49 protein-coding genes and 1 riboswitch (1 of these 50 running past the window's edge) are annotated in these 57,671 nt (G+C 72.4%); of the genes, 24 read left to right on the top strand and 25 right to left on the bottom strand.

Annotated features, from left to right (window positions below):
• From AC1DIW_RS11340 to AC1DIW_RS11350, 3 genes are all read right to left on the bottom strand, one after another.
• A partial coding sequence (locus AC1DIW_RS11340) for a helix-turn-helix domain-containing protein (protein WP_478108231.1) occupies window positions 1–256 on the bottom strand: 256 nt, incomplete at its 3' end.
• Window positions 257–480: 224 nt separating this feature from the next.
• Window positions 481–3,498 carry a bifunctional FdrA/YlbE family protein gene (locus tag AC1DIW_RS11345; RefSeq protein WP_478108233.1) on the bottom strand — a complete coding sequence of 1,006 codons (3,018 nt, stop codon included), beginning with the start codon at window positions 3,496–3,498 and terminating at the stop codon, window positions 481–483.
• Entirely contained in the window at window positions 3,491–4,441 is a 951-nt protein-coding gene (locus tag AC1DIW_RS11350) for an oxamate carbamoyltransferase subunit AllH family protein (protein ID WP_478108235.1), read from the bottom strand. Before AC1DIW_RS11350 ends, AC1DIW_RS11345 begins: the two co-directional genes overlap by 8 nt.
• Before the next feature lie 79 nt (window positions 4,442–4,520).
• Here AC1DIW_RS11350 and AC1DIW_RS11355 point away from each other — a divergent pair, with 79 nt between their 5' ends.
• The 7 genes from AC1DIW_RS11355 to AC1DIW_RS11385 all read left to right on the top strand — a co-directional run bounded on the left by AC1DIW_RS11355 (window position 4,521) and on the right by AC1DIW_RS11385 (window position 13,792).
• Entirely contained in the window at window positions 4,521–6,284 is a 1,764-nt protein-coding gene (locus AC1DIW_RS11355; protein WP_478108237.1) for a helix-turn-helix domain-containing protein, read from the top strand.
• Between the two features lie 447 nt (window positions 6,285–6,731).
• Window positions 6,732–8,225 (top strand): uracil-xanthine permease family protein, encoded by a 1,494-nt coding sequence (locus tag AC1DIW_RS11360; protein ID WP_442277866.1) that lies wholly within the window; start codon window positions 6,732–6,734, stop codon window positions 8,223–8,225.
• 145 nt (window positions 8,226–8,370) lie between these two features.
• Window positions 8,371–9,255 (top strand): FAD binding domain-containing protein, encoded by an 885-nt coding sequence (locus AC1DIW_RS11365; protein ID WP_478108239.1) that lies wholly within the window; start codon window positions 8,371–8,373, stop codon window positions 9,253–9,255.
• The gene (locus tag AC1DIW_RS11370; protein ID WP_478108241.1) at window positions 9,248–9,793 is read left to right on the top strand and encodes a (2Fe-2S)-binding protein; all 546 of its coding nucleotides are present in this window, start codon (window positions 9,248–9,250) and stop codon (window positions 9,791–9,793) included. Before AC1DIW_RS11365 ends, AC1DIW_RS11370 begins: the two co-directional genes overlap by 8 nt.
• Window positions 9,790–12,222: an aerobic carbon-monoxide dehydrogenase large subunit gene (gene cutA, locus AC1DIW_RS11375; RefSeq protein ID WP_478108243.1), complete on the top strand. Its 2,433-nt coding sequence runs from the start codon at window positions 9,790–9,792 to the stop codon at window positions 12,220–12,222. Before AC1DIW_RS11370 ends, cutA begins: the two co-directional genes overlap by 4 nt.
• Window positions 12,219–12,866, top strand: coding sequence for an SRPBCC family protein (locus AC1DIW_RS11380; RefSeq protein ID WP_478108245.1), 648 nt, complete (start codon window positions 12,219–12,221; stop codon window positions 12,864–12,866). The genes cutA and AC1DIW_RS11380 overlap by 4 nt, the downstream gene beginning before the upstream one ends.
• Window positions 12,867–12,868: 2 nt before the next feature.
• Window positions 12,869–13,792 (top strand): carbon-nitrogen hydrolase family protein, encoded by a 924-nt coding sequence (locus AC1DIW_RS11385; protein ID WP_478108247.1) that lies wholly within the window; start codon window positions 12,869–12,871, stop codon window positions 13,790–13,792.
• Window positions 13,793–13,920: 128 nt separating this feature from the next.
• Here the strand turns inward: AC1DIW_RS11385 and AC1DIW_RS11390 are convergent, their stop codons facing one another.
• Entirely contained in the window at window positions 13,921–15,180 is a 1,260-nt protein-coding gene (locus AC1DIW_RS11390) for an LPXTG cell wall anchor domain-containing protein (RefSeq protein WP_478108248.1), read from the bottom strand.
• Window positions 15,181–15,528: 348 nt separating this feature from the next.
• Between AC1DIW_RS11390 and AC1DIW_RS11395 the strand changes: the two genes are divergently transcribed.
• The gene (locus tag AC1DIW_RS11395; protein WP_478108250.1) at window positions 15,529–15,975 is read left to right on the top strand and encodes a DUF1269 domain-containing protein; all 447 of its coding nucleotides are present in this window, start codon (window positions 15,529–15,531) and stop codon (window positions 15,973–15,975) included.
• Window positions 15,976–15,980: 5 nt separating this feature from the next.
• Here AC1DIW_RS11395 and AC1DIW_RS11400 read toward each other — a convergent pair whose 3' ends face one another.
• From AC1DIW_RS11400 to AC1DIW_RS11435, 8 genes are all read right to left on the bottom strand, one after another.
• Window positions 15,981–16,610 carry an RDD family protein gene (locus AC1DIW_RS11400; protein ID WP_478108252.1) on the bottom strand — a complete coding sequence of 210 codons (630 nt, stop codon included), beginning with the start codon at window positions 16,608–16,610 and terminating at the stop codon, window positions 15,981–15,983.
• Between the two features lie 8 nt (window positions 16,611–16,618).
• Window positions 16,619–17,626: a hypothetical protein gene (locus AC1DIW_RS11405; RefSeq protein WP_478108253.1), complete on the bottom strand. Its 1,008-nt coding sequence runs from the start codon at window positions 17,624–17,626 to the stop codon at window positions 16,619–16,621.
• 67 nt (window positions 17,627–17,693) lie between these two features.
• Window positions 17,694–18,926: an RNA polymerase sigma factor gene (locus AC1DIW_RS11410; protein WP_478108837.1), complete on the bottom strand. Its 1,233-nt coding sequence runs from the start codon at window positions 18,924–18,926 to the stop codon at window positions 17,694–17,696.
• Window positions 18,923–19,381, bottom strand: coding sequence for a YciI family protein (locus AC1DIW_RS11415; RefSeq protein ID WP_478108254.1), 459 nt, complete (start codon window positions 19,379–19,381; stop codon window positions 18,923–18,925). Before AC1DIW_RS11415 ends, AC1DIW_RS11410 begins: the two co-directional genes overlap by 4 nt.
• Window positions 19,382–19,470: 89 nt before the next feature.
• Window positions 19,471–20,826: a CPBP family glutamic-type intramembrane protease gene (locus AC1DIW_RS11420; RefSeq protein ID WP_478108256.1), complete on the bottom strand. Its 1,356-nt coding sequence runs from the start codon at window positions 20,824–20,826 to the stop codon at window positions 19,471–19,473.
• A complete protein-coding gene (locus AC1DIW_RS11425) occupies window positions 20,823–21,341 on the bottom strand; it encodes a hypothetical protein (protein ID WP_478108258.1) in 519 nt (172 codons plus the stop codon). The genes AC1DIW_RS11420 and AC1DIW_RS11425 overlap by 4 nt, the downstream gene beginning before the upstream one ends.
• Window positions 21,342–21,531: 190 nt before the next feature.
• Window positions 21,532–23,235 carry a sensor histidine kinase gene (locus AC1DIW_RS11430; protein ID WP_478108259.1) on the bottom strand — a complete coding sequence of 568 codons (1,704 nt, stop codon included), beginning with the start codon at window positions 23,233–23,235 and terminating at the stop codon, window positions 21,532–21,534.
• A gap of 4 nt (window positions 23,236–23,239) precedes the next feature.
• On the bottom strand, window positions 23,240–23,923 hold the full coding sequence (locus tag AC1DIW_RS11435; protein WP_478108261.1) for a response regulator: 684 nt from the start codon (window positions 23,921–23,923) through the stop codon (window positions 23,240–23,242).
• Window positions 23,924–24,072: 149 nt separating this feature from the next.
• Here AC1DIW_RS11435 and AC1DIW_RS11440 point away from each other — a divergent pair, with 149 nt between their 5' ends.
• Genes AC1DIW_RS11440 through AC1DIW_RS11450 form a run of 3 tightly spaced genes read left to right on the top strand, consistent with a single transcriptional unit; the run spans window position 24,073 to window position 29,121 of the window.
• Window positions 24,073–26,241, top strand: a complete 2,169-nt coding sequence (locus tag AC1DIW_RS11440) for a hydantoinase/oxoprolinase family protein (protein ID WP_478108263.1) — start codon at window positions 24,073–24,075, stop codon at window positions 26,239–26,241.
• Window position 26,242: 1 nt separating this feature from the next.
• The gene (locus AC1DIW_RS11445; RefSeq protein WP_478108265.1) at window positions 26,243–28,282 is read left to right on the top strand and encodes a hydantoinase B/oxoprolinase family protein; all 2,040 of its coding nucleotides are present in this window, start codon (window positions 26,243–26,245) and stop codon (window positions 28,280–28,282) included.
• A 2-nt stretch (window positions 28,283–28,284) separates the two neighbouring features.
• Complete coding sequence (locus AC1DIW_RS11450; RefSeq protein ID WP_478108267.1) at window positions 28,285–29,121, top strand: SDR family oxidoreductase; 837 nt, start codon at window positions 28,285–28,287, stop codon at window positions 29,119–29,121.
• A 24-nt stretch (window positions 29,122–29,145) separates the two neighbouring features.
• Here AC1DIW_RS11450 and AC1DIW_RS11455 read toward each other — a convergent pair whose 3' ends face one another.
• Window positions 29,146–29,391 (bottom strand): DUF6458 family protein, encoded by a 246-nt coding sequence (locus tag AC1DIW_RS11455; protein ID WP_442277848.1) that lies wholly within the window; start codon window positions 29,389–29,391, stop codon window positions 29,146–29,148.
• 251 nt (window positions 29,392–29,642) lie between these two features.
• Between AC1DIW_RS11455 and AC1DIW_RS11460 the strand changes: the two genes are divergently transcribed.
• Both AC1DIW_RS11460 and bar read left to right on the top strand, forming a co-directional pair.
• The gene (locus tag AC1DIW_RS11460; protein WP_478108270.1) at window positions 29,643–30,590 is read left to right on the top strand and encodes a carbamate kinase; all 948 of its coding nucleotides are present in this window, start codon (window positions 29,643–29,645) and stop codon (window positions 30,588–30,590) included.
• Between the two features lie 5 nt (window positions 30,591–30,595).
• Entirely contained in the window at window positions 30,596–31,732 is a 1,137-nt protein-coding gene (gene bar, locus AC1DIW_RS11465; protein ID WP_442277846.1) for a barbiturase, read from the top strand.
• Between the two features lie 123 nt (window positions 31,733–31,855).
• Here bar and purH read toward each other — a convergent pair whose 3' ends face one another.
• Complete coding sequence (purH, locus tag AC1DIW_RS11470) at window positions 31,856–33,478, bottom strand: bifunctional phosphoribosylaminoimidazolecarboxamide formyltransferase/IMP cyclohydrolase (protein WP_478108272.1); 1,623 nt, start codon at window positions 33,476–33,478, stop codon at window positions 31,856–31,858.
• A 69-nt stretch (window positions 33,479–33,547) separates the two neighbouring features.
• Window positions 33,548–33,624, bottom strand: a riboswitch (ZMP/ZTP riboswitch).
• 253 nt (window positions 33,625–33,877) lie between these two features.
• On the bottom strand, window positions 33,878–34,516 hold the full coding sequence (gene purN / locus AC1DIW_RS11475) for a phosphoribosylglycinamide formyltransferase (RefSeq protein ID WP_442277844.1): 639 nt from the start codon (window positions 34,514–34,516) through the stop codon (window positions 33,878–33,880).
• A 63-nt stretch (window positions 34,517–34,579) separates the two neighbouring features.
• Here purN and AC1DIW_RS11480 point away from each other — a divergent pair, with 63 nt between their 5' ends.
• Window positions 34,580–34,972 carry a hypothetical protein gene (locus tag AC1DIW_RS11480; protein ID WP_478108274.1) on the top strand — a complete coding sequence of 131 codons (393 nt, stop codon included), beginning with the start codon at window positions 34,580–34,582 and terminating at the stop codon, window positions 34,970–34,972.
• A 48-nt stretch (window positions 34,973–35,020) separates the two neighbouring features.
• Here AC1DIW_RS11480 and AC1DIW_RS11485 read toward each other — a convergent pair whose 3' ends face one another.
• The 4 genes from AC1DIW_RS11485 to AC1DIW_RS11500 form a co-directional block, all read right to left on the bottom strand.
• Window positions 35,021–36,325, bottom strand: a complete 1,305-nt coding sequence (locus tag AC1DIW_RS11485) for a cell division protein PerM (RefSeq protein ID WP_478108276.1) — start codon at window positions 36,323–36,325, stop codon at window positions 35,021–35,023.
• Between the two features lie 224 nt (window positions 36,326–36,549).
• A complete protein-coding gene (sucD, locus tag AC1DIW_RS11490) occupies window positions 36,550–37,443 on the bottom strand; it encodes a succinate--CoA ligase subunit alpha (RefSeq protein WP_442277841.1) in 894 nt (297 codons plus the stop codon).
• 31 nt (window positions 37,444–37,474) lie between these two features.
• Window positions 37,475–38,659 carry an ADP-forming succinate--CoA ligase subunit beta gene (gene sucC, locus AC1DIW_RS11495; protein WP_478108278.1) on the bottom strand — a complete coding sequence of 395 codons (1,185 nt, stop codon included), beginning with the start codon at window positions 38,657–38,659 and terminating at the stop codon, window positions 37,475–37,477.
• A 317-nt stretch (window positions 38,660–38,976) separates the two neighbouring features.
• Window positions 38,977–39,447 carry a cobalamin B12-binding domain-containing protein gene (locus tag AC1DIW_RS11500; protein WP_442277839.1) on the bottom strand — a complete coding sequence of 157 codons (471 nt, stop codon included), beginning with the start codon at window positions 39,445–39,447 and terminating at the stop codon, window positions 38,977–38,979.
• Between the two features lie 85 nt (window positions 39,448–39,532).
• Here AC1DIW_RS11500 and AC1DIW_RS11505 point away from each other — a divergent pair, with 85 nt between their 5' ends.
• The 3 genes from AC1DIW_RS11505 (at window position 39,533) to AC1DIW_RS11515 (ending at window position 43,545) form a co-directional block, all read left to right on the top strand.
• Entirely contained in the window at window positions 39,533–40,528 is a 996-nt protein-coding gene (locus AC1DIW_RS11505) for an esterase/lipase family protein (RefSeq protein WP_478108839.1), read from the top strand.
• Window positions 40,529–40,740: 212 nt separating this feature from the next.
• Complete coding sequence (locus AC1DIW_RS11510; RefSeq protein WP_478108281.1) at window positions 40,741–41,517, top strand: M23 family metallopeptidase; 777 nt, start codon at window positions 40,741–40,743, stop codon at window positions 41,515–41,517.
• A 207-nt stretch (window positions 41,518–41,724) separates the two neighbouring features.
• Window positions 41,725–43,545, top strand: a complete 1,821-nt coding sequence (locus AC1DIW_RS11515; protein WP_478108283.1) for an FG-GAP-like repeat-containing protein — start codon at window positions 41,725–41,727, stop codon at window positions 43,543–43,545.
• Between the two features lie 71 nt (window positions 43,546–43,616).
• On the opposite strand, the gene pcrA is transcribed toward AC1DIW_RS11515, so the two are convergent.
• The gene (gene pcrA / locus AC1DIW_RS11520; protein ID WP_478108284.1) at window positions 43,617–46,106 is read right to left on the bottom strand and encodes a DNA helicase PcrA; all 2,490 of its coding nucleotides are present in this window, start codon (window positions 46,104–46,106) and stop codon (window positions 43,617–43,619) included.
• Window positions 46,107–46,185: 79 nt separating this feature from the next.
• Between pcrA and AC1DIW_RS11525 the strand changes: the two genes are divergently transcribed.
• The 4 genes from AC1DIW_RS11525 to AC1DIW_RS11540 are packed head-to-tail and all read left to right on the top strand — an operon-like array spanning window position 46,186 to window position 50,681.
• Window positions 46,186–46,677, top strand: coding sequence for an N-acetyltransferase family protein (locus AC1DIW_RS11525; protein WP_478108285.1), 492 nt, complete (start codon window positions 46,186–46,188; stop codon window positions 46,675–46,677).
• Window positions 46,674–48,122, top strand: a complete 1,449-nt coding sequence (locus AC1DIW_RS11530) for a wax ester/triacylglycerol synthase domain-containing protein (protein ID WP_478108287.1) — start codon at window positions 46,674–46,676, stop codon at window positions 48,120–48,122. Before AC1DIW_RS11525 ends, AC1DIW_RS11530 begins: the two co-directional genes overlap by 4 nt.
• 10 nt (window positions 48,123–48,132) lie before the next feature.
• Window positions 48,133–49,116: a quinone oxidoreductase family protein gene (locus tag AC1DIW_RS11535; protein WP_478108288.1), complete on the top strand. Its 984-nt coding sequence runs from the start codon at window positions 48,133–48,135 to the stop codon at window positions 49,114–49,116.
• Window positions 49,113–50,681, top strand: coding sequence for an amidohydrolase (locus AC1DIW_RS11540; RefSeq protein WP_478108290.1), 1,569 nt, complete (start codon window positions 49,113–49,115; stop codon window positions 50,679–50,681). Before AC1DIW_RS11535 ends, AC1DIW_RS11540 begins: the two co-directional genes overlap by 4 nt.
• An 89-nt stretch (window positions 50,682–50,770) precedes the next feature.
• Here AC1DIW_RS11540 and AC1DIW_RS11545 read toward each other — a convergent pair whose 3' ends face one another.
• From AC1DIW_RS11545 to AC1DIW_RS11565, 5 genes are all read right to left on the bottom strand, one after another.
• Entirely contained in the window at window positions 50,771–51,232 is a 462-nt protein-coding gene (locus AC1DIW_RS11545; RefSeq protein WP_478108292.1) for a hypothetical protein, read from the bottom strand.
• 371 nt (window positions 51,233–51,603) lie between these two features.
• Window positions 51,604–51,813: a hypothetical protein gene (locus AC1DIW_RS11550; RefSeq protein WP_442277830.1), complete on the bottom strand. Its 210-nt coding sequence runs from the start codon at window positions 51,811–51,813 to the stop codon at window positions 51,604–51,606.
• Between the two features lie 30 nt (window positions 51,814–51,843).
• Complete coding sequence (locus AC1DIW_RS11555; protein WP_478108294.1) at window positions 51,844–52,197, bottom strand: hypothetical protein; 354 nt, start codon at window positions 52,195–52,197, stop codon at window positions 51,844–51,846.
• Between the two features lie 10 nt (window positions 52,198–52,207).
• Window positions 52,208–52,942: an NUDIX hydrolase gene (locus AC1DIW_RS11560; RefSeq protein ID WP_478108296.1), complete on the bottom strand. Its 735-nt coding sequence runs from the start codon at window positions 52,940–52,942 to the stop codon at window positions 52,208–52,210.
• Window positions 52,939–54,063, bottom strand: a complete 1,125-nt coding sequence (locus AC1DIW_RS11565) for a glycosyltransferase family 4 protein (protein WP_478108297.1) — start codon at window positions 54,061–54,063, stop codon at window positions 52,939–52,941. Before AC1DIW_RS11565 ends, AC1DIW_RS11560 begins: the two co-directional genes overlap by 4 nt.
• A gap of 35 nt (window positions 54,064–54,098) precedes the next feature.
• Here AC1DIW_RS11565 and AC1DIW_RS11570 point away from each other — a divergent pair, with 35 nt between their 5' ends.
• The 3 genes from AC1DIW_RS11570 to AC1DIW_RS11580 all read left to right on the top strand — a co-directional run.
• The gene (locus tag AC1DIW_RS11570; RefSeq protein ID WP_478108299.1) at window positions 54,099–54,920 is read left to right on the top strand and encodes a PIG-L deacetylase family protein; all 822 of its coding nucleotides are present in this window, start codon (window positions 54,099–54,101) and stop codon (window positions 54,918–54,920) included.
• A 209-nt stretch (window positions 54,921–55,129) separates the two neighbouring features.
• The gene (locus AC1DIW_RS11575; protein ID WP_478108300.1) at window positions 55,130–57,460 is read left to right on the top strand and encodes a heavy metal translocating P-type ATPase; all 2,331 of its coding nucleotides are present in this window, start codon (window positions 55,130–55,132) and stop codon (window positions 57,458–57,460) included.
• A gap of 65 nt (window positions 57,461–57,525) precedes the next feature.
• Window positions 57,526–57,671: the beginning of a long-chain-fatty-acid--CoA ligase gene (locus tag AC1DIW_RS11580; protein WP_478108302.1), read on the top strand. The gene runs 1,531 nt beyond the window's last position; the window shows 146 of its 1,677 coding nt (coding positions 1–146); it begins with the start codon at window positions 57,526–57,528; the stop codon falls past the right edge of the window.

Consider the following 57,671-nt stretch of genomic DNA (forward strand, 5'->3'; position numbering starts at 1 on the left):
CGTGGGTGCGTTGCTGCGCGATCCGGACCGAGTACACCCCGCCGACGCGGTTGCGGGCCAGCTCCCGGGTCACGCTGGATCGGTGCACGCCCAGCTCCGCGGCGATCCGGGCCGGGCGGTGGCCCTCGCCCAGCCGCAGCGCGATCACGCCCCGGCCGGCGTCGGTCAGACGCCCCCGCGCGTCGGTCCAGTCACCCTCGCTCACCGGTGCGGCAGGGCGCGCGAGGCCACCGACGGGCCCCATCCGAAAGGTCATACCCACCACCTTGGCCCATCGACCCACCGCGCGACGGTCCACCGCGATCCGCCGCGCTACCTCCAACGCCGGTAGGCCCTGCTCCAGCAGCCCCAACGCCTGCTGCCGCTGAGCCCAGGAATACGTCCCCGGGATTCCACCCATCGCCTGCCTCCACGCAATCCGTGTTGCGCAGACGATCTGAAGCCAAGCCGTCGGGAAGTGGGCACTCGACTTCGGGGGTGTCAGGGCTCCTTGGTGGCGGCGGCGAGGGCCGCCAGGGCCTGGGTGAAGCACTGCTCCGGGGGCGTCACGAGGCCGGCGCCGACCTGGCCCGTGCCCGCGACGCGGCCGGCCATGCCGGTGTTGATCTGGGGCAGGATGCCGGTCCGCGCGACCGCGGCGACGTCGATGCCGGTCGGCGTCCCCCGGAACTCGAGGATCGGCACCTGGTAGGCCGTGTGCTCCCCCACCGTGATCTCGTACATCGTCTGCGTGGCCCGCAGCGCGAAGGGCACGTCACCGCCGACGAACTTCACGATCGCCGGCGCCGCGGCCATGGCGAAGCCGCCGATGCCGGCCGTCTCGGTGATGGCCGAGTCGCCGATGTCGGGGTTCGCGTCGTCCGGGCCGTAGGCGCCGAGGAAGAGCCCTTCGGGCGTGTTGGCGGGACCGGTGAACCACTGGTCGCCCGTGCCCGACACGCGGATGCCGAAGTCGGTGCCGTTGCGCGCCATCGTCGTGACGACACTCGATCCCGGGATGCCATGGGCGGCAAGGGTGCTCAGCTTGCACGCCGGCATGCCGAGGTTGAGGAAGAAGTGCTCGTTGGCGCCCGAGAAGCGCACCGCCTCGGCGATGTCGGCCGACGGCGCGTCGGCCGTGATCATCGTCGGCAGGAGCTCGCGCAGGAGCATGAGGGACCCGGCGCGGTTGCGGTTGTGGCCCTCGTCGCCCATCTGGAGCATCTGGGCGATGATCGCCTTGATGTCGATGGGGCCCTGCTGCTCGACGCGGGCGCGCACGGCCTGCTGGAGGATCGGCCCGAGCACGGTGTTCATCCACCGCAGCCGGTCGATGACCTCGGGCCCGTATGCGCCGTAGCGCAGCACCTTGCCGAGACCCTCGTTGAGCGAGCACCACGACGTGTTGTCGTGCACCTCGTCGCGCAGCTCGTAGACCCACATCGACGGGCTGATGACGCCGGCCATGGGGCCGACGGCGTCGCGGTGGTGGCACGGCTCGAGGGTGACGCCGTCACCCTTCTCGAGCTTGGCCTCGGCCTCCTCCGCGGTGTCGGCGAGGCCCTCGAAGAGCATGGCGCCGATCAGCGCACCCTTGAGCGGCCCTGAGGCACGGGCGAACTCGATCGGCGGCCCGGCGTGCAGGAACGTGCCGCGCTCGAGCCCCAGCACCTCGTGCGCGGGCCGCACGTCGACGAGGTCGGCGCCGGCGGCGGTCATCCGGCGCAGCGCCTCGGCGTTGGCCGCGTCGCGTCGTGAGTCGGCAAGGACACGGGCCAGGTCACCAGCGGTGCCCGCCATCGGCGGCTGCCACGCCGCCTCGGTGACCGAGACGGCCTGCGCTCGAAGGGCGTCCGAGAAGAGCGACACCCCCGCAGACGCCACGGAGACGTCGTTGCTGAGCAGTCCGTGGAGCTGCTCATCACCCGCATTTCGTTGGGCCGCAGGCTCGGTCGCGTATGCCGTGTCGCTCGTCGCGCGGTCCGGCTTCGTCACGTCGTGGCCGAGCAGCCGCAGGGCCTCGCGGGTGGCGGCCGCATTCGACAGCATGACGACCGCACCGGCCTGGACGAGCCGGCTGGCGCTCCGCTCGAGTCCCTGGGGGTCACCCTCGGATCCGGTCAGGGAGACGACGACGTCGAGGTGCCGGCCGTCAGCGGCGGCGGTCGCGCGCGCCGCCCGGATGGCATCGGCGAGCTCGGGCGCGGGATCTGGATGGGCGCCGTGACCGAGGACGAGGTCGAGGAGCAGCACGCCACACGTCGGGTCGGCGGCCTCGACGGCGATCCGCTCGAGCCGCAGCGAGGGGTCGATCATCGGGTGCGCGCGGCCGACGGTCATCGTGTCGTCGCCGAAGTCGATGACGACGTGCCCGGGGTCGCGCAGGTCGGCACCGAGCCCGAGCTCGGGCCGGAGGGGGATGTTGGACTTGATGTCCCCGAGCACCTCGCCGGCCACGAGCATCGCCTCGTCGGCGAGCGTGCCGCCGCAGAAGAGCCCACGCAGCGAGCTCCCCTGAACTGCTGCCGATCGGGCTTCCGGCGTGAGCTTCGCCCAGTCGTCGTCTGAGACGCCGGGCCGCCACGTGCGCCACGTCTCCGGCACGACGTGACCGGTGGCGGCCAGCGCCGCCTCGACCGCGGTGGTGAGGTCGGGTCGCCCGGCCCCGAGCGTCGCCCAGAGGACCGGCTTGCCGAGGGCGGCGGCATACGCCTCCAGGTCTGCGAGCACCTCGGGCGCGGGGGGCTTGGACACGACGACGATCGACGTGGTCTCCGGGTCGGCCGCGAGCGCGGCGAGCGCCTGCTTCGTCGAGCGCGCAGCGACGGCGGAGGACAGGTCACGGCCGCCGACCCCGAGGCAGTGGCTGATGCCGACCCCGGCCGCGTCGAGCAGGCACATGACCTGCTGCGCCCCGGTGCCCGAGGCCGCGACGAGGCCGACGGAGCCCGAGCGCACGACGTTGGCGAAGCCGAGCGCCACGCCGCCGACGACGGCGGTGCCGCAGTCCGGACCCATGACGAGCACGTCGGCGGCAGCCGCGGCGTCCTTGAGGCGGACCTCGTCCTCGACGGGAACGTTGTCGGAGAAGACCATGACGGAGATCCCGGCCCGGACGGCGTCGAACGCCTCGGCGGCGGCGTGCTCGCCGGGGACCGAGACGAGGGCCAGGTCGGCGCCGGACCGGCGGATCGCGCCACCGAGCGTCCGGGCCGCAGGCGCCTCACCGAATCCACCGGAACCGCTTGCAGCAGAACGGCTCTGGGTGAGCGCGGACTCGAGCGCGGCCTGACCGGCGGCGATACCGGCCTCGTCGCCCCGGATCGCCACGACGAGGTCGTTCGGCGCCGAGTCCGGCACCTCGAACCCCATGCCGCGGATGACCTCGAGGTTGAGCTCGGTCGCCATGGCGACCTGGGCGGCCTCCACCCCGGGGGCGGCGGCGACGGTGCGCGAGACCTGCATCAGGGTCACGGAGTCGAAGTAGGCGCCGGTTCTCAGCTCGACGTGGTCAGCCACGGTGGGCTCCTTCGTGGGGGTGTTGGCGGGAGACGGACGGGAGGGCGTCGACGGCACGGAGCGCACCGCTGACGCCGGAGAGCAGGTCCCGGCCGGAGGAGTGCCCGATGGCGAGCACCCGGCCGACGAGGTCGGTGAGGTTGGTGAGGCTGGTGGGGCCGGTGAGATCGGTGGACGGTCCGAGCGGCCGGACCGAACCACGGGAACCTCCGCCAGGGACGGGTTCGGGGCGGTCGTTCCGGCCGATCGACCCGGCCCCGGCGACGAGGGTGACGAGGCGCGCGACGTCCGGGACGGCATACCCCTCCCCGGCGGCGACGAGGAGCGCGGCGGACAGGCTCGTCGTCCGCGACAGCGCGCTGCGCACGGCAACGGCGACGGCGGCCCCGGCGTGTCGGGCGCCCGGCACATCGACCGCCGCGAGGGTGAGCAGCACCCCGCAGAGGGCGTCGTCTCCGCTCGGGGTCAGCCCACGACCAACGCCGACGAGGCCGCGGACGCCGGCCTCGGGCGAGCGACCGGCCAGGGCCGCAGCCGTCAGGTCGTGGGCGAGGTCACCGAGGACACCGGGCTCGGGCAGCGCGGCCGCCCCGGCCCCTGTCCCGCGGGCCGCCGGCCGCACCAGACCCGGCCGCAGGGGTCGCACGGCGACGACGTCAGCCCGCGGAAGGCATACGCGCCCCTCACCCACGACCACGTGCGCACCGGGCTCGACGCCCCAGCGGACCTCGGTCGACGGCAGGGCGAGCCGGATGCCGATGGGCAGGGCGACGGCGTCGGAGGCGAGCACGGCGAGGACCCGCTCGTGCGCGCCGAGGTCGAGATAGAGGCACATCGGGAACGCCGCGAGCACCCGGCAGCGCCGGGGCGCACCGGCCACCTCGGCGGCGACGAGCGGCGACACCGCGGCGGGCAGCAGCGTCACCTCGAGACCGTCGCCCATCCGCACCTCCCGCGCCGTGTGATGGACCGCAGACGCGGACCGCTGACGCGACGCTATCGACGCTGGGTAGGGTGCGCTCATGGTGAAAGTTGCCAACGATCCGGCCGCACCCGAGGGTGACTTGCCAGCACCGGCGCGCCCCCGGGACGCCGAGCCCGAGGTGTCCGGCATCTCCCTGCGGCTCATCGCCGGGCTCGCCGCCGCCGCCCACGGCGCCGTCCGCGCCGGCCATCGTCGCCTCGACGTCAGCGTCGACAGCACGACGCCGCTCAGGTCGGCGTTGCGCGACGCGGGTGCCGACGCGGACACCGGCTCGGACCCCGACTCGGACCCCAGGACGCGACTCGCCCACCGGCTCGTCCTCACCGACGCCGCGGGCCTGGCCGAGCTGGACGGCGACCTCCGTGACCTCGGCGACGTCGTGACGGCCCTGGACTCGGCCGGCGCCGCCGCGCTCGTCGTCTCGGGGCTCAGCGGCAAGCCCCTCGCCGCGCTCGTGTCCGCGGCCGAGCTGACCGGGCTGCCGGTCATCGACGTCCCGCTCGAGCACATCGCGACGTTCACCACCGAGGTGCTCAGCGCGATCCTCGAGCACCAGACCGCGATCCTGCGCCGGCTCGAGGACGCCGACCGGGCGCTCGTGCAGATCGTCCTCGCCGGCGGCTCGCTCGACGACCTCTGCGAGCAGGTCGTCGGTTTCCTCGACGGCGCCGTGATGGTGACGACGACGGACGGCCGCGTCATCGCCCGCGCCGGGTCGCCGCAGGAGCTGGAGCGCACGCTGTCGCTCGAGTGCTTCGACCGCACCGGCCGGCTGCTCACGGAGGCCGAGCCGATGGGCCCGCGCCCCGACGGACCGACGGCGAACCGCTCCGCCGTGCGCATCGTCGCCGGACACCTCGACCACGGCGTCCTCATCGCCTTCTGCAGCCACCGCCACCTCACGGTCGACGACGTGCGCCTGCTCGAGCGGGCCGCGACGGTCGCCGCCCTCGCCATCACCAAGGACGAGGCCGTCTCGGCGGTGGAGAGCAAGTACCGCGCCGAGTTCCTCCGCGACGCGCTGGCCGGTCGCGCCGGCTCCCCCGTCGAGGCCGTGGCCCACGCGAGCTCGCTCGGCTGGGACATCGACCGCCCGATGGTCGTCGTCGTCGCCGAGACCGACGAGGACGACGACCGCTCGACCCGCGACGCCGACGAGGTGCGCTTCCTCCAGCAGCGCTTCGCCCGGGCCTGGACGCACGCCGTGGCTGTGCGCGACTCCCGTTCTCCCGTCATGGGATTCAGCCGCGAGGTCGTCGCCCTCATCGGCGTCCCGGCCGAGGCGGAGACCGAGACCGTGATGCGGATCGTCGGCGAGTACGTTCGGGTCGTGCGCGGCGACGGCGGCGGCGGTCGGCGCAGCTTCTCCGCCGGGGTGTCGCGGCCGATCACGTCCCCGGCCGGCCTGCCCCACGCGTACGACGAGGCGCTCTCGGCGGTCACGGTCGGACGCCAGATGCACGGCGACGGCGCCCTGACGCACGTCGACGGCCTCGGCATCTACCGCCTGCTCGCGCTCATCCCTGACGGCGCCGACCTGCGCCGCTTCGTCACCGAGTCGCTGCGCGAGCTCGCCACCGACGACTCGCCGGAGTATGCCGGCCTGCGCCAGACCCTGAGCATCCTGCTCGACACCAACATGAACGTCGCCGAGACCGCCCGTCTGCTCTTCTTCCACTACAACACGCTGCGCTACCGCATCGGCAAGCTCGAGAAGATCCTCGGCCCCTTCACGACCGACCCCGACCTGCGCCTGACGCTCGCCCTCGCKCTGAAGATCCACCAGATGCGCGGCATCTGACTCGTTCCGGCACCCCCACGACAATCGAAAGAGCAATCCGTCCCCCTCCCAGCGCGAGCGCGCGGTCCCACGCGCGTGAGGGGCGGATTGCTCTTTCGATTACAGAAGGAGGACGCGCGGACCTCGCTCTGAAGATCCACCAGATGCGCGGCATCTGACCCCACGCGATGGCGTATGCCGTCGGACGGCAATCGAAAGAGCAATCCGTCGCCTGGTCCCGAGGCGGGCGGATTGCTCTTTCGATTGCCGAAGGGGGGTGCGAACCTCCACGCACCCGGCGGGACCCGACAAGTCGGGCACCCGGCATACGTCATCTCCTGCCAGAGGGTCTCCGTCGGCGTGTATCAACGTTTGACGAACGCAGTCCCCTGTCGTGGGAGTAGTTTTCGGCCATCCCGGAGTGGGACGTGACCCCCATCACCTCATGGGGCAACCATAGGAGTCGGAATGGCTTTGGGCTTGGGCTGGAAACTGCACGGGGACGGCAAGACGATGGGCCCCGACGACGTCGTGGCCCCGGACGAACGACTGGCGTGGGGCAGGACGGTCGGTCTGGGTGCGCAGCACGTCGTCGCGATGTTCGGGGCGACCTTCGTCTTCCCGCTGGTCATGGGCCTCAACGCCCAGCTCGCGATCATGATGAGCGGGATCGCGACGATCTGCTTCCTGCTCATCGTCAAGGGCAAGGTGCCCAGCTACCTCGGCACGTCGGCGAGCTTCGTCGGCGCGGTGGCGGCCATCCGTGCGCAGGGCGGCACGTCCGCCGACGTGACGGGCGCGATCCTCGTCGCCGGCGCCGTGCTCGCGCTCATCGGTGTGGCAATCCACTTCGCCGGGTCCGCGGTGCTGCACAAGGTGCTGCCGCCGGTCGTGACGGGCGCCGTCGTGATGCTCATCGGCTTCAACCTCGCGCCGGTCGTCGCCAGCATCTATTGGCCCCAGGACCAGTGGGTGGCGCTGCTCGTCATGGCGTTCACGATCATCTGCGCGGTCGCCTTCAAGGGCTTCGCGTCGCGCATCGCGGTCTTCCTCGCGCTCATCTTCGGCTACGTCATCTCGTGGCTCTTCGACAAGGTGTTCGGGCAGATCACGTCCTACGACGCCGGCGCCGGCAAGGTCACGACGCACTTCCGGACGAACTTCGACAACCTCGCCGCTCAGCCGTGGTTCGGCCTCCCGCCGACGTCGACGACCGGCGCCGACGGCAAGGAGATCGTCGGCATCCACGCACCGTCGTTCTCGATCGCCGCGATCCTGCTCGTGCTCCCGGCCGTCATCGCCCTCGTCGCCGAGAACACCGGCCACGTCAAGGCCGTCGCCGAGATGACGAAGACGAACCTCGACCCCTACATGGGCCGGGCCATCGCCGCCGACGGCATCGGTACGGTCATCGCGAGCTCCGTCGGTGGTTCGCCGACGACGACGTACGCCGAGAACATCGGGGTCATGGCGGCCACCCGCGTCTACTCGACGGCCGCCTACTACGTCGCCGCGATCGTCGCGATCATCTTCGGCCTCTCGCCGAAGTTCGGCGCCCTCGTCGCCTCCGTGCCGGGTGGCGTGCTCGGCGGCATCACCGTCGTGCTCTACGGCATGATCGGCCTGCTCGGCGCGAAGATCTGGAAGGAGAACGGGGTCGACTTCGGCAACCCGATCAACCTCGTGCCCATCGCGGCCGGCATCATCATCGGCATCGGCGGCGTCTCGCTCGTCTTCACGTCGGACTTCACGCTCGGTGGCATCGCGCTCGGCACGATCGTGACCATCGTGGCCTACCACGCGGCCCGCGCCCTCGCCCCGGCGGACCTGCGTGAGCGGGCCGACGCCGCGAGCGGCACGATGATCTCGCTCGGCGAACGGGAAGGGGACTACGGCGACGCCGACGGCATCGACGACCTCTACCAGGACCGCCCGGGCGGACCGGACCTGCGCCGCCGCTGAGACAGCACGCACCACGCGCCCGTGGGCCTCCGATCTCGCATCGGGGGCCCACGGCCGTTCACGGCAGAAGTTGCCAAAAGCCCACGTGCAGCGATGCACAACGATCACTAGTCCCCACCGGGGGTCGGAAGGCAGGATCGGTTCGGTGAAGCCCGCCCCCTTCGAGCACCACGCACCGCTCACCGTCGAGCAGGCCGTCTCCGTCCTCACCGAGGTCGGTCACGACGGCAAGGTCCTCGCGGGCGGCCAGAGCCTCATCCCCATCCTCAACATGCGCCTGGCCTCGCCGGCGCACCTCGTCGACATCAACCGCGTCGCCGGCCTCGACACGATCGAGGTGACGCCGTCGGCCGTCCGGGTGGGCGCGCTCGTGCGCCACGCCGGCCTCGAGCGCTCCGAGAGTGCGTATGCCGTCCTCCCCCTCCTGCGCCAGGCGCTCGTCAACGTCGCCCACCCCGCCATCCGGAACCGGGGCACGACGGTCGGCTCCATCGCGCACGCCGACGCGGCCGGTGAGATGCCGGCGATCCTCGCGCTGACCGACGGCGTCGTCGAGGTGGCGGGGCCCGCCGGGGCGCGCGAGATCGGCTGGTCCGACTTCTTCCTCGGCGCGCTCGAGACGTCGCTCGCGGCCGAGGAGCTCGCGGTGGCAGTGCGTTTCGGCCGGTTCCCGTCCGGGACCGGCACCGCCTTCACCGAGGCCGCACGGCGTCACGGCGACTATGCGATGGCCGGCGTCGGGGTGGCGGTCACGGTGACCGACGGCGTCGTGTCGGCCGCTCGCGCCTCGTTCGTCTCCGTCACCGACGTCCCGTCCGTGCTCGACCTCGGGCCGGCGCTCGGTGGCGTCGAGCCGGGCACGGGCGCGTGGGACGCGGCGCTCGACGCGGCCGCCGAGGCGGTGCGCGAGCACGTCGAGCCCGAGGGCGACATCCACGCGAGTGCCGACTACCGCCGCATGCTCGTCGCGGAGCTCACCCGCCGCACCCTCCCCCAGGCCGCCGACCGCGCAGGAGCCAGCCATGACTGACACGACCAGCGAGACGCTCCACGAGGTGACGGTCACGGTCAACGGGGTGCGCCGCTCGGCCACCGTCCCGGCCCGCCGCCTCCTCTCGGACTTCCTGCGCCACGACCTCGAGCTCACCGGCACCCACGTCGGCTGCGAGCACGGCGTGTGCGGCGCCTGCACCGTCCTCGTCGACGACCAGCCGATGCGCTCGTGCCTGATGTTCGCCGTCACGGCCCAGGACCACGCGATCACGACGGTCGAGGGCCTCTGCTCGGCGCCCGACGCCCGGGTCGCGCCGACCGGCGAGTCGATGAACCCGGTCCAGCAGGCCTTCGCCGAGTGCCACGGGCTCCAGTGCGGCTTCTGCACCCCGGGCTTCCTCACGACTGTGACGGCATACCTCGAGGAGAACCCCTCTCCGACGAGCGAGGAGGCGCGAGAGGCGATCTCGGGCAACCTGTGCCGCTGCACCGGCTACCAGAACATCGTCAAGAGCGTCCTGCGCGCCGCCGAGATCAGGGCCGAGCGCGCAGGCGCCACCGAGGAGCAGTCATGACGACGCAGATGTTCGGCGCGCCGATCAAGCGCAAGGAGGACCCGCGCCTCGTCACCGGCGGTGGCCGCTACCTCGACGACCTCGGCCACGACGCCCTGGCGGCAGCCTTCGTCCGCAGCCCGCACGCCCACGCGCGCATCGTCGACATCGACGCCTCGGACGCCATCGACGTCGAGGGCGTCGTCGGCATCTACGTCCACGAGGACCTCCCCGGCCGGGTCGGCGAGCCGCTGCCGCTGCTCATCCCGCACCCGACGCTGACCCACGGGCGCACCGGCTACGCCCTGGCCAAGGACGAGGTCAACCACGTCGGCGAGCCGATCGTGATGGTCGTCGCGACCGACCGATACGTCGCCGAGGACGCCTGCCAGCGCATCCGCGTCACCTACGACCAGCTGCCCGTCGTCGTCGGCATCGAGCACGCCCGGGACGGCGACCTGCTCGTCCACGACGACGTGCCCGGCAACGTCGCGGCCCACATGCTCCAGGAGGTCGGTGACGTCGACGCCGCCATGGCCGCCGCGCCGCACACCCTGACGCTCGACCTCGACATCGAGCGCAGCGCCTGCATGCCGATGGAGGGCCGGGGCGTCTACGCGCGCTGGGACCGGGACCGCGGCGAGCTGCGGATGTACTCCTCGACGCAGACCTCGACCGGCGTCCGCGCCGCCGTCGCGGCCAAGCTCGACCTGCCCCTCGCGAAGGTCGAGTGCATCGCCCCCGACGTGGGCGGCGGCTTCGGCGTCAAGATCGTGCACCCGTGGCCCGAGGAGGTCCTCGTGCCGTGGGCCGCCATGCTCGTCGGACGCCCGGTCAAGTGGGCCGAGGACCGGCGCGAGCACTTCATCAGCGCCGCGCACGAGCGCGGCCAGCTCCAGCGGGTCACTGTCGGCTTCGACGACGAGGGCCACCTGCTCGCGCTCGACGTCAAGTTCTGGCACGACAACGGCGCCTACACCCCCTACGGGATCATCGTCCCGATCATCACCTCGACCCAGCTGCTCGGCCCCTACAAGCCCGGGACCTACCGCTGCGAGTTCTGGTCGCTCTACACGAACACCGTTCTCGTGACGCCCTATCGGGGCGCCGGCCGTCCGCAGGGCGTCTTCGCGATGGAGCGCACCATGGACGCCATCGCCGACGAGCTCGGCCTCGACCGCGCCGAGGTGCGCTCGCGCAACTTCATCCTGCCGAGCGAGATGCCCTACGACCACGGCCTGCTCTTCCAGGACGGCCGCCCGCTGAAGTACGACTCCGGTGACTTCCCGGCCAGCCTCGCCAAGCTCAAGGAGCTCGTCGGCTGGGACGACTTCGCCGACTACCGCCGCCAGGCCGAGGCCGAGGGACGCAAGGTCGGCCTCGGGATCGGTTGCTACGTCGAGGGAACCGGCGTCGGGCCCTACGAGGGCGGCCACATCCAGATCGAGACGAGCGGCCGGGTCAACGTGGCGACGGGCCTGACGTCGCAGGGTCAGGGCCACGAGACCGTCTTCGCGCAGATCGTCGCCCAGGAGCTCGGCGTCCGCATGCAGGACGTCCACGTCACGACGGGCGACACCCGCAAGATGGCGTATGCCGTGGGCACCTTCGCGTCGCGCGCCGCGGTCATGAGCGGCAGCGCCATCGCCCTCGGCGCCCGCAAGGTGCGCGAGAAGGCGCTGCGCATCGCCGCCGACGCCCTCGAGGTGTCGCCCGACGACCTCGAGATCGTCGAGGGCACGGTGCGCGTCAAGGGCGCCCCGACGACGTCGATGAGCCTCGGCACGGTGTCGGTGCTTTCCAACCCGCTGCGCTACGCGTTCGACGAAGCCGCCAAGGCCGCAACGCAGTTCGCCGGCACGTTCGACCCCGACAAGCCGCCCGTCGCCGAGGGCGAGGAGCCGGGCCTCGAGGGCAAGGGCTTCTACTCCCCCACCCAAGCGACCTTCGCCAACGGCATGCACGCAGCCATCGTCGAGACCGACCCGGTCACGGCCGAGATCAAGATCCTGCGCTACTGCGTCATCCACGACTGCGGCACGATGATCAACCCGATGATCGTCGAGGGCCAGGTCCACGGCGGCGTCGCCCAAGGTGTGGGTGGCGCCCTCTACGAGCGGATGGCCTACGACGAGTCCGGGCAGCTGCTCAACGCGAGCTTCATGGACTTCCTCATGCCCTACGCGTCCGAGGTGCCGACCATCGAGGCCGACCACCTCGAGACCCCCAGCCCGCTGAATCCCTTGGGCATCAAGGGTGCCGGCGAGGCGGGGTGTATCCCCGTGTCGGCCGTCATCGCCTCGGCCATCGAGGACGCCGAGGGCTTCCCGATCACCCGGATGCCGATCTCGCCCAACGAGCTCTGGGAGCTGCGCCGCCGCCACGCGGACGGCGAGATCCCGTCGCTGCACCGCCTGTCACACACGTCATCGAAGGAGCCGTCCGCATGAAGATCACCGGATCCGCCACTCTCGCGGCCGACCCGCAGCAGGTGTGGGACGCCTTCCACGACCCGGCCGTGCTCGCGCGCTGCCTCCCCGGCTGCGAGCGCCTCACCGAGCTCGGTCCCGACCACTACGCGATGACGGTCACGGCCGGGGTCGCGGCGATCAAGGGCACCTACGACGGCGAGGTCTCGCTCCGCGACCCTAAGCACCCCGACTCCTTCACCATGAAGGCCTCCGGCGCGGGCGCGCCCGGCACCGTCGACGCCGACGTCGTCGTGCGCCTGGCGCCGTCCCTCGCCGGCGGCACCGAGCTCACCTACGACGCCGACGCCTCCGTCGGCGGGGTCATCGGCGGCGTCGGCCAGCGCATGCTCGCCGGTATCACGAAGAAGATGGCAGGACAGTTCTTCTCCGCCGTCGACGCCGACATCTCCGGCGTCCGTGTCCCCGCCCCGAGCGCTCCCGAGGCCGTCACGCCGACGGGAGCACCCGGCATACCCAGTGGGGCGCCTGCGCCCGTGACGTATGCCGGCCGGCCGGCCCCCGCGGCGCCGTTCGCCGGGCGCGACTTCGCCCTCGGCGTCGTCACCGGCGGAGCCGTCGCCCTCGTCGGCGTCGTCGTCGGCTGGGCCATCGGGAGGCGGTGACAGTGCGCGCGTTCACCGCCGCGGCTGTCCAGGTCGCCCCCGTCGCGGCTCCCCTCACCCCCGAGACGATCCGCGCCAACGTCGACACGTGCGTCGAGATGACCCGCGCGTGCGTCGCCGCCACCGGCGCCGAGCTCGTCGTCCTGCCCGAGACGGCGAGCACCGGCTTCACCCCGGGCTGCTCCAAGGAGGAGCTCTGGGACCTCGTCACCGAGCTGCCGGGCGCGATGATCGAGTCGATCCAGGCCGTCGCACGCGAACTGGGCGTGCACATCTGCTTCGGCACCTACGAGCGCGGCCCGGAGCGGGGCGTCGTCTACAACTCGTCGGCGCTCATCGGCCCGGCGGGCGACCTGCTCGGCACCTACCGCAAGACGCACCCGTTCTGCTCCGAGATCGTCTCCGGCGGCGGCTGGGTGACGCCTGGCGACACCGTCACGGTGTGCGACACCGAGCTCGGCCGGATCGGCATGATCATCTGCTTCGACGGCGACTACCCCGAGCTGTCGCGGATCCAGGCCGTGCAGGGCGCCGAGGTCATCTGCCGCCCGTCGGCGCTGCTGCGCTCGGCCGACATCTGGGACCTCACGTCGAGGGCGCGTGCCTACGACAACCACGTCTACGTCATCGGCGCCAACGCCGTCGGCGCCGACCCGGCCGGCGTGCTCTACTTCGGCAACTCGCACATCGTGACGCCGATCGGGCACATCGTGGCCAAGGCCGCGACGCACCCCGGCTGGGTGACAGCGCGGCTCGACCCGGCCGAGGCGCTCTCGTCGCTGACACCCGGGTCCAACGTCGGCCAGGCCTTCGACCACCTGCGCGACCGCAACCTCGACCTCATCCGCAACCACCGGGCCGAGCTGGAAGGCGTCGCCGAGACGTCGTTCCCGCACGCCCCGATCCACCGGGGCGACGCCGGCTGACCCGGACCCCGCCGACCGACGACCGTTGGTAGACGTGGCGCGTCGATCACGGCGTGTCGGCCGGCGTGTCGCTCCTGACGCGCACCAACGGTCGTCCGACGGCTGGCGGTGCGCGCGGTCCGGTGTCCTCAGCCCGCCGGGAGGCCGGCTTCGACCTTCCGGTGCGCCATCCCCCAGACGGCGGCGAGCAGCAGAGCCACGACGATCGCGATGAGCAGCACGACGATGCCGGTGGGGTTGTTCCAGAGCACGAGGACCAACATGCCGACCCCGACGACCACGCCGGCCGCGACGCGGGCGTGCTCGCGGACCGCGATCCCGACGGGCCCCTGGTTCAGCGAGTGCCACGCGTTGCCGGAGATCCGGCTCACCCAACGGCCGGCGCGGGCCAGCGCGGCCCGATGGCCGAGCAGCGCGGCGATCCCGGCGACGAGCAGAGCGATGATGAACATCAGCCGTATGCCGTCGATGAGGAACCGCGTCACGGTGTCGAAGAGGTAGGCCGAGGCCTGCGGCGTGATGACGTCGGTCGGCATCTGGCCGAGGTAGACCTCGCGCAGGATGACGAGCGCGAGGCGCAACAGCAGCAGCCCGATCGCCGTCGAGAGCGCCGCCCAGAGCAGGGCGCGGCGTCGGCGCCCCCGGGCGAGCGCGACCGCGCCCGCCAGAAGGACCAGCCCGACCCACGGCAGCCAGTTCGCTGCGGTGTTGAGCCACCGCACGACCTGCTGCGCGCGGTCGACGCCCTGGATCTGGGCGATCTCGATCGTCGCGCCGACCGTCGGGATGTTCTGCGCGATCCCGAGACCAGCGGCCACCAGCCGGGTCTTGACCTGCGCGATGATCGGGCCGAGGTTGAGCACGACGGCCCCGGTGCTCGACACCGTGACGGCGGTGCCCTGGTTCTCTCCGGTCAGGAGGCTGACGAGCGCGGCGTGCCCGGCTCGGTTGGCGGCCGTCCAGAGCGTCACGAAGGCGTCGCTCGTCACGGCCTTGTGGACCGCGGTGCTGATGAGCCCGGAGACCCCGCTCTCGATCGGGGCCTTGAGCCGCGCGGCCTGCGGCGGGAGCGCCGCGAGCGCCTGATCGACGAAGGCGTTGATGTCGAGGCGGGCGGCGATCTCCCGGTTCACCGCCGCCTCGACGGAGACCTGGACGTCCGGGTTCGACGCGAGCGGCTCCATGGTCGTGACGTAGCGGTCGGTGTCGAGGACCTGGTTGCGCGCCCAGATGGCGGGCACCGCGAGCGTCAGGCACAGCGCACCGATGATGGTGAGGATGACCACGAGGGTGGTTCGCGCGGCGTGTCGCGCCCGCACCGCCGTCGGCGACTCCAGCTCGGCGTTGCGACGGCGGAGCCGCTCGATCTCGGCCTCGAGCGCGGCCACGTCCCGTACGGGCACCGGTTGCGTCGGTGACGAAACGGTTCCGCCGCCGTCCACTGCTCTGTGATCGTCCATGGTCATGACTTCGCCTCCCCGTGCCCCGGTCGCTGGGTCGACCGAGTCGGTGTCTGCCGGTCCGACCGACTGGCCGGTCCACTCGCCCACCATCGCGCCGTCGCGGCGGCGGGTCATCATGCTCTGAGGGTGACCCGGACGCGTTGGCGCGCCGACCCGGGAGCTGGCCCGGGAGCAGGCCGGGGAGCAGGCCCGGAGGCTGGCGACGACGGACGGCTCCCAGCTCACCCCGCGGGCATGACGTCGAGCCCCGGAGGCAGGCGGAGCATGGGAGCCATGCCACCGGATGCCGACCGTCCGCGCTCCGTGCCGGCCCGGACCAGCCAGCTCCTCGGCCGAGGCCGGGACCTGCAGGCGCAGGCGGGCCAGCGCCTGCGCACCGCCGGCGACGAGCACGTCACGGTCAAGCTCGTCATCGACGCGCTCCGGGAGGACCGCGACACCGGGGGCCACTGCTCGCCTTCGCGCCGCTCCTGGGGCTCGCCGTGGGCGTCGGCTGCCGGTGCCCTGGGCGGGTCGCTGCGCGACGCGGGCATCGGCGACGCGTTCATCCAGGAGGTCCGCGACGAGGTCACCCCGGGGACGTCCGCCCTGTTCGTCACGACGTCAGACGGCGACGTGGAGCGGGTCCGGGACGCGTTCCTGGCCCACCACCCGACCCTGCTCCACACCAACCTCACGCCGGAGCAGGACGCCGCGCTGCGGGAGTACTTCGGCGCCTGACGGCGTCACGGACCGGGTGTCGCCGGACCGGGTGTCGCCGGACCGGGTGTCGCCGGACCGGGTGTCGCCGGACCAGGGGTCGCCGGACCGCCGTTCCCCTCATCGCCGTCGTCAGCCTCGGGGGCGGCGTCCCGCTCCGAGGCGGACACCCAGTCGTACACGACGGACGAGCGCAGCAGGATGTCGGCACCGGACCGGTTCTCGGGACTGACGACCACCCAGAGGAGCACGACGGGGATGAAGACGCACAGCAGGGCGCGGGCCAACGCGACCCAGGGCCGCAGACGCCCGCCGCGCGAGTTGACGACCCGCAGCCCGAGCAGGCGCGCCCCGTAGCTGCGGCCGGTGGTCGCCCACGCCAGCGCCAGGTAGCAGACCAGGAACCCGAGGAAGGCCACGAGCAGCAGTCCGAACCCGGGGTCCGGGAAGCGGAACGTGCGCGGGCCCAGCACGAAGTACGCGGCGGTCGCCCCGGCATACGCCAGGGCGMCCGCGACCACGCCGACGAAGGCGTCGACGCCCGCAGCCAGCGCTCGGGTGACGATGCCGGCCCGGTGTCCCTGCACCGACCGCGCCCCCAGGGGGATCGCGATGCGCGCGATCGGGCCCCGCGGTGGCCCCACCGGCGGTTGCACGGTCGTCCTCAGTGCGCGAGCCCGGGATCACCCGGACCGGACCCGGGCCGGGCCGTGTGGCGGACGGCCGGCCCGGGCGCCCCCTCCTCGTACGTCGACCCGGGAGCCCGCTCGGGTCGGTGCAGGAGCCGGTCCACGACGTGCGCCACCCGCTCGTCGGCCCCGATCCCCTGCCGACGGACCTCCCGAAGGCCCTCGGACGCCATCGAACCGGTCGAGCTGCGGATGATCCCGGGCAGGTCGATCCCTTCGACGACGTACTCGGCGAGCGCGATGAGGTCGAGCTTGGCGACCACCGCGTCGAGGTCGGCCCGCGCCACGACCGCGTCGACGTCGATCCGGTCGATGATCCGCTCCAGGTCCACCCGTGCGACCACGTCGTCCACGTCGACCCGGCCCAGCACCGCCTGCAGGTCGGCCCGCGCCACGACCGCGTCCACATCGATCCGGTCGATGATCCGCTCCAGGTCCACCCGCGCCACCACGTCGTCCACGTCGACCCGGCCCAGCACCGCCTGCAGGTCGGCCCGCGCCACGACCGCGTCCACATCGATCCGGTCGATGATCCGCTCCAGGTCCACCCGCGCCACCACGGCGTCGACGTCGACCCCAGCGACGATCGCATCGAGGTCGACGTGCTCAGGCACCATCTCGGTGAGGTCGACGAGCCCCAGCAGCCCGTCGACGAGCCGGGGAGCCAGACGCTGGCCCACGACGTATGCCTGTTGCGCGGCGAGCCGCCGCTGCCGCTCGCCCCGTTCGACGACGTCCACGACCCGCGGGTGCCAACGCAGCCGCCGACCGGCGGCGACCGACCCCGACGCGAGCGCCGACAGCGGTCGGACAACGAAGCCTGCTCTCGCGGCGACCCGGCGCGACCCCGCCAGCGCGACGACGGCGAGGCCCAGCGCGACGTCGGCAACGTCGACCGCCGTCCATTCCGGCCCGCGCTCCCCCGCCACGGCCAGGGGCGGGACCCGGCCGGAGTCCGGCTCCTTCGGGAGGCCGATGAGCACGATGGCTCCTCCTGACGACGAACGACGGGGACATCTCGATCGTGGGACTCCCCGGGGTGGCCGCGCCTCATCCTCCGCGGGTGACTCGCGGAGACCGGAGGCGTGCAGCAAGGGCCGCGAGGTGGCGCCGCTCGGCCTCGTTCGTCGCGGTCGCCGCGGCCCGGTCGAGCGTGGCCGCCGCGGCGACGGTCTCACCCGCCATCTCGAGGAGCTGGCCGCGCACGGCGAGCCATCGGTGCGTCGTGCCGAGCCGGTCCTCGACCGCGTCGACGACCTCGAGAGCGGCCCGCGGACCGCAGGCCATCGCCACGGCCACCGCGCGGCCCAGCGTCACGACCGGGTTGCCGGTGATCTCCTCGAGGATCCCGTAGAGGGTGAGGATCTCGGCCCAGTCCGTGTCGGCTGCGGAGGCTGCCCGGTCGTGCACCGCCGCGATGGCGGCCTGCAGCTGGTACTCCCCCACCGCGTCGAGCGCCAGGGCCTGACGGAGCAGATCGAGCCCCTCCGTCACGAGGGAGCGATCCCACCGCGAGCGGTCCTGCTCGGGGAGCGGCACCAGCGCTCCCGAGCCGTCGCTGCGGGCCGGGGCACGCGCCTCGAGCAGGAGCATCAGGGCGAGGAGACCGAGAACCTCCGGATGCTGGGGCAGGCTGGCCACGAGCAGCCTCGTCAGGCGAATCGCCTCGCGGGACAGCTCGATCCGCTGCACCGCATCACCGTGCGTGCTCGCATAGCCCTCGTTGAAGAAGAGGTAGAGGACGTGCAGCGCGGAGCGGAGGCGGGCGTCACGGTCGGCGGCGGACGGCATACGAAAGCCTTCTCCGGACGCACGGATCGTCCCCTTGGCGCGGCTGATCCGCTGCGCCATGGTCGGCTCGGGCACGAAGAAGGCGTGCGCGATCTCGGCCGTCGTCAGTCCGCCCACGGCGCGCAGCGTCAGCGCGATCGCCGACGTGGGGGTGAGCGAGGGGTGGCAGCACAGGAGGAGCACCGTGAGGCTGTCGTCGTGGTCGACGGGGTCGTATGCCGGCACCTCCCACGCGATGACGCGCGCCTCCCGCTCCCGCCGGGCCGCGTCCCTGCGCCACAGGTCGACGAGACGCCGGGAGGCGGCGGTGACGAGCCAGGCGCGGGGCTCGTCGGGCACCCCGTCGACGGGCCAGTGCCGCGCGGCGGCGAGCAGCGCCTCCTGGACGGCGTCCTCGGCGGAGTCGAAGTCGCCGAAGCGGCGACTGACGATGCCGACGACCTGCGGCGCGAGCGTGCGCAGCAGGTCGTCGAGCGCGGGTGCAGGGCTCAGTGCGAGGCACCCGTCGTGCGCAGGAAGGCGTCCATCTCGTCGGTGTTCGAGGGCGCCTGCTCCATCACCTGCCGGACGTGGATCGGCTGGCGCGTCGGGCGACCCCCGCGGCCCGGGACGGCCGACATCCGCGACGCGATCTCGAGGGCGCGCTCCTCGGAGTCGACCTCGACGACCTGGAAGCCGGCCATCCACTCCTTGAACTCCTGGAACGGCCCGTCGGTGACGACCGGCGCCACCCCGTCGGACCGGACGATCTTGGCGAGGTCGGGGCCGGTCAGGATCGTCGACGAGACGAGCTCGCCGTTGGCCTCGAGCTCACCGATGAGCACGCCGTAGTAGTCGAGGTGTGCCTGGACCTCCTCCGGGGTCCAGTCGGACATCGGGGCCGTGTCGTCGCCGGACTGGAAGTCCACGCCGATGAGGTACTGCGCCATGTCGCTCTCCTTCGTCACGTCGTGCCAGCGTGGCACGCTCACCCGGGGGACGGAGCCGACGACGCGCCCTCGACATCGTGGCGCAGCCGAGGTGGTGCGGCGCCCGCTCAACGGGTCGAGCCGAGCACGAGACGTCGGCGCGTGACTGCGGCGACCGCCGCAGCGGCGAGCCAGCTGAGCACGACCGCGGCCCAGAACGGGCGGTGGTCGGTCCCGACGACGCCGAACCAGCTGTAGGCCGCGTCGAAGGCAGCGTGGAACACCGCGGCGACGACGACGCTCCCCCGCGCCGTGGTGACGAGGGCCGTGACGAGCACGCTCGTCGGCACGATGAGGAGCAGGAACCCGAGAAGGGGCAGCCCGTGGTCATGCTGGCCCGGGACCAGGAGGAGCGGCAGGTGCCACAGACCCCACACCAGCCCGACGACGACCGCCGCGGCCAACGGCGCCATCCGCTCCTGGAGACGGGGCAGCAGCACCCCACGCCACGCGAGCTCCTCGGTGAGCAGGAAGAGCCCGGTTCCGTAGGCGAGGTAGGTCAGCGCGCCGGGGAGTGACATCAGCTGCCCGACGGGGCTCGGTGCGCCGAGGGCCACGGCCACGCCAGCAGAGGCGCCACCCAGCAGGACCGGGACGCCGAGGGCCGCGGCATACGCCCAAGGCGACACCCGCCACCGCGTCAGGCGACCCCACAGGTCGACGAGGGCCGGACGGCCACCGCGCACTGCGATGACGACGACGAGCGGCAGCGTCATCGACCAGAGCGCCGCGCCCTGCGGCAGCCGCCAGCCCCACCAACCCGCGGACTGCCCGAGCGCCGAGAGCCAGAAGAGCCACGGCGGCACGAACACGGCGAGGACGGCGAGGACAAGACCTCCCCGGCCGAGTGGCGGGGTCAGGCCGGACCGGACGTTGCTGGGGCCAGCGCCCGGGAGGGCGGGTGCGGTGGTCGTGTGGCTGGTCCTGGGGGCGCGCGCGAGCACGTTGGTGATCTCCTCGGGAGGGGTCGACTTCGTCAGGTGGGCCACGGCCCCGGAGGCCCTGGCGGACCGGTCGTCTGCGGTGTCGAAGCCGAGCGAGACGACGGTGAACGGGCCGGCAGGGTGCTCGGCGAGGTCGTGGATGAGGGCGTGGCCGGCGGCCCGGGTCGGGAGGGCGATGTCGACGAGGACGAGGTCGACCGAGGCCGGGGCGATCGTCAACGTGCGCCGGGCCTCCTCCCCCGTCCGGGCCGTGCCGGCCAGTGCGAGCCGGTCGTCGGCGGTGATCAGGGACGCGAGGCTCGACCGCACCCGGACGTCGTGTGCGACGACGAAGATGCGGATGGGACGGGCGCCGGATGGGTCCTGCTGGTGCTCAGGCTGGTGCTCGGGCTGGTGCTCGGGCTGGTGCTCGGGCTGGTGCTCGGGCTGGTGGGGCGGCCGATCCTGCACCCGGCCGGCCGAGAGCGTGGCGGCGCTCACGACCGCACCTGTGCGAGGGCGGCCGGGCCGGCGACTCGGGCGAGCTGGATCGCCAGCGTCGCGAGGCGTCCCGCGACCATCGCGAGCGCCATGAGGACGAACGCAGCGGTCCAGGCGGCCGCGCCGGTGATGAGGTGGTCGCGCGAGAACCCTCCGATCGTGGCCGCGCCCGGGCCCTGCGCCCAGGCGGCGAAGAGCATCCGTCCGCCGATGACCGCGACCCACAGGGCCGCGAAGCCCACGCCCGCCGAGACGGTGACCCGGCCGCGCCGGGTCTCAACGCGGCACAGGAACGCCGCGAGGACGCCGAGCGCGAGACCGGCGCCGGCCCCGACGGCTTCGAGGAGCCAGTCGTTGCCCACCGTCGGGACGTCCCGGAGGAGGCCGCCGGCCGCCGCGACGACGATGAGCAGGGGCATGACGAACATCGACCGGGTGACCTCACGCACCCCGAGGTTGCGGGAGAGGACCCAGACGAGCAAGAGGACGTTCAGAGCCCACTGAGCGTTTGACATGGTGTTGACGACCTTCCGTGGAGGCTGTTGCTGACACGGAATACGTTGCTGCACAGCCACCCCCGGCCACATCGGCCGATTCGCTCGGTCGGCCCGTGATCTCCGGCCGAGGCCGCCTCGGCGCAATGACGTAGACGAGACTCGGCGCCAGGGGCGCGCGCGGCTGCGGCGACGTGGGCTACGGCGTCGGCTACGGCGTGGGCTGGGGGAAGGTCAGCGTCACGGTGGTGCCGGCCCCGGGTTCGGACGCGATCTCGAGGCGCGCCCCGACGGCCTCGGCGCGCTCGGCCATGGTCCGCAGGCCCAGGTGCCCCGGCCACGAGGCACGGGCGTCGAAGCCCCGGCCGTCGTCGACGACGCTGATGCGGACGACCTCGGGCTCGTCCGGGGTGGCCCGGACGACCTGCACCTCGACGTCGAGGCGTGACGCGTCGGCGTGCTTGACGGCATTGTTCAGCGCCTCGAGGGCGGCCCGGTAGAGGTGCTCCTCGACGTCCGGGTCGAGGCCCGTCGGGACCGTGGCAGCAGTGACGGTGATCGGGATCTGCTCACGGGCCGACAGGGCGGCCGCCTGCCGCGTCAGGGCCGAGACGAGACCCTCCTCCGCCAGCGCACCCGGGCGCAGCTCGAAGATCAGGGCCCGCATCTCGGCCAACGCCCCTAGGGTCAACGCCTGCAGCTGGCCGACCTGGGTCTGCGCCGGATGATCTGCGTGCAGACCCGCCGCCTCGAGGTGACGGGCCACGGCGGAGGCGTGCAGGGTCATCGAGAAGAGGGCCTGGCTGACCGAGTCGTGCAGGTCGCGGGCCAGCCGGTGGCGAGCCTCGAGCGACGCGGCCTGCGCGGCCGTGCTGAACAGCTCGGCGTTCTGGGCCGCGACGGCGGCCTGGTCGGCGAGGGCGGTCAGGTAGGCCTCGTCGTCGTCGTCGAGTCGCTGACCGGGCTCGAGGTAGACGTGCAGCTCGCCGTACGAGGAGCCCGAGGAGATCAGCGGCACGATGGCCACGTCGTCCCAGACCGCGTCGTGCGCGTAGGGGTGCAGCGCCGCGAACCGCGGGTTGGCCAGGACCCGTTCCCGCATGCCCTCCTGCAGGATCAGTCGCCGCTCCCCCACCTCGCGAACGGGCATGTCCGGGTGCGAGTACGTGGCAGCAAGTGCTTCGGCGAGTCCTGGGCCGAGCAGCGGATCAGCATGACCGACAGCCGAACCCGTGCCGGACGAGCCCCACGACACGATCGAGGAGGCATACGCGTCCGTCGTCTCGCGGACCGCGTCCACGATGCTGGCCAGCGTCGTGGAGAGCGGCTGGTCGACGCTCATGCCGGCGGCCACGCGGGTGAAGGTCGCGATCCTGGCCTGCAGCCGCCTCGTCGCCCGCACCCGGTCGGTGGCGTCCGTCACGATGTCGACGATCCCGACGATCCGGTCGCCCTCGAACAGCGGTGCGAAGACGACGTCCCAGAACGTCTCCAGCCCGGGGATCGCGACCCGGTGGGCGGCCTGGCGAATCACCTGTCCGGAGAGGACCGCGTCGACGAGGGGCTGGATGCTCTCCTCGTTGCCGGGGATGAGGTCGTGGAGCGACGCCCCCGGCGTGGTGTACTCCGGCCCGACGCCCAGATAGTGCTCGTAGAAGTGGGTCCAGGTCCGGTTGCACCGCTGGAGCAGCAGGTTCGTGTCGAAGACGGCCACTCCCATCGGTGCGCGGTCGAAGACGAGGTCGAGCAGCTGCTCGTCGAGGCTCGTGCGGCTCGCGCGCGCCGGCTCGAGGACAGGCACCGTCGGCATCGAGGTCGACCGCAGGCTCCGGCTGAGCGCCAGGGGGTCGATGCCCGGCGCCACCGCATCGTCCTGCATGCCGTCCTGCATGCCGTCCTGCATGCCGTCCTGCATGCCGTCACGCATCCGGCGCCGGGGCCAGCCCCTCGCGGACCGCCCAGAGGGCCGCCTGGGTCCGCGAGCGCAGGTCGAGCTTGGCCAGGATGTTGGACACGTGGGTTCGCGCCGTCCGCTCGGTGACGCCCAGCCGGCGCCCCACCTCGCGGTTGCTCGCCCCGGACGCGACCAGCACCAGGACCTCCCGCTCCCTGGGAGTGAGCGCGTCGGCAGCGCTGCGCGGCGCCCGCAACGAGTCCGACAGCGTGCGCGCCGCGGCGGGATCGAGATGCATGTGGCCCGCTGCGGCCTGCCGGATAGCGCGGGCCACGCCGTCGGCATCGGTGTCCTTGAGCACGTAGCCGTTGGCACCGGCCTCGAGGGCTGCCCGCACCGAGTCGCCGTCGGCGAACGAGGTGACCACGACGATCTCGACCGAGGGCCAGCGCTCGCGGGCGTGACGACACGCCTCGACACCCCCCATCCGCGGCATCTCGAGGTCCATCAGCACGACATCCGGCAGCGTGCCCGCTCGCTCGAGCACGGCGAGCTCGTCGAGGGCCGCCTGCCCGTCCGCGGCCTCCCCGACGACCTCGATCCCGTCCTCGGTGGCCAGGAAGGCCGTCAACCCGGCCCGGACGACGCGGTGGTCGTCGACGACGAGGACCCGAATGTCCGGGTCGGCAGGCACTGGGTCGGCGACCATGGCGACATTGTGGGGCACGGGCCGACCGGAGTCGAAGGGTTGACCGAGATCCGCGCGCTCTTTGGCAGATTACGCCAACGCGACCGGCCGTCGTCCCCCAGTTGAATCTGTGCAGCGAAACAGCCCTACTTCCCGACCCAGGAGAGCGCATGCCCGACGCGACCACCACCCGCCGGATCCGCATCGGCATCGACACGGGTGGCACGTTCACCGACGTCGTCGCGCTCGACGAGGAGTCGGGCGAGCTCGTCACGACGAAGACCCCCTCGACGCCGAGCAACCCCGCCGACGGCTTCCTCGCCGGGGTCCGCAAGGTGCTCGACCTCATGGGCGCGAGCGGCGACGACATCAGCGCCGTCTCGCACGGCACGACCGTCGCGACGAACAAGCTGCTCGAGGGCAAGGTCGAGGCCCTCGGCTTCATCACGACCGAGGGCTACGAGTTCATCCTCGAGATCGCCCGCCAGGCCGTCCCCGACGGCTACGGCAACTCCTACTTCTGGGTCAAGCCCGCACGGATCGTCCCGGCCGACCACGTCAAGACCGTCGGTGGCCGGTTCGACTTCGAGGGCAACGAGATCCGCCCGTTCGACGAGGAGCGCGCCGTCGCCGTGGCCCGGTGGTTCAAGGAGCGCGGCATCACGACGATCGGGGTCTGCTTCCTGCACTCCTACGCCGACGACAGCCACGAGCTCGCGATGCGCGAGGTGCTCCGCCGCGAGCACCCCGACGCCATCGTCTCGATCAGCTCGGAGGTGCTGCGCGAGTACCGCGAGTACGAGCGCTCCATGACGACCCTCGTCGACGCCGCGGTGAAGCCCAACGTCTCCCGCTACGTCCGCAACATCCACGACCGGCTGGCCGACTTCCTGGCCCAGCCACACGCGTCTTCCGGGGGGGACACGGGGGGCGAAGCCCCCCGTGGGTTCCCCTTCTACGTCATGAAGTCCAACGGCGGCGTGCTCTCGGCCGACGAGGTCGTGCACCAGCCGATCACGACGGTCCTCTCCGGCCCGGCCGCCGGGGCGCTCGGCGCCGGTCTCATCGCCAGCCGCGCCGGCTTCGACAAGGTCCTGACCTGCGACGGCGGCGGCACCTCGACCGACGTCTCGGTCGTCCTCGCGGGCGAGCCGACCCTGACGACGGAGGGCACGGTCGGTGCCTACCCGAGCAAGATCCCGATGATCGACGTCGTCACCGTCGGCGCCGGCGGCGGCTCGATCGCGTGGATCTCCCCCGAGGGCTCGCTCAAGGTCGGCCCGCAGTCCGCCGGCGCCGACCCGGGACCGCTCTGCTACGCCAAGGGCGGCACCGAGCCGACCATCACCGACGCCCACGTGACCCTGGGCCGCATCCCCCCGCACCTGCTCGGCGGCGAGATCCCCCTCGACGTCGACGCGGCGCGGGCCGGCATCACCGAGCTCGCCGGCAGGCTCGACCTCGACTTCGAGCGCTGCGCGACCGGCATCCTCGAGATCTCGGCGTGGAACCAGGCCAACGCCCTGCGCCAGGTCTCGGTCAAGCGCGGTCTCGACGTGCGCGACTTCATGCTCGCCACCTTCGGCGGCTCGGGCTCCCTGCTCGCCTGCCGTCTCGTCGACATCCTCGGCCTCGCCGGGGTCGTCGTCCCGCAGAACCCAGGCAACGTCTCCGCCTTCGGCCTGCTCACCGTCGACGTCAAGAACGACTACGTCCAGACGGCCGTCGCCCGGCACCACTCGCTCGACCACGCCGCAGTGCAGAAGACGTTCGACGACCTCACCGCCAAGGCAGCGAGCGCCCTTGACGCCGAAGGCTTCCCGCGCGACAGCCACCGCTACACGCGGACGGCCGACCTGCGCTACTTCGGGCAGGCCTACGAGGTCCGCGTCGCCGCCCCCGAGGGTGACGTCGACGAGGCGTATGCCGCGGGCGTCGCCTCACGCTTCCACGACGAGCACCGTGCCCTCTACGGCTACGACTTCCGGAACGACCCGACGCAGCAGGTCGAGTGGGTCAACCTCCGGGTCACCGGCGTCGGGCCGATCACGCGCCCCGAGCTGCGGGACCTCGCCGGCGCCGAGGGCGCCGCCGACGTGCGCGAGCGAGCCCACCGGAGCGTCCGGCCGGTCTGCTTCGACGCCGACGCCGGCTACGTCGACACCGACGTCTGGTGGCGCGCCGACCTCCTCGCCGGCGACACCGTCGAGGGCCCGGCGATCATCGAGGAGTTCGGCTCGACGGTCCCGGTCCACCCCGGCTTCGTCGTCCGCGTCGACACCCTCGGCAACCTCGTCATCACCAAGACCACCGCCGCCCAGACCACCCCGGAGGCCTGACATGTGCTTCTCCTGCCAGACCGCCAGCACCCGACTCGCCCCCGTCGACGCCGCCGGCGCCGGAGCGGGGCTGGGAGCCGGCGCGGCCCACGCGAGCGCGCCGGACGGCATACGCAATCCCGCGGGACTGCCCACGGCCTACGAGCACGGCAACCGGCTGACGCCCGAGGGCACGACGGTCGACCCGATCCTCGTCGAGATCGTCGAGGGCACCCTCGCGAGCGTCGAGATGGAGGTCGAGACGGCCATCGCCCGCACGTCGCGCTCGCCCATGATCCGTGACGCGCACGACTTCCGCGCCGGCATCCACGACCGGCAGCTGCGCAAGCTGACCGGCCGGTCCTACAGCGCCCTCGTGCACCCCATCGCCCGCGACTTCCCGCTCGCCGAGATGAGCGAGGGCGACGTCTTCTTCCACAACGACGTCTACGAGTCCGAGGGCGGCATCGGCCACCTGCCCGACCTCTGCGTCACGGTGCCGGTCTTCTCCGGCGGTGAGGTCGTCGCCTTCGTCCAGGCCTTCGGGCATCACGACGACATCGGCGGGGCCGTGCCCGGCTCGATGCCGAGCAACGCGCAGACGGTCTTCGAAGAGGGGCTCTCGGTCCCCCCGATCAAGCTGTGGGACAAGGGAGTTCCCAACCAGGCGGCGCTGCGCATCATGACGCGCAACAGCCGCATGCCCGACAGCCTCGCCGCCGACCTCGACGCCGAGTGCTCCGCCTGCCTCATGGGCGCGCGTCGCCTGTCCGAGCTCTTCGAGCGCTACGGCCGCGACACCATCGAGGCGGCCTTCGACGCGATCCTCGACAAGACGACGGAGACCTACCGCCGCGAGATCCTCAGCAAGATCCCCGACGGCACGTACGTCTGGGAGGACTACGCCGAGCACGACGGCGTCGACGAGCCGATGCTCCACACGCAGCGGATCACGCTGACGAAGCAGTCGACCGGCGGCCCCGGCCCCGGCGACGGCGGCCCCAAGCTGATCATCGACTTCACCGGCACCGCCAAGCAGGCCAAGGGCCCGATCAACCACTGCGGCGACTACGTCGGCGGCAACTTCCTCAAGAAGTGGCTCGCGCCGATCCTCCGCAACCTCGCCGACACCCCCGAGCGGATGGCCGAGCTCGACGTCAACGAGGGCATCGTGCCGCTCATCGAGATGAGGTTCCCCGAGAAGGGCACGCTGCTCACCCCGATCTACCCGGCGCCGACGAACGCCCGCACCTTCGTCATCCTGCGCCTGCTCGGCGTCCTCGCCGGCGTCGTCGCCAAGGCCGTCGACGGCAAGATGCCCGCCGACCAGGAGACGATCCGCTACACCGGCGTCTACGGCAAGGACCGCGACGGCAACGACTACCTCATGCGAGAGGTGCTCGGCGGCGGCTCGGGCGGGCGCTACTACGCCGACGGCGAGGACACGATCCACGTCGTGCCCGACAGCCGCAACCTGCCGACGGAGTTCACCGAGAGCCGGTTCCCGTTCATCGTCGAGCGGCTCGGTCTCGCCGTCGACTCCGGTGGCGCAGGCCGCTACCGCGGCGGCCTCGGCTACGAGAAGCACATCCGGATGCTCAAGGACGCCCATTTCATGTCCATCGCCGACCGTTCCATCCTCGCCTGCTGGGGCGTCAAGGGCGGCAAGGCCGGTCGTCCCTTCGAGGTGACGGTCGACGTGGGCGGACCCGAGGAGCGCACCGTCGACGCCCTCGCCGACGCCGAGGTCGCCAAGGCCGGGCAGGTCATCCGCATCCGCACCACCGGAGGCGGCGGCTGGGGCGACCCGCTCGACCGGCCATACGACGAGGTCGAGCGCGACCTGCGCTGGGGCAAGGTCTCCTTCGACGGAGCACGCCGCGACTACGGCGTCGTCGCCACCGGCGACCTCGACGGCCCCGTCATCGACACCGACGCGTCGGACGCGTTGCGCGAGCAGCTGCGTGCGGATCGGGCCGCCGAGCAGCCCTTCTTCGACCGTGGGCCCGGCTACGCAACGCTGGCCGCGGGACGGACTGCGGCAGATGTCGACTGGGTCTGACCGTGACGACAGTCCTCGTGATCGGCGCGACCGGCAAGACCGGTCGCGCCGTCACGCGCGCGCTTGCCGCGCAGGAGGTCGACGTGCGCGCTGCGGTGCGCTCCACCGAGGCCGGGAAGAGAGCGTATGCCGCTGGGGCCCGGTCGATCTCGGTCGTTGACCTCGAGTCCGGGGTCGGGCTCGACGAGGCCCTCGCCGGTGTCGACGCCGTCTACCACCTCGCGCCCAACGTGCACCCTGACGAGGTCGGGTTCGCCGAGCGCGTCGCCGCCGCGGCCGAGCGAGCAGGCTTGTCCCGCTTCGTCTTCCACTCGGTGCTGCACCCGGACGAGGCTTCGATGCCGCATCATCTCCGCAAGGCGGAGGCCGAGAAGGTCATCCGCGCCCACCTGCCCGGGGTCACGGTGCTGCGCCCCGCGGCATACCACCAGAACCTCGTCGACGCAGCGGCCAGCGGGCAGCTCACCGTGCCGTACTCGCTCGACGCGCCCTTCACGAACGTCGACCTCGCCGACGTGGCGGAGGTCGCCGCGACAGTGCTGACCCGCGTCGGGCACGAGGGCCTGACCTACGACCTGGCCGGCCCCGAGGTGCTCTCGGTCCGCGACCTGGCGCGCGTCGCCACGGACGTGCTCGGCCGCCCCGTGCAGGCCATCCGCGTGGACGTCGCCGAGTGGGTGGCCGGACCCGGCGCGGCCCTGTCGGGCCAGGCCCGCGACGACCTCCTGGCGATGTTCGCGTCCTACGACCGGGGCGGCCTCGTCGGCGACCCGTCGACGCTGCGCCGCCTGCTCGGGCGCGAACCGGGGACGTGGGCGCAGGTGCTGGCTCACCCCTGACGTCCAGCCGAGGCGGTGGGCGCCTCAGTCGACGTCGAACTCCTCGATGGTCTGACGCACCGTGTTGGTCGGCGAGTCCGAGCCGTTGGGGCGCTCCTCGCGCGTGATGACGCGCTTGTGCTGCGTGCCCTTCGCCCCGTGCCAGATGAGCAGGCCGCCGGCCACCATGAGGATGACCCCGACGGTGGGCAGGCTGATGGCGGGCGTGTTGGCGCGGACCGCAAAGGCCAGGATGGCCCCGACGACGGCGAGCAGGACTCCGACTCCCACGTGTGCCCACCTCTCGGCTCGACCGAAGCGCGCCGGACGGCGCCTGAAGACATTATCTCCCCGCGCCCCGCGGACCGAAACGGTCCAGGCGAGATCGACGGCCCCGCCCCCGGACGGCGGTGCAGCAGCCCACGGACCCCGGCCCGACGGCATACATCTGCCAATGTCGGTGGCTGCCTTGGGCAGGAGGTGACAACGCGCCCGCTCGGCCGCGCTCCCTAGGCTCACGCCATGACGACCGAGGACGCGCCGTGAGGGTGCTCGTGGCGCTGGGCGGCAACGCCATGACCGGGCCCGACGGCAGCGCGACGCCCCAGGCCCAGCTCGACGCCATCGCCGTCGCGAGCCACCACCTCGCCGAGCTCGTCGCCGCCGGCCACGAGGTCGTCATCACGCACGGCAACGGGCCCCAGGTCGGCAACCTCCTCGTCAAGAACGAGCTCGCCGCGCACGTCGTGCCGCCGGTCCCGCTCGACTGGTGCGGCGCCCAGACGCAGGGGACGATCGGCTTCACGCTGCTCGACACCCTCGAGGCCGCCCTCGCCGCCCGTCAGGTCGAGCGACCGGTCGCCGCGATCATCACGCGCACCCTCGTCGACGCCGCCGACCCCGGCTTCACCCACCCGACGAAACCGATCGGGCGCTTCCTGCCCCGCGAGCAGGCCCAGACGCTCATCGACCACGGCGAGCGCTGGGAGGACCGCGGCGAGAAGGGATGGCGTCGCGTCGTCGCATCCCCCGAGCCGGTCGAGGTCCTCGAGACGCACACACTCCACACGCTCCTCGCCGCCGGTTACGTCGTCGTCACGGCCGGCGGCGGGGGCATCCCCGTCGTCCGCGGCAGTGACGGCGCCATGCACGGCGTCGAGGCCGTCATCGACAAGGACCTCACGGCCGCCCTGCTCGCCCGGGCCGTCCACGCCGACGCGCTCGTCATCGCGACCGACGTCGCCCACGCCGTCGCCGGCTGGGGCACGCCGGAGGCCCACGACATCGGCCGGGTCACGCTCCCCGAGATGGAGGCGTATGCCGCCGCCGGCCACTTCGCGTCGGGCTCGATGGGCCCGAAGGTCGAGGCCGCCCTGCGCTTCGTCCGCTCCGGCGGTTCGCGCTCGATCATCACAGCACTCGACCAGCTTGCCCCGGCCATCGACGGCCACGTCGGGACCGTCATCGAAAACCCTGAAAGAGAAAGGTGATTCACGTGCCCGAAGCCATTGAGGTGCGCAAGGTCCCCATCCACTCGGTCGCGGACGCGTCGGAGCTCGCGAAGCTCATCGACGACGGCGTCATGGAGGCCAGCCGCGTCATCGCCATCATCGGCAAGACCGAGGGCAACGGTGGGGTCAACGACTACACGCGCATCATCGCCGACCGCGCCTTCCGCGAGGTCCTCGTCGAGAAGGGCGCTCCGGCCGACCAGGTCAAGCAGGTCCCGATCGTGTGGTCCGGCGGCACCGACGGCATCATCAGCCCGCACGCGACGATCTTCGCGACCGTCCCGGCCGACAAGGCCGAGCAGTCCGACGAGCCCCGGCTGACGGTCGGGTTCGCGATGAGCGAGCCGATCAAGCCCGAGGAGATCGGCTACGTCGCGATGGTCCAGAAGGTCGCCGACGCCGTGAAGGTCGCCATGGAGCGCGCCGGCATCACCGACCCGGCCGACGTCCACTACGTCCAGACCAAGACGCCGCTGCTGACGATCCACACGATCCGCGACGCGAAGTCCCGAGGCCACGAGGTCTGGACCGAGCACACCCACGAGTCGATGGACCTCTCCAACGGCACGACCGGCCTCGGCATCGCCGTCGCCCTGGGCGAGATCGAGATGCCGACCGACGCCGACATCATGCACAACCGGTCACTCTTCTCGTCGGTCGCCTCGTGCAGCTCGGGCGTCGAGCTCGACCAGGCGCAGGTGGTCGTCGTCGGCAACACCAAGGGCATCGGCGGCCGCTACCGCATCGGCCACTCGGTCATGCAGGACGCGCTCGACGCCGACGGCGTGTGGGCTGCGATCAAGGACGCCGGGCTCGACCTGCCGGAGCGCCCGCACACCAGCGACATCCAGGGCAGGCTCGTCAACGTGTTCCTCAAGTGCGAGGTGAGCCAGGACGGCACCGTGCACGGCCGGCGCAACGCGATGCTCGACGACTCGGACGTGCACTGGCACCGCCAGATCAAGTCGGCCGTCGGTGGCGTCACGGCATCGGTCACGGGCGACCCCGCCGTCTTCGTGTCGGTGTCGGCCGCGCACCAGGGCCCCGACGGCGGTGGCCCGGTCGCCGCGATCGTCGACCTCGGCGAGGGCGAGCCCACCGGCTACCGCTGGACCCGCTGAACGGCATACGCCCAATCGAAAGAGCGATCCGTCCGGCCTCACAAGATCGAAAGAGCAATCCGTCCGGCTCAGCGGGACCTCAGGGTCCTACTGAGAGCGGACGGATTGCTCTTTCGATTGTCGTCAGTGGGCGAAGTGGCGGGTGCCGGTGAAGTACATCGTCACGCCGGCTGCCTTGGCCGCCTCGACGACCTCGTCGTCGCGGATCGAGCCGCCGGGCGCGACGACAGCGCGCACGCCGGCGTCGAGCAGGATCTGCAGTCCGTCGGCGAAGGGGAAGAACGCGTCGGACGCGGCGACCGAGTCGAGGGCCCGCTCCTCCCCCGCACGCCGCACCGCGAGGTAGCAGGAGTCGACGCGGTTCACCTGTCCCATGCCGACGCCGACCGCGGCGCCGTCCTTGGCCAGCAGGATCGCGTTGGACTTCACGGCGCGGATCGCGCGCCAGGCGAACTGCAGGTCGGCCAGGGTCGCGTCGTCCGCCGACTCGCCGGCGACGAGGCGCCAGTTCGCGGCGTCGTCGCCACCCGTGACGTCGCCGCCCTCGCCGCGCACGACGGCGTCCACCTTGTCGACCGTCTGCACGAGCAGGCCACCGCTGACGGCACGCGTCTCGATCGGGTCGGCCGCCTCGGCCATGCCGGCGGGCAGGCGCAGGATGCGGAGGTTCTTCTTGGCCGTGAGGATCTCGAGGGCCTCAGGCTCGTAGTCGGGCGCGATGATGACCTCGGTGAAGACCGGCTTGGCCGCCGCCGCCATCGCTGCCGTGACGGTCCGGTTCGCGGCGATGATGCCGCCGTAGGCGCTCACCGGGTCGGTCGCGTGGGCCCGCTCGTAGGCCTCCTCGATCGTGCCGCCGATGGCGATGCCGCACGGGTTGGCGTGCTTGATGATCGCGACGGTCGGCTGGTCGCCGTGGTCATGCGCGGCGCGCACCGCGGCGTCGGTGTCGACGTAGTTGTTGTAGGACATCTCCTTGCCGTGCAGCTGCTCGGCGCTCGCGACGCCCGGACGCCAGTGGCGGTAGAGCGCAGCGCCCTGGTGCGGGTTCTCGCCGTAGCGCAGCACCGCCGCACGGTCGAAGGTCGCGCCGGTCCACGCCGGGAAGCCGGTGCCGTCCGTCGTGTCGGCGACGACGGTGCCCATCCAGCTAGCGACAGCGTTGTCGTAGCTCGCCGTGTGCACGAACGCCTCGGCAGCGAGGCGGCGGCGCTCGGTCAGCGTGAAGCCCCCGGCCGTCACGGCCTCCGTGACGTGGGCGTATGCCGTGGGGCTCGTCACGATGGCGACGCTCGCGTGGTTCTTCGCTGCGGCGCGCACCATCGACGGCCCGCCGATGTCGATCTGCTCGACGCACTCGTCCTCGCTCGCACCCGACGCAACGGTCTCGCGGAAGGGGTAGAGGTTGACGACGACGAGGTCGAACGGCTCGACACCGAGGTCGGCGAGCTGCTGCACGTGGTCCGGGTTGCGGGTGTCGGCGAGGATGCCGGCGTGGACCTTGGGGTGCAGCGTCTTGACCCTGCCGTCGAGGCACTCGGGAAAGCCGGTCAGCTCCTCGACCTGAGTCACGGGCACGCCCGCGGCGGCGATCGTCTTGGCCGTGGAGCCCGTGGAGACGATGGCGACGCCGGCAGCGTCGAGCGCGCGGGCCAGCTCGTCGAGGCCGGACTTGTCGTAGACGGAGACGAGGGCCCGCTTGATGGGGCGGCGGCCGTCGGTCGCAGCGGACGGGGGGGCGGTCATAGGTGCACTCCTGGTTCGGTGACGTCGGTCGCGGCATGCCCCGGGTCGGACCCGGTGGCTTCCGTTCTCGCGAGGCACCCAGGCGGTCGATGCTCCCGACGTCACTCCCCGGTGGTGTCCCACCCGCGCCAGTCGTGTTTGCCCAGCCTACCGTCGATCGAGAGAGCAGTTCGTCCGTCGTGCGGACGGATCGCTCTTTCGATCAGCGAGGGGGGCGGCGCGGGTCGGGGACGGATCGCTCTTTCGATCAGCGAGGGGGGCGGCGCGGGTCGGGGACGGATCGCTCTTTCGATCAGCGAGGGGGGCGGCGCGCGTCGGGGACGGATCGCTCTTTCGATCAGCGAGTGGGGCGGCGCGCGTCGGGGACGGATCGCTCTTTCGATCAGCGAGGGGGGCGGATCAGCCGATGCGGACTCGGCGGCCCTCGACGGCGAAGCCTTCGCGGGCCAGGCGGCTCACGACGTCGACGAGCAGCTCGCGCTCGTGGACCTTGATGCGCTCGTGCAGGCTCTCCTCGGTGTCGTCGTCCTCGACGGCGACGACGCGTTGCTCGATGATCGGCCCGGTGTCGACGCCGGCGTCGACGAGGTGGCACGTCGTGCCGGTCACCTTGACGCCGTAGGCGAGGGCGTCGCGCACCCCGTGGGCGCCGGGGAAGCTCGGCAGCAGGGCCGGGTGGGTGTTGACGACCGGGGCCACCCCGAGCGTCGCCGGGCCGAGGATCCGCATGAAGCCGGCCGTCACGACGAAGCGCGGCGAGGCGGCAGCCACCTGCTCGGCCAGTGCGGCATCCCACGCACGCCGGTCGGAATGCTCTTTCGGTGCCACGGTGAACGTCGGTATGCCGGCCCGCTCGGCGCGCTCGAGGCCGACGCACGGGCGGTCGGCGCCGACTGCCGCGATCCGCACCCCGTAGGCCGGGTCGGCCGAGGCGTCGATGAGGGCCTGGAGCAGGGTGCCCGAGCCGGAGACGAGGACCACGACGTCGACGGGGGCGGGAGCACTGGTGGGCGCGCTGGCAGGGGCATCGCTCGTCACGCCGCGGAGTGTATCGGTCGGGGTGATGCGGGGTCGGTCGGCGCCATGGGCGAGGATGGGCGCGTGACCGACCCCGACCTGCAGGACCAGATCGTCTTCGCCCGCGAGAAGGCCAAGCGCACCCTCCCCGTCGCGCTGCTCGTGCTCCTCGGCCTCACCGCGATGTACCTCCCGCTGCCCAAGCGCTTCGTGGCCTTCGTGCCGCTCGTCCTCGCCGTGGTGCTCACGGTGCGCCTGCTCCGCTTCCTGTCGCCGCGCACGGGCAGGGAGAAGATCTGGCCGGTCGTCACGCTCGTCATCGCCGGGATGCTGCTGTCGACGCTGGCGGTGCAGGTCGCGTTCTACGACTCGGTGAGCGCCTACGAGGAGTGCCTCGCCGGTGCCCAGACGAGCATCGCCGCGGGCAGCTGCGCACCGCTGCGGGACGCCGGGCTGCTCGGTCTCGTCATGCGCTGAGGTCGGACGCGGAGAGCGAACGGGGAGCCCACGGGCCCCGCACCCCGGTCAGTCCTCGTCGCCCGATCCGGCGGCCTTCTCGTCCTTGGCTGCAGGCTCGGCAGCCTCCTCCTGCTGGCGTTCGCGCCGGCGTTCACGCAGCACGAGCGCGGCCGCGTAGAGGAGCGCGCCACCGACGACCTCGATCGTGAGGGCGGCGGCCAACGGCCCGAGGGGCGCGCCGACGGCCGAGAGCCGGTCGACCCCCACGGCCCCGTTGCCGAGGGCCGTCACGCCGAGGACGACGGCGACCGCCAGGAGGGCCGTGACCGCGGTGGCGGTCAAGCGGGCGCGCACGTTGCCGAAGAACTCGAGCTCGGCGTCGACGCGACGCCCGAGCCAGGCGCCGAGGAGCACGGGGGCCAGCACCACGGCATACATGATCGCCGGGTAGTCGGCCGCCTGCGGCAGGGCGCCGAGCACCGGCACGAGTGGCAGCATCCCCGGCTGGGCCGCGGCGGGAGTGATCGTCGACCCCAGTGCGACCTGGAAGCCGGGACCGGCGAGGAACGACAGGGCCCACGTCGCCGCGTTGCCGAGGAGGGCGAGCTGGGCGAGGGAGATGATGGCGAGGGCCCCGACGTTGGCGGCGTACTGGTCCTGGACGTCGGCCACCGTCGTCCACGACACGGCGACGCGGAGGACGACCACGACGAGCCCGAGCGCGAGCAGCTGGCCCGCTCCGCGCCACCCCGCACGCCACACCGACGGCAGCCAGGTCGGCCCCCTCCGGAACCACGAGCGGACGAAGGCCGGCGCCGTGTCGTCGTCGGGGCGGAGCAGGACGAAACCGAGCGCCGCGACCGGGACGAGGAGCGAGCCCAGGACGGCCGCGACGCCGGGCGTGGCGGGACCGCCGAGCGTGAAGAGCGCCAGGACCGCCGAGACGAGTCCGTAGCCGAGGACGAAGCCCGGCACGACGCCCCACTGCGCGACACGGCTCCAGGCGCCCGCGCCGACACGCAGACGCTCGGTCGCCGCGAGACGTCGGGCCCACCGGACGGCGATGTAGACGAAGGCGAGCAGGAGCAGCAGCGGGGTCACGGAGAGCGACACGGTGCCGGCGCCGACCGACTGGCCGTGCCCGAGGAACCAGATCGCGCTCGCGACCGACACGGCCGAGAACCATCCGACCGAGGTCTCCGGCGCCGCGACCCAGCCGATGAGGGCGGGCAGCACGACGACCGACCACGTCCCGATCGCAGCGAGGGCGCCGGCCCGCAGCGAGGCCGGCATGGCCGTCGCGGGGCTTACCGACGAGGTCGTCGCCGCAGCGGTCGTGGTGGTCGTGCTCGGCGGGGCCAGTGGTCTCACTCCTGCAATGCGGATCCGGTGGTTCCTCCCCATGGTCACAAGATCCGTGCCTCGGAGCGAGCGCCCACGCCGGTGTCCCCCGAGCGGACCCCGGACACGTGGACCTCGGGGCGCGTGGCCGCACCGTCGTGCCCGCGGCGCCACACGGCATACGCCCTCGGTGGGAACGACGAGCGGGCGGCCACCCGAAGGTGACCGCCCGCTCGAAACGCTTGTCGCGCAGACTACTTGGCGATGCCCTGCATGATCTCGCGCATGAGGTCAGCGGTCTCGGACGGCGTCTTGCCGACCTTGACGCCGGCGGCCTCGAGGGCCTCCTTCTTGGCCTGCGCCGTGCCCGAGCTGCCCGACACGATGGCGCCGGCGTGGCCCATCGTCTTGCCCTCGGGGGCGGTGAAGCCGGCGACGTAGCCGACGACCGGCTTCGTCACGTGCTCCTTGATGTAGGCCGCCGCGCGCTCCTCGGCGTCGCCGCCGATCTCGCCGATCATGACGATCGCGTCGGTGTCGGGGTCGTTCTGGAACGCCTCGAGGCAGTCGATGTGCGTCGTTCCGATGATCGGGTCGCCGCCGATGCCCACGGCCGAGCTGAAGCCGAAGTCCCGCAGCTCGTACATCATCTGGTAGGTCAGCGTGCCCGACTTGGAGACGAGGCCGATGCGGCCGGTGCCCGAGATGTCGGCCGGGATGATGCCCGCGTTGCTGACGCCCGGGGTGATGAGACCGGGGCAGTTCGGGCCGACGATGCGCGTCGTGCCCTGCTCCTTGGCGTAGTTGTAGAACTCCGCGGTGTCCTTGACCGCGACGCCCTCGGTGATGACGACCGCGAGCGGGATGGCGGCGTCGATCGCCTCGACCGCGGCGGCCTTGGTGAACTGGGCGGGCACGAAGATCACCGACACGTTGGCGCCGGTGGCCTCGATGGCCTCCTTGACGGTGCCGTAGACGGGGACGGAGACGCCGCCCTCGAAGTCGACCGTGGTGCCGGCCTTGCGCGGGTTGACGCCGCCGACGATGGTCGTGCCGGACTTCAGCATGCGCTGGGTGTGCTTCATGCCCTCGGACCCGGTCATGCCCTGGACGATGACCTTCGAGTCGGCGTTGAGGAAGATAGCCATGGTTTCGTTCTCGCTTCTCTTGGCTCGGTGGTCAGTTGGCGGGCCGGGCGGCGAGCTCGGCGGCGCGGCGGGCGGCGCCATCCATCGTCGGCTCGATCGTCACGAGCGGGTGGTTGCGCTCCTGCAGGATGCGACGGCCCTCCTCGACGTTGTTGCCGTCGAGGCGCACGACGAGCGGGCGGTCCTCCTCGTCACCGAGCGCGTCGAGCGCGCCGACGATGCCGTTGGCGACGGCGTCGCAGGAGGTGATGCCGCCGAAGACGTTGACGAAGACGCTCCTGACCTGCGGGTCCGACAGGATGATGTGCAGGCCGTTGGCCATGACCTCGGCGCTCGCACCGCCACCGATGTCGAGGAAGTTGGCCGGCTTCTGGCCGCCGAACTGCTCACCGGCGTACGCGACGACGTCGAGCGTGCTCATGACGAGGCCCGCGCCGTTGCCGATGATGCCGACGGAGCCGTCGAGCTTGACGTAGTTGAGGTTCTTCTCCTTGGCGGCCGCCTCGAGCGGGTCCGCGTGGGCCGAGTCCTCGAGGGCCTCGTGGTCGGCGTGGCGGAAGCCGGCGTTCTCGTCGAGCGTCACCTTGCCGTCGAGGGCGACGATGTCGCCGTCCTCGGTCTTGACGAGCGGGTTGACCTCGACGAGCGTCGCGTCCTCGTCGCGGTAGACGGCCCACAGCTTCTGCAGGACGTCGGCGATCGCGGGCTTGTCGGCGTCGTCGAAGCCGGCGGCGTCGACGATCTCCTTCGCCTTCGCCTCGTCGATGCCCCTGTTGGGGTCGACCGCGATGCGCGCGAGCGCCTCGGGACGCTCGACGGCGAGCTCCTCGATCTCCATGCCGCCCTCCTTGGAGCACATGGCGAGGTAGGTGCGGTTGGCCCGGTCGAGCAGGACCGAGAAGTAGTACTCCTCGGCGATGCGGGCGCCCTGCGCGACCATCACGGTGCCGACGGTGTGGCCCTTGATGTCCATCCCGAGGATGGCCTCGGCCGCGGCCTGCGCCTCGTCGGGGCTCTTCGTGACCTTGACGCCACCGGCCTTGCCGCGGCCGCCGGTCTTCACCTGCGCCTTGACGACGGTGACACCGCCCGACTTCGGTCCGATCTGCTCAGCGGCCGCTCGGGCCTGCTCAGGGGTGGTGGCGATGGCGCCGGCCAGCACGGGCACCCCGTGCTTCTCGAACATGTCGCGGGCTTGGTACTCGAAGAGATCCACGGGTGGGGTCCGTCCTCGTCGTCGATTCGAATCGTCGTCGATCGCGTCGCTGCGGCGTCCCGGGGCCCACGTGCTCACGCTCTCGCGCTCGGACGGGCCCTGCGCCGTGGCGCAACCGAATCAGGCTGTCGCTCGGACTCTAGTGGCTCCGGCCTGCGGCGACGGCATCGGGTCTGCCTGACCGGACAAAGATCACACCGCCGTCTCACCCACGGTCCGGTCGGCCGATCCGGCCGGAGGCGTACATCTGCCGTGTGGGCGTATGCCGTGTGGCGTATGCCGTATGCCGTGGGGTGCGGGCTGGCGCGCGGGCCGCCTCAGGCGGGGTGGACGTGCTCGCGGACCCAGCCGACGATCTCCATCGTCGTCGCGCCGGGCGTGAAGACCTTGGCGACGCCGAGCTTCTCGAGCGCAGCGATGTCGTCGTCGGGGATGATGCCGCCGCCGAAGACGACGATGTCGCTCGCGTCCCGCTCGGCGAGCAGCTCGACGACCCGCGCGAAGAGGGTCAGGTGCGCCCCGGAGAGGACCGAGAGCCCGACGACGTCGGCGTCCTCCTGGATGGCCGCCTCGACGATCTGCTCGGGCGTCTGGTGCAGGCCGGTGTAGATGACCTCCATGCCGGCGTCGCGCAGCGCCCGCGCGACGACCTTCGCGCCGCGGTCGTGGCCGTCGAGGCCGGGCTTGGCCACGACGACACGGATGACGTCGGTCGAGACCGGCCCTGTGCCGGTCGCGCTCTCGTCGACAGTCGCGGCAACGGCGTCGGCACCCAGGGACTCGCTCATGCCGGGCACTCTAGCCAGCCTGGGGAGACGCGGCGCGCGAGAGTGACGGAAGACCCACCCGTCGGGGTACGTTCGACAGGTGGCAATGGCAGCACGAGCGGCGACGACGCCGCGGCAGGCACGCACCTCGACCGGTGCCGCGAAGCGGGGCCCCCGGGGCTTCGTCGCGGCCGTCGGGGAGGTCGCCGGCGCGCTCCTCACGCCGACCGGGCTCGCCGGGGCCGCACTCGAGGCGTCCTGGATGGGCCTGCACCTCGGGCTCTATCCCCTCGGTCTGCTCGGTTCACGCGCGAGCGACCGGCGCCAGGGCTACCGGCTCGGCCACCTGCCCCCCAGCCAGCGCGGGCTCGCGATCCAGAACGTCGAGGCGGCCGAGACCCCGATCCTGCTCGTGCACGGCATGGTCGACAACCGCTCGATCTTCACGGTCCTGCGCCGTGGCCTCGTGCGACGCGGCTTCGGGCGCATCGAGACGATCAACTACTCCATCTTCACCGGCGACGTGCGGGCGGCCGCCGCCGCCCTCGGCGCCGAGGTCGAGCGGATCGTCGAGGAGACCGGCTACGAGCGCATCCACGTCATCGGCCACTCCATGGGCGGCCTCATCGCGCGCTACTACGTGACACGTCTCGGCGGCGACCAGCACGTGCACACCCTCGTCACGCTCGGCACCCCGCACCGGGGCAGCTACCTCGCGTACACGTGGAACAACGGCCTGACCCGCCAGCTCCGCCCAGGGAGCGCCCTCATGGACGAGCTCGCCGCCCCGGTCAAGGAGTGCCAGACGCGCTTCCTCGTCTACTGGTCCGACCTCGACCAGGTCGTCGTTCCCCAGCACAACGCGGCGCTGCACCATGCCGACCTCAACGTGCACAACGTCGCCCTCCACGGCGTCGGACACATGAGCCTGCCGATCACGAGCAGCGTCGTGCACGGCATCTCCACCGCGCTGGCCCACCTCGACACCTCGGGCGCGACGGTCACCCCCGGAGTCAGCTCCCTGGGCAGTCGGCGCTCCGGTCCGGCGGCGAAGAAGCCGCTCCGCGACGGCGCCCCGAGCCGCGCCGGCTCTTCGCGCTGACGGCCGGCTCCCCCGGACCCGAGGCTCTCGGCCGTCTGACGCCTGCCCGCTTGTGGACCACCGTGGGGGCGGATCTCACGGATGCCCTAGCGTCGTGCCCAGTCGCGTCCCCCGCGACGCCGGACGACCATGGACGTGGCGTGATTTTGGATCACGAAATGGTCACGTTACGCTGACGGCTCTCGCCTCTGTGACCGATAGGTAAGTCCTTCGTGCCCACAACCCGATACACCGGCCGGCACCGGCCGACAGCCAAGCCTTCTCGGGGCCGACAGTTCGTCGTCCCCGTTGCGCTGCTCTCCACGACCGTCGCCGGCGGCCTGGTCGCCCGTGCCGCGGGTGCGAGCGAGCTGCCCCAGGCGGCTGCCATGAAGAACGTGTCGAACTCGACCGCCCTCGGTGCCACCGCAGACTCCGGCGCCGTCGCCGCCGCGGCGAACCGCACCGGCGCCCGCTCCTCGCGCGACATGACCCGGGACGCCAAGACCCTCATCGTCGGCGCGAGCCAGAGTGCGACCCAGACAGCCGCCCAGGCCCAGGCCGCGGCTGCTGACCAGGCGAAGCGCGACGCGGCCGCCCGCGCGATCGCCCAGGCCCATCGCTGGGTCTCCCCCGTCGCCGGCTACACCCTCACCTCCGGCTTCGGCCTCCGCTGGGGCAAGATGCACCCGGCACAGGACCTCGCCTGCCCGGTCGGCAGCCCCGTCCACGCGCTCTCGAGCGGCACCGTGGTCTTCGCCGGGTGGTCCACCGAGGGTTACGGCAACCTCGTCAAGGTCCGCTACTGGGACGGCACCGTCTCGTGGATGGCCCACAACAGCCGCCTGCTCGTGGCCGTCGGCGACGCGGTCTCCCCCGGTCAGCCCATCGCCTTCAGCGGCAGCACCGGCCACTCGACCGGCCCGCACGTGCACCTCGAGATCCACCCCGGCGACGGCAGCGCCGTCGTCCCCACCACGTGGCTCGCCGCGCGGGGCGTCACCCTCTGACCGACGCCGCATCGCGGCACGAGGCCCGTCCCCCTCGGGGACGGGCCTCGTCGCGTCCGTGCCCGTCTGAGCTCGCGCATCCGGCGGTGGACCTGACGATGTCGCGTTCCGCGCGCGCGAATTCGTCGGGAATGTCACCATTGTCCCCGTCCCCGCACCGCGCCCGTCATCGTCGCAGTGCTTCCGTCGTGACGAGACGAGCTCCAGATGCCAGCTTCCACCCAGACCCGTCGCGCCCGGTCCCGCACGTTCGCGTCGGCGATGCTCGCGCTGTGCGTGGCCACCACCGTCACCGTCGCCGCCGCCGCGACGCCGGCGGCCGCCGCCGACACGTCGCCGACCACCGGGACGGCCGAGTCGACGGCTCCGGCACCGGTCGTTCCCCCCGGGCCCGCCGGGATGCCTGCCGGCATCGAACGGCCTGCCGCGTACGTCCCGTCCAACGACTGCGACCCGGTCGCCAAGCCGGGCACCGTCCGGCTCGGCGACCTGCTCAAGGCGACGTACGGCTCGTACTACAACACGGTCTCGACCTGCACGCCGGGACCTGCATCGACCAGCGAACACTTCGACGGGCGCGCCATCGACTACTTCCTCAACGTGCGCGACGCGACCCAGAGCGCACAGGCGTCCGCGTTCCTGTCCTGGCTGACGGCTCCGGATGCGGCCGGCAACGCATTCGCGAACGCGCGCCGCCTCGGGGTCATGTACGTCATCTGGAACAACCAGATCTGGGCGACGTACCGCGCCTCGGAGGGGTGGCGCCCCTACCTGAACTGTGCGTCGACGCCGGCGACCAGCTCGGACACGAACTGCCACCGCAACCACATCCACATCAGCATGTCGTGGGAGGGGGCGATGGGGCGCACCTCCTACTGGACCAAGACGGTCGCAGCCCAGGACTTCGGCCCGTGCCGATTCCCGGACCTGAACTGGGCGCCGCGGTACACCGGCTTCAACCCGAACCAGTGCCCGAGCTACCCGACCGTGGCGGCCCCCTCCGGCTCGAGCTCGCTGCTGACGACCCTGGTCACGAACTCGGGGATGGACCTTCGGTACGGCTCGACCGGTCCGGTCGTGACCGCCGTCCAGACCGTGCTCAACGTGAGCGCCACGGGCGGCTTCTACAGCCAGACCCAGGCCGCGCTGACCGCCTGGCAGAGCGCACACCAGGTCGCCGCGACCGGCGTCATGGACCCGCCCACCTGGCGGGCCATGCTCAAGGCGTTCGGGAAAGCGACACCGCCGAGCTCGGACGTCGTCCACGGCTTCGACGCGGACGGGACCGCGGACGTCCTCGCGGTCACCTCGACCGGCAGCCTGCGGCTCTACAGCGGGGACGGTGCCGGCTACGTCACCGGCGGGACACAGATCGGCCTCTCCTGGAACATGTTCGACACGGTGTTCTCCCCCGGCGACTTCACCGGCGACGGAAAGGCCGACCTGATCGGCCGCACCCCGTCCGGCGCGCTCGTGCTCTACCGCGGCAACGGCGCCGGCGGCTTCACCGGCGGCGGCGTGCAGATCGGCCTCTCCTGGAACATGTTCGACACGGTGTTCTCCCCCGGCGACTTCACCGGCGACGGGAAACCCGACCTGATCGGCCGCACCCCGTCCGGGGCGCTCGTGCTCTACCGGGGCAACGGCGCCGGCGGCTTCACCGGCGGCGGCGTGCAGATCGGGCTGTCGTGGAACATGTTCGACATGGTGCTCGGCGCGGGCGACTTCACCGGCGACGGGAAACCCGACCTTTTCGGGCGCACCCCGTCCGGGGCTCTTCTCCTCTACCGGGGCAACGGCGCCGGCGGGTTCACCGGCGGCGGCGTGCAGGTCGGCGCCGGCTGGGGCATCTACCGGACGGTCTTCTCCGGCGGCGACCTCAACGGGGACGGGCACGGCGACATCGTGGGGATCAAGGGCGACGGCAGGTTCTACGTGTATGCCGGGGACAGCAGCGGCCGCTTCGCGCTGGCAGCTCGCCAGGCCGGGACCGGCTGGACGTTTCCCACGGTCTTCGCGGTGAGCTGACCTGCCAGTCCTCCACACGCCGCTCGGCGGCATACGGCATCGCCTGAGGGTCCCGCTCGCGGGCCCGCGGGTCAGAGCTTGACGAGCGGGGCGTAGCGGAGCAGGAGGCGCTTGGTCCCGGTGTCGGCGCCGAAGTCGACGTGGGCCATCGACTTGTCGCCGTCGCCCTCGACCCGGACCACGGTGCCGAGGCCGAACGAGTCGTGGGTGACGCGGTCGCCCGACTGGAGCGCGATGACGGGTCGCTTGCCGGCGCTGCGCACCCCGGGACGGGCCGCCAGCGTCGCGACGGCGGGACGGTCGGAGCCGCGGGCCCCGCTGAACGACGGGCCCAGTCGCTGCCAGTCGAGCAGGTCGCCGGGGATCTCGTCGAGGAAGCGCGACGGTGGGTTGTACTGCGGTGCGCCCCACGCGGATCGGACGGCCGCGCGCGAGAGGTAGAGCCGCTCGCGGGCCCGGGTGATGCCGACGTAGGCGAGGCGGCGCTCCTCCTCGAGCTCCTTGGGGTCACCGAGCGCGCGCATGTGCGGAAAGGTGCCGTCCTCGAGGCCGGTGAGGAAGACGACGGGGAACTCGAGGCCCTTGGCCGTGTGCAGCGTCATGAGGGTCACGACCCCCTGCGCCTTGGCCTCGGGCTCGTCGGGGATCTCGTCGGCGTCGGCGACCAGGGAGACCTGCTCGAGGAACTCCTCGAGCGCACCTGCGGGCCCGACGTCCTCGGGCTCGACGCCGGGTGCCAGCTCGCCGCCGGACTCCTCGAGCTCGGTGGCGCGGCGGTCGTCGTACTCCTGCGCGACGGCCACGAGCTCGGCGAGGTTCTCGACCCGGGTCTCGTCCTGCGGGTCGTGGCTCGCCCGCAGCTCGGCGAGGTAGCCGCTCTCCTCGAGCGTCATCTCGAGCAGGGCGGCGACGCTGTCGTCGGCCTCGTAGGAGGTGCGGAGCTTCTCGAGCAGCGCCGTGAAGCCCTGGATGGCCGCGACGGAGCGCGTGGCGATGCCCGGCGCGTCCTCGGCGCGGCCGAGCGCCGCGACGAAGGGGATGCGCTCGCGCTCGGCGAGGGCCGCCACGCACGCCTCGGCGCGGTCACCGATGCCACGCTTCGGGGTGTTGAGGATGCGGCGCAGGTTGACCGTGTCGGTGGGGTTGGAGACGACCCGGAGGTAGGCCAGGGCGTCCTTGACCTCGCGCCGCTCGTAGAAGCGCGTGCCGCCGACCACCTTGTAGGGCAGGCCGACCCGCACGAGAACCTCCTCTATGGCACGGCTCTGCGCGTTGGTGCGATAGAAGACCGCGACGTCGCCGGGCTTGACGCCCTTGTCGGCGAGGTCGTCGATCTCCTTGGCGATGAAGGCCGCCTCGTCGTGCTCGTTGTCGCCGACGTAGCCGGTGATCATCGGCCCGTCGCCGGAGTCGGTCCAGAGGTTCTTGGCGCGGCGCCCCTCGTTGCGGGCGATGACGGAGTTGGCGGCGCGCAGGATGCGCTGGGTCGAGCGGTAGTTCTGCTCGAGCAGGATGGTGCGCGCGTCGGGGTAGTCCTGCTCGAACTCGAGGATGTTGCGGATGGTCGCGCCGCGGAAGGCGTAGATCGACTGGTCGGAGTCGCCGACGACGCAGAGCTCGGCCGGCGGCACGGCATAGGCCCCCTCGGGTCCCTTGACCTCGCCGACGAGCTCCTTGATGAGCTGGTACTGCGCCTGGTTGGTGTCCTGGTACTCGTCGACGAGCACGTGCCGGAAGCGGCGGCGGTAGTACTCCGCGACGTCGGGGAAGGCCTGCAGGACGTTGACCGTCATCATGATGATGTCGTCGAAGTCGAGGGCGTTGGCCTGGCGCAGGCGGCGCTGGTACTGCGTGTAGGCGTCGGAGACGGTGCGCTCGTAGTGGTTGCCCTCGGTGACCTGAGAGGCGTAGGTCTCCTCGTCGATGAGGTCGTTCTTGAGGTTGCTGACCTGCGCCGAGAAGCCGCGCGGCGGGTAGCGCTTCGGGTCGAGGTCGAGGTCGCGCAGGACGAGGCTCATGAGGCGCTGGCTGTCGGCGGCGTCGTAGATCGAGAAGGTCGACTTCATCCCGACCTTGGCCGCCTCACGCCGCAGGATGCGCACGCACGCGGAGTGGAAGGTCATGACCCACATGGCCCGGGCGCGCGGGCCGACGAGCGCCGCGACGCGCTCGCGCATCTCGGCCGCGGCCTTGTTGGTGAAGGTGATGGCGAGGATCTGGCCCGGCTGCGCGCCACGCTCGCCGAGCAACCAGGCGATGCGGTGGGTCAGCACGCGGGTCTTGCCCGACCCCGCGCCGGCGACGATGAGCAGCGGCGTGCCCTCGTGGACGACCGCCTCGCGCTGCTCCGGGTTGAGCCCCTCGAGCAGCACGGCCGGGTCGAGATCGGGGCGGCCCTGCGGCGCCGCCTCGACACCGCCACGCGCTGCAGCCTCGGCCCACGTCGGGACGCCCTGCTCGGTGACGTCAGCGCCGCGCCCGGTGCGTCCGGACCCGCCGGCGGACGCGCCCTGACCGTGCTCGAAACCGGGGATGGGAAGGTCGTCGAAGAGCGTGCTCATGATCGGTCCAGCCTACGTCGAACCACCCACAGCCCCGGACCACGACGCACAGCCGGTCGCACCGGGAGAGGATGGGCGCGTGAGCGACTTCGAGATCCGCGCGGCCTCGGTCGCCGACGTGCCCGACCTCATCCACCTCGTCCAGGCGCTGGCCGCCTACGAGAAGGAGCCGGACGCAGCCACCGCGACGCCCGACCAGTTCCGGGACGCGCTGTTCCCGGCCCAGGGCGACCCCACGGCATACGCCCTCGTGGGGGTGCGGGAGGGCGCGGTCGTCGCGATGGCCATCTGGTTCCGGAGCTTCTCGACGTGGACCGGGCAGGCGGGCATCTGGCTCGAGGACCTCTTCGTCGAGCCCGACCAGCGCGGCCACGGCCTCGGCAAGGCCCTGCTCGCCCACCTCGCACAGCTGTGCGTCGAGCGCGGCTGGACCCGGCTCGAGTGGACGGTGCTCGACTGGAACACCCCGTCGATCGAGTTCTACCGGGCCCACGGCGCCCGTTCCCTCGACGACTGGAGCACCTTCCGGGTCGACGGGGACGCCCTGCCGCAGCTGGCGGCGATGACGTGAGGCGCCCGCCCCGCCGGATGGGCTCGGCCGACGTCCTCTGGCTCAACATGGACCGCCCGACCAACCTCATGGTCATCGTGTCGGTCGTGCTGCTCGAGTCGGTGCCCGACTGGGACCGTGTCCTCGACCTGATGCGCACCCGGATCCTCGAGCCCTACCCCGTCTTCAGCCAGCGGCCCGTCCGGCCACGACGGACCCTTGGCCGCTACCACTGGGAGGACGACCCGGACTTCGACCTCGCGCGGCATGTGCACCGAGCGACGCTCTCCGGCAAGGGAACTGCCGCCGAGGCCGATGCCGAGCTGCAGGCCTACATCGAGGAGCACCTGCCGCACCCCTTCGACCGGTCGCGTCCTCTCTGGGAGGTCCACCTCGTCGACGGGCACGGGTCCGGGGCAGCGCTCGTCTTCCGCATCCACCATGCGCTCGCGGACGGGATCGCGCTGACCCGAGTGCTGCTCGGCCTGACCGAGGACGCGGCCGGAGTGCCGGGAGACCTCGTCGGACCGCCCGCGAAGACCGACCTGCCGACCATGCCCCTCGGTGCCGACGCATCGTCGGGCGCCATCGGCTCCGGCGTGCGCCTCGTGCTGGCCTCCGCCCGCTCGGGGTGGGATCACCTGCGCGCCAAGGGCGCCCGGGCCACGGTGACCGACGCGGCGGGTCTCACCCTCCGCACCGGTCAGGTCGTCTCCGACCTGCTGCTCACGACGAACCCGGCCAGCGCCGTCGGTGGCGTGCCCGGGCAGCGCAAGCGCCTCGTGTGGACCCAGCCGCTGCCGCTCCCGGGTCTCAAGCAGGTGGGCGGGCTCGTCGGCGCCACCCTCAACGACGTGCTCATGAGCGCCGTCGCGGGCGCGCTGCACGCCTACCAGGACGAGCACCGTCGCGCCCCCGTCGACCTCGTGACGATGGTGCCGGTCAACGTCCGCCCCCTCGACGAACCTTTGCCGCCCGAGCTCGGCAACCGCTTCGCCCTCGTCTTCCTCCGCTTCCCGAGCCGCGACGCCACGCCGCTCGGGCGCCTCGCGCTGTCCAAGGCGCGGATGGACTGGCTCAAGGCCTCGCCGGAGGCCGCGCTCACCTTCGCCCTCATCTCCACCATCGGACGCTTCCCCGCCGCGATGGAGCGCCGCGTCGTGGACTTCTTCGCCAACAAGGCGATCGGCGTCACGACGAACGTCGCCGGGCCAAGGGACGTCCGCCATCTCGCGGGGGTGCCGGTGACTGGGGTGCTGGGCTGGGTCCCCGGTTCGGGCCGGCACACGGTGGGCTTCTGCATCATCACGTACGACGACGCAGTCCGCATCGGGATCATGGCCGACGAGTCCGTCCTGCCGGATCCCGAGGCCCTGCTCGCGGCCCTCGAGGCCGAGGTGGCCCTCCTGGTGCGCATCGGTGCAGCTGGGCCCACCTCGCGGAAGCGGAAGCGTCGTCGGTCGTAGGGTGGCGAGCATGAACCGAGCGACCAGCGTCTTCGTCTCCGAGCCCGGTGACGGCACCGTCCTGCAGGTCCGCGACCACGACCTCCCCGATCCCGGCGAGGGCGAGGTGCAGGTCGAGGTGGCCGCCGCCGGCGTCAACTTCATCGACGTCTACAAGCGCCAGGGCGTCTACCCCGTCCCGACGCCGTTCGTCCTCGGCGAGGAGGGCGCGGGTACCGTCACCGCCGTGGGTCCGGGGGTCGCCGACGTGGCCGTCGGGGACCGGGTCGCGTGGTGCCAGGCGTCGGGCAGCGAGTCCACGCTCGTCAACAAGCCGGCCCGCCTCGTCGTGCCGGTGCCCTCCTCCGTCGACCTCGAGGTCGCCGCTGCCGCCATGCTCCAGGGCCTCACCGCGCACTACCTCGTGACGAGCACGTATGCCGTGGGCCCGGGTGACGTCGCCCTCGTGCACGCCGCGGCCGGCGGGGTCGGCCAGCTCCTCGTGCAGATGATCACGGCCCGCGGCGGCGTCGTCGTCGCGACGGCGGGATCCGACGAGAAGCTCGAGATCGCAAGGGCGCTCGGCGCCCAGCACCTGATCAACTACTCCACGGTCGACGACCTGGCTGCCGCCGTGCGTGAGGCTGCCGGACGCGGCGTCGACGTGGCCTACGACGGCGTCGGCCGGTCGACGTTCGACGCCTCGCTCGCGTCGCTGCGGCCGCGCGGCATGATGGTCCTCTTCGGCGGGGCGAGCGGCCAGGTGCCGCCCTTCGACATCCAGCGCCTCAACAGCAGCGGGTCACTCTTCCTGACGCGCCCGACGCTCGCGCACTACGTCGCCGATCGCCAGGAGTACGAGTGGCGGGCTCGCGAGGTGCTCGGCGCGGTCGCCGACGGGTCGCTCAAGATCGCCATCGGCGGTCGCTACCCGCTCGCCGAGGCGGCGGCGGCCTACGAGGCGCTCGAAGGGCGCCGGACGACGGGCAAGCTCATCCTGGTGCCCACCGCATGAGCCGCACCCTCTTCCGGCACGACCGCATCTGGACCGGCGACACCGAGAACCCCTGGACCAACGCGCTGCTCGTCGAGGACGGGCGTGTCGTCGCTGTCGGTGCCGAGGCCGTGTCGGCGACCGGAGGCGTGGACACCGTCGACCTGCCCGGCGCCGTCGTCCTGCCCGGCCTGCACGACGCCCACATCCACACCGAGTGGCTCTCGCGCGACCTGTCGTCCGTCGACCTGCGCGAGGCACGCTCGCTGGAGGAGACGCTCGAGCTCGTCCGCGCCCACGCGGAGGGACTGCCCGAGGGCGAGTGGCTGCACAGCGGACGCTGGAACCACAACCGCTGGTCGGTCCCGGAGCAGCCCGACCGCCATGCCCTCGACTCCGTGTCCGGCGGCCGGGTCGCGGCGCTGTCGAGCGTCGACGGCCACACGATCTGGGCCAACTCGCTCGCCCTGCGCCTCGCCGGCATCACCCGAGAGACCCCCGATCCGGTGGGCGGCGAGATCGCGCGCGATGCGTCGGGAGAGCCGACCGGCATCCTGCGGGAGTCGGCCCAGGAGCTGCTCGACGCGATCCCCCGCGAGGAGTCACCGCTGCGGCCGTGGCTCGAGCGCTGCCAGGACTGGCTGCTGTCGGTCGGCCTGACGAGCATCACCGACATCGACGGAGAGGACGCGCGGGCGGCCTACGCCGAGATGCACGCCGACGGCGCCCTGCGGCTGCGCGTCACCAAGTGCACGCGCGACCCCGACCTGGAGCTCGCGGTCGCCGAGGGCCGCCGGTCAGGGCAGGGCGACGACGTCTTCCGCGTCGGTCCGGTCAAGTTCTTCAGCGACGGCGCGCTCGGCTCGCACACCGCCCACATGACCGAGCCGTTTCTCGGCCACGAGGGCTGCGGCATCGCCGCGATGCCCTACGACGTGCTCCTCGAACGCACCCTGCTGGCCGCCCGGTCCGGCCTGGACGTCGTCACGCACGCCATCGGCGACGAGGCGAACCGGCTCGTGCTCGACGTCTTCGAGGCGGTCCGCGGCGAGGGACTCGACACGCTGCTCCGCATCGAGCACGCGCAGCACGTGCGACCCATCGACATCCCTCGCTTCCGGGCCCTCGACGTCGTCGCGTCGATGCAGCCGACCCACTGCACGGCCGACCTCGAGCTCGCCGACGAGATCATCGGCCCGCGCCGCCTCGCGTCGTATGCCTGGCGCAGCTTCCTCGACGCCCGCGTGCGCGTGGCGTTCGGCTCGGACGCACCGGTCGAGGACCCCAACCCGTTCTACGGGTTGCACGCCGCCGTGACGAGGCAGCGCAGCGACGGCCAGCCGATCGGCGGGTGGCGGCCCGAGGAGCGGGTCACCCTCGACGAGGCGGTCCACGCCTTCACGGTCGCTGCGCACGAGTCGGTGGGGCGCACCGACGTCGGCCGCCTCGTACCCGGCCAGCTCGCCGACCTCGTGGCGGTCGACCGCGACCTGTGGTCGCTCGAGCAGTCATCGCCGGCCGACATCCGTGACACCGTGGTGCTCCAGACCTGGGTCGGCGGCGACCTCGCCTTCGAGCGGGTCTGAGCGACCCGGCATACGCCCTCGGCTGCACACCGACGACCGTTGGTCGCCAACGCCCGGCGACACGCCGGCACGACACGCGGCGCGCGGGGTCAGGCGCGACCAACGGTCGTCGGTCGGCGGAGGGCGCCCCGCCGCCGCAGCAGATCGCCGCCCCGCCTGAGATCCTGACGCTCGGCCGCGCGACGCAGGACCGATGCGACCCACTCCTGCTGGAACATGGCCTGCACCCACGACACCCTGATGACGACCCAGTCGTCCAGGACTGGGTCGTCATAGCGCCAGCAGTCGGCATCGATGGCCCGCTCACTCGTGTGGAACTCGTGGCTGTCCCCCTCGACGACGAGTCGCAGCTCGGTGTCGACCAGGTCCGGACGGATGCGCCGGCCGCCGACGCGCAGGCGCACCTCCGGCACGAGCCGCAGTCCGGGCACGTCGAGCGAGATGGCGCGGATCACCGACTCAGACGCGTTCGCCGGGCGGTCGCGGGCGAACCACGCCACCTCGAGCGCCGCGTCACGGCCCCGGCCGGGCAGTCGGTCGGCTGCCCGCATCAGGTCCGCCTGGGTGACCATCCGCGACCGCAGCGCGGAGTCGGCGACGGCGAGGGCCTCAGGGCGTAGCGACCGCGCGCCACCCGACGTATCGCACCGCAGCGGAGGACCTCGTCAAGGGCTGGGCGACCGACTGCACTCCTCAGCTGGGCGTGCGTCGCCACTCCGCCGAGCCGGGGCATCGCCGTGATGATGTCCATCGCGGCAGCGTTGCCGACGCCAGGGCGTCTGCGCTGCGGTCATCCACAGCCGACCGACGACCGTTCGTCGGCTCGAGCCGCGACTCGCCGGCGCGACACGCGGCCACCGCGGCCAAGCGCGAGCAATGGTTGTCGGTACGCGGCGACGGGCGGCCGGAGCGCGACGACAGGTCAGCCGGGGACGACGGCCAGCAGGAGCGTCGCGAACCACGTGAGGCCGCCGACGACCAGCAGGAAGACGCCGATGATGGCCATGTTGCCGGCACCGTCAGCGCGTGACGCCCGGCGCCTGCGGCGGCCCACGACCACCAGTGACAGTCCCGCGACGAGCCAGACGAGACCGATGAGCAGACCGGCGAGAACTCCTGCGTTCCAGCGCATCTCAGCCGCCCACCCCGAACAGTGGCGACGTCACCAGATCGCGGCGACGAGCACGTTGACGACCGCGCCACCACCCGCGGCGTCGAGCAGGTTGCCGGTGTCCTTGCCCTTGCGGCCACGGGCCGCACCGATCTCGGCGGCGGCCAGCACGCCGAGCGCGACCACGAGCTTGACCGCGATCTTGGCGTTGTTCACCGTGTGCTCGTCGTCCTTGATCGCCGAGGCGATGCCGACGAGGGCCAGACCGGTGAGGAGCTGCGCCCGCGCACCCCACACGATCGGCGCGATCACCGTGCGCCCGCTGCGGACAGCGATCCAGCCGCCGACGATCGCGGCCATGCCGAGCAGGTGGAGCGCGACGATGAGGTTGTAGACGAAGTCCATGGCCGACATCCTACGAAGCGTCGTAGGTGCCGCCCGCGCGGCCCTCTCCGGCTGCGAGGTCGAGCAGGGCATCGAGACGGCGCCAGGACGAGGCGAGCGGGTAGTCGCCCAGCTCGGTCACCGGCACCCAGCGGGCATCGGACGTCGTGCCGCCGACGTCGTGGATCACGACGTCTCGAGGATCGGGACACGTCGCGGCATAGACGATGCGCACTGCGTGGAAGTCCTCGAGCGTGCCCGAGGGCGAACGCCCGACCCACTGGTGCGACTGGACCGTGAGCAGCCCGCCGAGCTCGACGCGCTGCCCCGTCTCCTCCCACACCTCTCGGTGCACGCCGTCGACGGGTGTCTCGCCGTCGTCCAGGCCGCCACCGGGCAGGCCCCAGTCGCCGGCCACATGGGTCTGGGTGTTGAACTGCGTCAGCAACAGCCCCCGAGCGCTCGTCACGACTGCGTATGCCGCGACGCGCTGGTAGGGCTCGCCGACCTCCCCGTCCCCGACGCCCGCGTCACGGGCAACGCCTTCCCGCCGAGGACGTATGCCGTCCAGCTCGCTCACGCGGTAGCCCAGCTCGAGCGCGCCGTCGTCACGCATCGTCGCGAAGAACGGCGACTCGATGCCCCACCCCGCGGCTCCGAGGACGACCTCCGGATGCTCGCCGTGGCCCAGTCGCGCCTCGACGACACGCCGCTCGCTCGCGTCGATCGCGACGACGACCAGGCCGCCGGGCACGTTCGTCCTCATCGGCGGACCAGACAGAGCGCGCGTTCGTACTCCGCCACGGCGAGGGCCGCGACGTGTGACCACTCCTGCTCGGGTGGGTGGCTGGTGTTCCAGGCCCTCATCCGAGCGACCTCTCCGGGATCCTTGGCCAGACGCGCGATCGCCGCTGACATCTGCGAGTCGCTCGACACGACAAGGCCGTTCACGCCATCCGTCACGAACTCACCGACGCCAGATCCGGATCGGCCGATGACCGGCAGCCCGACGGTCCGCGCCTCGAGGGATGCGATCCCGAACGACTCGAGACGAGCCGGTGACAGGTAGACGTCGGCGGCGGCATACAACTGGCCCAGCTCATCGCGCGGGACCCGCCCCGGCAGCGACACCCAGTCGAGGCGGCGCTCACGCACGAGCGCCTCCACCTTGCGGCGGTCGGGCCCCTCCCCCAACACCGTCAGCGACACGGAGCCCGGCCCGGCCAGCCGCGCGGCCTCGGCCACGAGCTCCACGAGGGCGGCCGGTCGCTTGCGGGGCGCGAGCCGCATGGCCGTGACGAGGCGCAGCGGTCCCGGCTCGCGGACCTCAGGACCCACCGTCCATCGTGCGACGTCGATGCCGTTGGGCAGCACACCGACCGAGACGCCGGGCCCGACGAGCCGGCGCAGCGGCTCCGCGGCGACGTCCGACACGGCCGACATGGCCACGCCGCGCGACGCCCACCGGCGCACGAACCGGGCAGCCCGGAAGACCGGCGCCACCCCGGCGAGCATGCAGTGCCACGTCATGGCCGTCGGCAGCCCCAGACCGACCGTGACCCGCGTGCTGTCCCAGGCGAACGGCGAGACGACCCCCGTCTGCACGTGCGCGACGTCGAAGCCCCCCTCGACGAGCCGACGACGCAGCTCGGCGGGCGCGAACGGGTTGATCGGCAGCTCCCACGGCATCCGGGCGGCCAACCGGTGCACGGGCACGCCGTCGACGACCGTCACGGTCCCGTGCATCTCGCCGTCGGCGCCGCGGGTCGCGGTGAACACCTCGACGTCGTGGCCGGCTGCCTGGAGATGCTGGGCCAGGTCGTGCGTCTGGACCTCGATCCCGCCCAGTCGGGGCAGGTAACAGTCGGACAGGAGCGCCACCTTCACGGAAGACACTGTGCCATGGGCCAAGATGGGTGACTGTGCCGCACACGCTCCTGGCCTTCCATGCACACCCCGACGACGAGGCGCTGCTGACCTCGGGGACGATGGCGCGCGCCGCCGCCGAGGGCCACCGGGTCATCGTCGTCGTCGCGACGGACGGCGAGCTCGGTCTGGCCTCCAGCGATTTCGCCGGCGGGGGCGCGCTCGCCGCGACCCGGATGGACGAGCTGCGGGCGAGCGCCGAGGCCCTCGGCGTCGCCCGCGTCGAGCACCTCGGTTATGCCGACAGCGGTCTCGGACCCGAGGTGGCCCCCGACCCGCCCGGCACCACCCGCTTCGTCCGCGCGGACGTCGAGGAGGCCGCCGAGCGGCTCGCCGCGATCCTGCGCGAGGAGCAGGTGGACGTGCTGCTCCACTACGAGCCCAACGGCGGCTACGGCCACCCCGACCACAAACAGGTGCACCGGGTCGGCCGCCGCGCGGCCGAGCTCGCCGGCACGCCGAAGGTCCTCGAGGCCACGGTGCCTCGCGACACGATCTGCCGCGCCATCGACCTCGCCGCGAAGGTCTACCGCTTCCCGCCCGAGTTCGACCGGTCGAGCTTCGACCGCGCCTTCTCGGCCCGCAGCGAGATCACCCACCACATCAGCGTGCGCCGCCACATCAAGGCCAAGCGCGCCTCGATGCGCGCCCACGCGTCGCAGGCGACCGCCGACGGCGGCGCCGACCGCACCCTGGCCGCCTTCCTGCGCATCCCGCGACCGGTCTACGACCTCGTCTTCGGGCGCGAGTGGTTCGTCGACCGCGCGGCCCGACCCGGTGACCCCATCCGCCGGGACGTCTTCGACGGTCTCCCCTGACGCGGAGTCTGGCCTTTCGACGGTTGGGGGGCGGCCATACGTGGCCTTTCGACGGTTGGGAGGCGGCCATACGTGGCCCTTCGACGGTTGGGAGGCGGCCATACGTGGCCTTTCGACGGTTGAGGGGTGGGGGTATGCCGTGTGGGGGTCGGTTGTGACGCGGATCCCGAACGGCGGTCGCCGGGTTCGCCGGGGCGGAAGATGGATGTGTGACCTGGTGGCGCGGCCGCTCACCCGCGGTCTTCTTCGTCGCGTCGGCCGCCCTGCTGGCCGGCGGCGGGGTCGCCGCCGTCGCGGGCGCCGATGCCGTGGCGCGAGCCCTCTGGGTCACCGCGACGGTGCTCGGGCTCGCGCTATCACTCCTCTGGACCGTCCGGTCCTTCGCCGAGCACCGGGCCACGGTGGACGTCATCGCCGTCCTGGCCCTGGCGGGTGCGCTGTGGGTCGGCGAGGACTTCGCCGGCGCGATGGTGACCGTGATGCTCGCGAGCGGCCGCCTGCTCGAGGCCCGGGCCGCAGCCCGCGCCGACCGGGAGCTGCGCCTGCTCGTCGAGCGCACCCCGCGCTCGGCGCGGCGACGCGCTGGGGACCGGATCGACGGCATACCCGTCGAGCAGGTGTCCCCCGGCGACGTGCTCGTCGTCGGCACCGGCGAGGTCGTCCCGGTCGACGGCCGGGTGCTCGCGACAGGCACCTTCGACGAGTCCGCCCTGACCGGGGAGCCGATGCCGGTCGAGCGCCCGAAGGGTGACGACGTCCGCAGCGGAGTCGTCAACGCCGGCCCACCGGTCGACGTCGTCGCCACCTCGTCGGCGTCCGAGTCGACCTACGCGAACGTCGTCCGGCTCGTCGAGCAGGCCCGGGCGACGTCGGCCCCCTTCGTCCGCACGGCGGACCGCTTCGCCGCATACTTCGTGCCGCTGACCCTCGCGCTCGCCGGCATCGCCTGGGCCGTGGCCGGATCCCCGGTGCGGGCCGTCGCCGTCCTCGTCGTCGCGACCCCGTGCCCGTTGCTCCTGGCCGCCCCGGTCGCGATCATGTCCGGCCTGTCACGAGCGTCGCGCATCGGTGTCGTCGTCAAGGGCGGAGCCGCACTGGAGGCGCTCGCGGCGGGCGAGGTCGTGCTCTTCGACAAGACCGGGACGCTCACGCACGGGCGACCGGAGCTCGCCTCGGTCGTAACCGCTCCGGACGCCCCGGCGGCCCCCGACGTCCTGCGTCTGGCCGCCTCCCTCGACCAGGTGTCGCCACACCCCCTGGCGAGCGCCCTCGTCGGCGCAGCCCGTAGTCGCGGCCTCGACCTCGAACTGCCGACCGACGTCCACGAGGTCCACGGCTATGGCCTCGAGGGGCTGGTCGGCAGCACCGCCGTCCGGCTCGGCAAGGCGCACTGGATCGTCGGCGACGACGACCCGGCGTGGCTGCGGCAGGTGCGCCGCCGGGCCGCGCTCGACGGGTGCCTCACGGTCTTCGTCGCCGTGGACGGCCGGCCGGCCGGCGCCTTCCTCCTCGAGGACCCGGTGCGGCCAGACGCGCCCCGGATGCTCGCCGCCCTACGCGAGGTCGGCATCCGGCGCACGGTCCTCGTCACCGGCGACCGGGCGGACATCGCCGAGACGGTCGGTCGCATCGTCGGTGTCGACGCCGTGCTCGCCGACCGCGACCCGGCCGACAAGCTCGACGCGATCCGCGCGGAGTCGGCCGCCGCCCGCACCATCATGGTCGGCGACGGCGTCAACGACGCCCCCGCCCTCGCTGCCGCCGGAGTGGGGGTGGCACTCGCCGCGCGCGGCGCGACCGCCTCGTCGGAGGCGGCGGACGTCGTGCTCACCGTCGACCGCGTCGACGCCATCGCTGACGCCATCCTCATCGCCCGCCGATCGCGACGGATCGCGCTCGAGGCCGTGCTCGTCGGGATGGGACTGTCCCTCGTGGCCATGCTCGCCGCGGCCGTCGGTCTGCTCCCTCCCGCGGCCGGCGCCGTGCTCCAGGAGGGCATCGACGTCCTCGCTATCGCGATCGCGCTGCGCGCCCTGCTGCCCAGCCGCCTGCACACCGTCCCGATGTCGGACGAGGACGTCGCCACGGCTCGCCGCCTCCGGACCGGCCACGAGCGCGCCGTCGCCGCCGTCGAGCAGATCCGCACGGTCGCCGACGGGCTGCACACGCGCAACTGCCGCCTCGACCCGGTGCGTGCGCTCCTCGACCGGCTCGAGAACGAGCTGGTCCCCCACGAGCGCGCCGACGAGGACGAGCTGATGCCGCTCGTGGCCCGGGCGCTGGGAGGCCCCGCGACGGCGACCATGCGCCGGACGCACGCCGAGATCGAGCACCAGGTCTCACGGCTGCGCCGGCTGCTCGACGGGATCGACCCGGACCACGTCGAGCCCGAGGACGTCACCGAGCTGCGCCGACTGCTCTACGGGCTCTACGCCGTGTGCCGCCTGCACAACAGCCAGGAGGAGGAGGGCGCCTTCGCGCTCGTGCCCGCGAAGCCCACGCCCTCGCACCGCGACGGCCGGCACCACCTGCCCCGCTGACCCGAGGCGCCGGCGACATACTGGACGTGTCGTGTGGCGCGGCAGCTCACCGGAAAGGGACTCGTATGACGGCGGGACTGGAGCACACGTGGGTGGCCCACTACGCCGAGGGGGTGCCCGCCGAGATCGACCCGCCGGTCACCTCGCTCGTCGACCTGCTGACCGAGGCCGTCGCGGCATACGGGCCACGGCCGGCCCTGGAGTTCTTCGG

It is taken from the genome of Terrabacter sp. 01T434, from assembly GCF_056398545.1.

Bases quoted from the DNA above. Each gene is read 5' to 3' on its own strand.
- AC1DIW_RS11395 (WP_478108250.1), top strand. From the start codon at position 15,529: ATGCCACCGGATGCCGACCGTCCGCGCTCCGTGCCGGCCCGGACCAGC.
- AC1DIW_RS11545 (WP_478108292.1), bottom strand. From the start codon at position 51,232: ATGCGGGCAGCCGACCGACTGCCCGGCCGGGGCCGTGACGCGGCGCTC.
- purH (WP_478108272.1), bottom strand. From the start codon at position 33,478: ATGACCGCCCCCCCGTCCGCTGCGACCGACGGCCGCCGCCCCATCAAG.
- AC1DIW_RS11550 (WP_442277830.1), bottom strand. From the start codon at position 51,813: ATGCGCTGGAACGCAGGAGTTCTCGCCGGTCTGCTCATCGGTCTCGTC.
- AC1DIW_RS11535 (WP_478108288.1), top strand. From the start codon at position 48,133: ATGAACCGAGCGACCAGCGTCTTCGTCTCCGAGCCCGGTGACGGCACC.
- AC1DIW_RS11360 (WP_442277866.1), top strand. From the start codon at position 6,732: ATGGCTTTGGGCTTGGGCTGGAAACTGCACGGGGACGGCAAGACGATG.
- AC1DIW_RS11445 (WP_478108265.1), top strand. From the start codon at position 26,243: ATGTGCTTCTCCTGCCAGACCGCCAGCACCCGACTCGCCCCCGTCGAC.
- AC1DIW_RS11500 (WP_442277839.1), bottom strand. From the start codon at position 39,447: ATGAGCGAGTCCCTGGGTGCCGACGCCGTTGCCGCGACTGTCGACGAG.
- AC1DIW_RS11555 (WP_478108294.1), bottom strand. From the start codon at position 52,197: ATGGACTTCGTCTACAACCTCATCGTCGCGCTCCACCTGCTCGGCATG.
- AC1DIW_RS11425 (WP_478108258.1), bottom strand. From the start codon at position 21,341: ATGTCAAACGCTCAGTGGGCTCTGAACGTCCTCTTGCTCGTCTGGGTC.
- cutA (WP_478108243.1), top strand. From the start codon at position 9,790: ATGACGACGCAGATGTTCGGCGCGCCGATCAAGCGCAAGGAGGACCCG.
- AC1DIW_RS11430 (WP_478108259.1), bottom strand. From the start codon at position 23,235: ATGCAGGACGGCATGCAGGACGGCATGCAGGACGGCATGCAGGACGAT.
- AC1DIW_RS11435 (WP_478108261.1), bottom strand. From the start codon at position 23,923: ATGGTCGCCGACCCAGTGCCTGCCGACCCGGACATTCGGGTCCTCGTC.
- pcrA (WP_478108284.1), bottom strand. From the start codon at position 46,106: ATGAGCACGCTCTTCGACGACCTTCCCATCCCCGGTTTCGAGCACGGT.
- AC1DIW_RS11540 (WP_478108290.1), top strand. From the start codon at position 49,113: ATGAGCCGCACCCTCTTCCGGCACGACCGCATCTGGACCGGCGACACC.
- AC1DIW_RS11505 (WP_478108839.1), top strand. From the start codon at position 39,533: ATGGCAGCACGAGCGGCGACGACGCCGCGGCAGGCACGCACCTCGACC.
- sucD (WP_442277841.1), bottom strand. From the start codon at position 37,443: ATGGCTATCTTCCTCAACGCCGACTCGAAGGTCATCGTCCAGGGCATG.
- AC1DIW_RS11380 (WP_478108245.1), top strand. From the start codon at position 12,219: ATGAAGATCACCGGATCCGCCACTCTCGCGGCCGACCCGCAGCAGGTG.
- AC1DIW_RS11515 (WP_478108283.1), top strand. From the start codon at position 41,725: ATGCCAGCTTCCACCCAGACCCGTCGCGCCCGGTCCCGCACGTTCGCG.
- AC1DIW_RS11440 (WP_478108263.1), top strand. From the start codon at position 24,073: ATGCCCGACGCGACCACCACCCGCCGGATCCGCATCGGCATCGACACG.
- AC1DIW_RS11350 (WP_478108235.1), bottom strand. From the start codon at position 4,441: ATGGGCGACGGTCTCGAGGTGACGCTGCTGCCCGCCGCGGTGTCGCCG.
- AC1DIW_RS11560 (WP_478108296.1), bottom strand. From the start codon at position 52,942: ATGAGGACGAACGTGCCCGGCGGCCTGGTCGTCGTCGCGATCGACGCG.
- AC1DIW_RS11370 (WP_478108241.1), top strand. From the start codon at position 9,248: ATGACTGACACGACCAGCGAGACGCTCCACGAGGTGACGGTCACGGTC.